Source organism: Domibacillus sp. 8LH (genome assembly GCF_038806185.1).
Lineage (GTDB): Bacteria > Bacillota > Bacilli > Bacillales > Domibacillaceae > Domibacillus > Domibacillus indicus_A.
The window spans coordinates 1-57,671 of sequence record NZ_JAVJNG010000024.1 but is presented as its reverse complement, the minus strand read 5'-3'; the positions used below and the strand labels follow the sequence as shown (position 1 = coordinate 57,671).

Genomic DNA, 57,671 nt, shown 5'->3' with positions numbered 1-57,671 from the left:
GGATATACCGTTAGTGCTTCTAGCTACAGAATCACCTGAATTTCAAGTTCCTTATGTGAAAGTGAGTGACTATCAGGCTTCTTATTCAGCGACTCGATATTTAATTGAAAAAGGGCATACGAAAATAGGCATGCTCAGCGGCAGCTCCTTAGACATGATTGCAGGCATTCCGAGAATTGAAGGCTTTAAACAAGCGCTTCAAGAGCATGATCTTCTGTCAGCGAATGCAGAGAATATCTTTGGTGGAGAAGATTTTGGGTATGAAGAGGGCAAAAAGAACTTTACTTTGCTGAGAAAGCAATTTCCTGACATGACAGCTTTGTTTTGTGCCAGTGACCATTTAGCTATGGGAGCAATGTCTGCTGCTGTAGAAATGGGAATGAAAATTCCTGAAGATCTTTCGATCATAGGCTATGATAATTTGCCAATTGCGGAGATGGCAATTCCGCCATTAACGACTGTTGAGCAGCCACTTGAAGAAATGGGAAAAAAAGCAGCTGCTGGACTTTTTCATATGCTAGAAAGTGGCGATAAGATGAAGGCTGAAATAATGCCTCACCAAATTATTGAACGAAAGACAGTTAAACACCTTTAAAATACCAATTGAAAGCTTTTTACTTCAGGAAGCCTTAGTCCTTTTTAAACTTTCTACGGAAGTAAGCTTTTTTCATCCTTTTACGTAAACGTTTACGTTAAGTGGGTTTCAATAAAAGAGATGTCCTTTGCCTGCCCACTTACGTAAACGTTTACGTAGAAATGCACCTTGATTTTTAAATTGAGGAATTTCTTCGCACGCTTACGTAAACGCTTACGTAAAAGTTTACGTAAACGAAAAAACCATCACAAAATAGGAGATGAAGATGATGTTTAGTAAATTATCTGTATTTGGAACGACGGTTGCATTGAGCGCAGCGATCTTAACGGGGTGCGGCAGCAATGGGGGAAGCAGTGATGGTCAGGTAGAACTAGATTTTTTCTCTAATAAAAGCGAAAGTATTGATACTTATAAAGGGTTAATTGCCGATTTCGAGAAACAAAATCCAAATATTAAAATTAAACTGGATGCACCGCCGGAAGCTGAAACCGTGCTGAAAACACGCTTAACAAAAAATGATTTGCCCGATTTGATGGGCATCGCGGGCAACGCCACTTATGGAGAACTGGCACGTGCAGGTGTTTTGCATGACTTTTCAGAGGAAGAAGTAACCAACAGCATTCAGCCGGCTTATATTGATATGGTCAACCGCCTTGTCGGACCGGATGAGAAAGGTGTACACGGTCTTCCTTACGCCACAAATGCAAACGCTGTTATTTATAATAAAGCTAAATTTGAAGAGCTCGGTTTAAGTGTTCCAACTACGTGGGATGAGTTTGTTCTTGCTTTGGAAAAAGCAAAAGCAGCTGGTGAAACGCCGATTTACTTTACCTTAAAGGATGCCTGGACAGGCATGATTCCATGGAATTCTTTAGGCGGAAACTTAGCAGGGGATGAGTTTGCGGCAGAAAAAAATGAAGGGAAAGCAAGTTTTGCAGAAAATTATGATGTACCGGCTGATAAGATGCTGGAGCTTTTAGAGTATGGCCATAAGGATAACTTTGGTGTTGGCTATAATGACGGCAATAACGCGTTTGCCAATGGCGAGTCTGTTTTTTATCTTCAAGGCAACTGGGCCATTCCTGAAATTTTAAAAGCAAATCCAGATATGGACCTTGGCGTGTTCGCGATGCCTGTTACAAATGATCCTGCTCAAAACCGCCTTGTCTCTGGTGTAGACGTACTTCTTACAATGAACGAAGAAACAGAGCATAAGGAAGAAGCCATGAAATTTATTGAATTTATGATGAAGGAGGAAACAGCTGCTCGCTACATTGAAGAACAAAAAGCATTTTCCGCTATCCAAGATGTCTTCCAGGAAGACCCGGTCTTTGAAGGAATCAAAGCAAACTTTGAAAGCGGATCGCTTGCAAGCTTCCCTGATCACTACTATCCAGCTGGAATGGGAGCAGATGGTATCCTGCAGGAATTTCTAATGAAAAAAGACAAGGAAGCGTTTTTAACAAAAATGGACAAGGAGTGGGAAAAAGTAAATGACCGATAAAGCCATGAAAGCGAAGGTGCGCACAGCGCGCCTTCCTCTTCAAAAAAAGCGCGTCCCTCTGTCAAAGGAAAGCAATGCATTTTTGATTATGGCCGTTCCGGGTTTTATTTTATTCTTTATCTTTCATACGTACCCTGCCTTGCAAGGGATTTTCTATTCTTTTACCGATTGGAAAGGATACGGTGACTGGAGCTTCGTCGGCATCAAAAATTATCTGAACGTGTTTAAAGATGCCCGTGCTTTGGATGCGTATGTATTTACTTTTCAATTTGCGGTACTGTCCACCATTATTGTCAACATCATCAGCTTGTTAATTGCACTTGGCTTAAATGCTAAAATTAAATTCCAAAAAACACTTCGGGCAATCTTTTTCCTCCCCTTTATTTTAAGTATCTTGATCGTCGGTTTTATTTTCAACTTTATTTTTACGCACCTTTTGCCGACATTCGGGCAAAATCTAGGCATGGAGCTTTTATCAAAAAACATATTAGGTGACCCTGATCTTGCCTGGATAGGCATTGTCGTTGTAGCCGTCTGGCAAGCTGTGGCCTTTAATACCATCTTGTACTTAGCAGGTTTGGTCACGATTACAGAAGACTTGTATGAAGCTGCCAGTATTGATGGCGCTGGCCGTTGGACACAATTTTGGAAAATCACCTTCCCGTTAATTGCACCGTTTTTTACGATCAATATGGTATTAGCAATGAAAGGATTTTTAATGGTTTTTGATCAAATTGTAGCTTTAACAGGCGGCGGTCCAGGAACTTCGACTGAATCGATTTCTCTATTAATCTATCGCGGCGGGTTTGAGGGCGGCCAATTCGCTTATCAATCTGCTAATGCTGTGATTTACTTTGTGGTTATTGTGATCATTTCTATTATTCAGCTTAAAGTCTTAGAAAGAAGAGAGGTGGGGAACTAATGATTGGAAAAAAAACAAACTGGCCGGTTACGGTTCTCCTTATGCTGGCTTCCCTTTGTATTTTGCTTCCTTTTTATTTAACGATTACCATTGCGCTGAAAACACCCCAAGAGATGGTAGGGAATTTATTGGCACTTCCACAATCCTGGGAGTTTAGAAACTTCAGTAGAGCGATTGAGATGACAAACTTTTTCAATGCATTTGGGAATAGTGCATTTGTGACTATTTTTGTTGTCATTTTCACTGTGCTGACAAATTCCATGGTTGCTTATGCCGTTGCCCGCAACATGCATAAAAAGTTTTACAAATTTCTTTTCTATTATTTTATCAGCGCTATGTTTATTCCGTTTCCGATCATTATGCTGCCGATTGTCAACCAAACCTCTGCATGGGGAATGGACAATTTAGTTGGGCTTATTGTTTTATACGTTGTCTATAATTTGTCATTTAATATGTTTATTTACATCGGCTATATTCGTTCCATTCCAAAAGAGTTAGAAGAAGCCGCTATTATGGATGGCGCCTCTACATGGGGAGTTTTTTGGAAAGTGATTTTTCCGCTGTTAGCTCCAATGAATGCTACGGTTGCCATTTTAACTTGTTTAGGTGCCTGGAATGACTTTTTGTTGCCTCTGGTTATTGTCAGTGACCGTGACCTGGCTACACTGCCAGTTGTTCAATATGTTTTCCAGTCACAGTTTAGCACAGACTACAACTTAGCATTCGCTTCTTATTTAATGGCACTTGCGCCAATGATTATTGTTTATGTGCTTGCACAAAAATGGATTATTAGCGGTGTAATGAAAGGTTCAATCAAATAAACAGTTTTTAGCAAAGAACTGTTCAAAGGAGCGGACATATATGCAACAGCCATCTTTAGAAACAAAAGCGATCCAAAAAACGTGGTGGAAAGAAAGTGTCATTTATCAAATTTATCCACGCAGTTTCAATGACAGTAATGGTGATGGAATAGGTGATTTAAAAGGGATTACTGAAAAGCTGGGCTACCTGCAAAACCTTGGAGTCGATGTTCTTTGGCTGTCACCTGTTTACCAGTCGCCGAATGATGATAATGGCTATGATATTAGTGACTATCAAGACATCATGGATGAATTCGGAACCATGGAAGACTGGGAAGAATTAATCCATGAAACACATAAACACGGGATGAAAATGATCATGGACCTGGTTGTAAACCATTCTTCTGATGAACATGCCTGGTTTGCAGAATCCAGAAAATCAAAAGACAATCCGTACCGTGACTATTATATTTGGCGTCCTGGCAAGGCAGGCAAAGAACCAAACAACTGGTCATCTGTTTTCAGCGGTTCTGCCTGGCAGTACGATGAAACAACGGATGAATATTATTTGCACATTTTCAGTAAAAAACAGCCGGACTTAAACTGGGAAAATCCAAAACTTCGCAAAGAAGTCTACAACATGATGACATGGTGGCTTGATAAAGGAATCGATGGCTTCCGGATGGACGTCATTAACTTTATTTCCAAAGTACCGGAACTCCCGAATGCGCCAGAAAATGCCTCTGGCGGTGGATTTGCCTTCGGAGGGAAATATTTCATGAACGGGCCGAGCATTCATAAATTCCTTCATGAAATGAACAAAGAAGTATTATCCAACTATGACATCATGACAGTAGGAGAGATGCCCGGCGCAACCGTGGAAGACGCTAAACTTTATACAGACTGTGAACGAGAAGAATTAAATATGGTGTTTACGTTTGAACATATGGACCTTGATTCTGGGCCTGAAGGCAAGTGGGATTTAAGGCCATTTAACTTAGTGGATCTAAAACGGAATTTAACGAAATGGCAAAAAGGGCTGCATGGCCGCGGATGGAATAGTTTGTATCTCAATAATCATGACCAGCCGCGGATGGTGTCACGCTTCGGTAATGATACGACCTACCGCGTAGAATCAGCGAAAATGCTTGCGACGGTCCTTCACATGCTGCAGGGTACTCCTTACATATACCAAGGAGAAGAGCTTGGTATGACAAATATCCGTTTTGACTCTATAGATGATTACAGAGACATTGAAATATTAAACATGTACCGAGAAAAAGTAGTGGAACAAAAGGAAGACCCAAAAAAAGTCATGCAATCCATTTACGTAAAGGGCCGGGATAACGCAAGAACACCGATGCAATGGAACGATAGTGAAAATGCGGGCTTCACTACAGGAAAACCCTGGATTAATGTGAACCCGAACTACAAAAAGATAAATGCAGAACAAGCTGTAGCGGATCCAAAATCTGTCTACCATTATTATAAAGAGTTAATTAGTCTTCGAAAAGAGCACGAAATCATTGTGTATGGAGAATACGATTTACTGTTTGAAGACCATCCACATATTTATGCTTTTACTCGTTCCTATCAAGGGGAGCAATTGCTCGTTGTCGCCAATTTTACTGATCAGGAACTCCCATTTGCAAAACTAGAAGAAACAATGTTTGAAGAGTATGACCTACTCATCGGCAACTATGACAGCCATGATGAAAAAAATGAGAGTACGATAACACTTCGTCCTTATGAGGCAAGAGTGTATAAAGGAAAAGCCAAAAATTAATGATCCCTATCTAGTCTATAAAAAGACGCTTCCAGGGTTGAATTTTATTATAAAAACAGTGGAGGGAATAGAATTGAAAAAAGTAACAGTATGGAACGAAAATCGGCATGAAAAGAAAAATCCGGCAGTCCGCGAGATTTACCCAGACGGGATTCACAGCACTATTGCACAATTTTTAACAGAAGCAGGATTTGACGCAAAAACAGCGGTTTTAGACGAGCCGGAGCATGGATTAACAGATGACGTGCTGAATCAAACAGATGTACTTCTTTGGTGGGGCCATCTTGCACATGGGGAAGTAAGCGATGAAATTGTAGCGAAAGTGCAACAGCGCGTTTTAGATGGAATGGGACTGATTATCCTTCATTCCGCTCATTTCTCCAAAATCTTCAAGATACTGATGGGGACAAGCTGTGATTTAAAGTGGCGTGAAGCAGATGAAAAAGAACGTCTGTGGGTGGTCGCGCCGAATCATCCGATTACGGAAGGCATCGGAGAATACATTGAACTGGAAACAGAAGAAATGTATGGCGAGCACTTTGATATTCCGGCACCAGAAGAACTTATTTTCACCAGCTGGTTTGAAGGCGGAGAAGTATTCCGAAGCGGCTGCACATATACACGCGGAAACGGCAAGATATTTTACTTCAGACCAGGGCATGAAACGTATCCAACCTACCATAACAAAGATATTCAACGCGTCATTATAAATGCGGTGAAATGGGCTGAGCCTGTCCAGCGCAGTCGTCCAGTTTACGGAAACGCACAGCCGTTAGAGAAACTCTTAGAAAAAGTAAATCAATAAATAAAACCCTGGGAGGACGAAACAATGAACAAATTGAAAATTGGGGTAATCGGGTGCGGGAGTATTGCACAACATCGCCATTTGCCAGAATATCGAATGAATCAGCAGGTAGAACTAGTAGCCGTTTGTGATATCAATAAAGAACGTGCCAATCAAGCAGCTCAAAAATATGGTGTAAAAGCCTATACGAGCTTTGAAGAGCTGCTGCAAAGCGGAGAAGTGGAAGCAGTGAGTGTATGTACGCCGAACTACCTTCATGCCCCCATCTCTATCGCTGCACTGCGGGCAGGTGTTCATGTACTGTGTGAAAAGCCGATGGCTACTTCAGCAGAAGAGGCGGAGGCCATGATCGAAGCGGCTAAACAAAGCGGCAAAAAACTAATGATTGCACACAACCAGCGGTTCGTTCCATCTCATCAGAAAGCAAGACAAATCATTGAAAGCGGAGACATTGGGAAGATTTACAGCTTCCGCACAGCGTTTGGCCATGGCGGGCCGGAAGGATGGAGTGTGGAGGGAAAAGAAGGCTGGTTCTTCCAAAAGGAAAAAGCGTTTGTGGGCGCGATGGGTGACTTGGGTGTTCATAAAACCGACTTGCTTCGTTACCTGCTTGGAGAAGAAATAATGGAAGTGGGGGCATTTGTAGACACAAGTGCCAAAGATTTTGCCACTGTGGATGATAATGCAGTGTGTATCTTGAAAACAGAGAGCGGCATCATTGGCACGCTGGCGGCAAGCTGGGCCTACACAGCAGGTGAAGATAATGCTACGATTATTTACGGAGAAAAAGCGGTTCTTCGTTTAGAAGATGACCCGGATTATTCCCTAATCGTGCAATATACAAATGGGGAACTAGTAAAATATCAGCTCGGTAAAATTCAGTCTAATGCAGAAGGTGGCCAAAGTAACTCCCATATCGTAGAGCAGTTCGTGGATGCTATTCTTTATGATAAAGAGCCGGCAGTTACAGGCGAAGAAGGTTTTAAATCACTTCAGGTAATTTTATCCGCCCTTGAATCACAAAAAACGAAACGGGTTGTTTCATTAAAAGCAGAAGTGGTAATGAAATAACGTTAAGTGTATTAGCAGCTCTGTTAGTGAACGGTTGCACAGTAGTTAATTACAGAAATATACTATTAATTCTTAATGGTGAAAAGGAGTAAACAGGCTAAACTGCCTGCTTGCTCCTTTCTAGTATTGTTTAAAGCAGGATCAATTGTTTCTATAAAGTCCGAAGCAGGAGGGTGACTCCGCACAAATTAGAATTGAGGTTAAGGTATAGTAATTAGCTTTTTTATCGGAAGTAGTGCGCAATTTATTTTATATAAAATTAATTGATGTTGAAATTGCTAGATAATGCAAAATACAAAAAAACAGCCCCGTTGAACAAACCGCGACTGTTTACGTATTTTATAACCTATATTTATTTGAGTAAAATAGAGAATATTATTTATTTATCAATGCTTTATGTTCAAAAGAACGGGTTGGAGGAGGAAAGCCGAAAGCAGAACCATCTTTATGAATGACTTCCTCTTCCCATGGCAAAACATATTTACCGTTAACAAGATCCTTCATATAGGTATATGGGCAATCAGAAGCTCCACCTTTTACTGCCACGTAACCTCGATGGCCAAGCTGATAAATATTATTTTCTACAGCCCATATTTTGCGCGCTTCTCGTACAAGTGCTGGTCTTACTTCTCCTGTAATAATTTCGTCCGGCCGGCCTCCACCTTTTACGAGTGGCATACCATCAAAATTAATAATCGATCCTTCGCCCATCGAGTCAAACGTTCCATCGCTGCCGCTTAAACAAACGGAGGCAGTGTACATTAAATTACAAAAAGCATTTGCTTGATTGGTGATATCCCATGAATGCCGGATCGGTGCTGTATAGCCGGCGGTTCGGATCATAATATCCGCGCCTTTATAAGCACACTCCCGCGCCATCTCTGGAAACATTCCATCGTGGCAGATAATAAGTGCCAGTTTGCTGCCGTTCGGGCCATCGCAAACTGGAATTCCTAAATTGCCTGGTTCCCAAGGTTCAACAGGCACCCAAGGGTGTAATTTTCGATAATTGAGTTTGATTTCACCTTTGTCATCAATAATTAATCCTGTGTTATAGGGATTTCCATCAGGGTTATATTCCATAATGGAAAAACAGCCCCATATTTTATTTTCTATGCATGCTTTTTGAAAAGCCTGCACTTCAGGTCCATCTACTTTGCACATAATTTCCGGGTTCATGTCCATAGAGAGTCCATGCAGTGAATATTCCGGAAATACGACTAGATCCATTGTCTGCTGATTTCTTCTTGCTTTGCCCACAAGCTCACACACACGATCTGTCTGTTTTCGAAGATCTTCTTTTGTTTTTACCGTTGGGAGCTGAAGCTGAACTAAGCCAATAACAACTCCATCGGAAGACTTATTTAATCCTCCAAGACCACTCATGAAATCCACTTCCTTTTTTTATGCTAATTTTTAAGTTCTAGAGCTCACCCTGCATTTCGAATTTCACCTGCGCTGACAGTTTTTCTTGAAAGCAAGGCATAAGCCGCGCCACCCACAATCATTGCTGCAAAAGCCGTGGATAAAAACGGAGCATAAAATTCTGTAACCAAGCCTGCCAATGAGCCAATAAACCAAGCAACAAACGGCTGTGAACGAAATGATTCAGAAATGTCGGCGTTTTTCCTAATAAACATTTGGTCGATGATAATAATTGCTCTAATGGATTGTCAACACTAAATAAGACAACTTCTTTAAGGGACGATCGTTTGTATTCAATTGGGCTTACATAGCCTAGTGTTCCATGAATTCGCAGCTTGTTAAACCAGTTCACATAATCACTGAATTCAAGCGTAAGATGCTCTAAACTATCAAACTTCATCTGGCTGACAAACTCTGTTTTGATGATTTTAAATGTGGCTTCCGCCACGGCATTATCATACGGACAGCCTTTCATGCTTAAAGAGCGGCCAATCTGAAAAGCTGCTAACGTCCCATCAATGAGCTGGTTTTTAAACTCGCTCCCACGGTCGGTGTGGAACAGCTGGATATCCCGCAGATCACCTTGAATGGAAGAAAAAGCCCGTGCGACAAGGCTTGCATCTTTGTTGGGGCCTGTGCTGAAGCCAATAATTTCGCGGTTAAAGAGATCGACAAAGATACATACGTAATGCCATTTGTTTTTGACATTGACGTATGTTAAATCACTGACGACTACTTTTTTCGCTTCTGTCTGCTGAAACTCACGTTTCAATTCATTTGCCTGATTCGACTCATTAGATGGAGCTTTCTGTGATTTGAACTGTGCCACCCTACATAAAAGAAACAAGCCCTTGTTCCTTCATAATGCGTCCAATACGCTGTCTAGAAACCTTGAATCTACGTTTATACAATTCGACTTTGATCTCGCGTGTGCCGTAGGTACTTCGGTTTGATTTAAAAATCTCTATGACAGCGTCTATTACATCGACTTATGACTGACGTCTTCGGCTTCATAGTAGTACGTACTACGTGAGATTTGCAGGACGCTGCACATTGCTGATACCGAGTATTTGTCTTTATTTCGCTTAATGACATTTACTTTCGTCCCATGATCAGCGTGGCAAGACTACCATATCATTCTCCATTAACAGCTGCTTATTTCCTTGCGGAGTTTTAAAAGCTCCTGCTGTTCAGGAGACCGGTTGTCTTTCTCTTTAAAAGAACCGGAGGTTTCATCCTGTTGGATCCACCCGTCAAGAGATGACGGAGTCAGATCATACTCACCAATAATAGCTCGTTTCGTTTTTCCATTCTGGTACAGCTGCACCATTTGCTTTTTAAACTCGGGCGTGAATGTGCGGCGTTCTCGCTTTGTCATAGTTAGAGCTCCTCATCTGTTTTAGGTCAAGTGTACGTGACCTTAATTTTTCTGTCCAGATAAGTGTAGACGCTCCATTTTCTTTGCCATAAAACTTTTCCTCAAATAAAAACGTAGGAAAGGTTGCAATTTTTATTATTTCTCTGTGTTTCTCGTCAAGTACAATATAGTCTTCATAATGCCCTAAAGGAAATTCAAAGCTTGTTAAATCAGATTCCTGCACGAGACCATTACCTATTATTTTTAATGTTTTAACACCCCAAGGCATATTGATACCCTCCGTTTTGAATAAATTTAAGTATAGAAGAAGCTTGTCATATCACTGTTTAGAGGGGATTTATTGTGGTGCCATTTTTGGTGCCGAAACGGTGCCCTTCGATTTATCAGGTAAAACCTGCACAATTTAAAAATCCATAAACCTAGTTAAATCAATGCTTTTCAAATGATTTAGGTAAGACCTATCACATTTAAAATCAGGAATACTGCCTCTTTCGCTTTGACAGGGTAGAGGTCGCTGGTTCGAACCCAGTAGGAGTCATCAATGTTCAAAGCCGTAAATCCTTGATAGATAAGGGTTTGCGGTTTTTTGCTTTTATTTAACGTTATAAATTTAGATCCAGCGGGTGGAGTGGCGACGAATTTGGCGACCAGTTGGCGGTAGTGGCTGTCTTTGTTCCTGTTCAAGGTCATTCAAATAAAGTTTTATTAATTTTTTCTGCTGCTTCTTTTTGCATGTTAGGCAGTACATGAGAGTAGGTATCTAGCGTTACACTTACTTTACTGGGGCCTAAGCGTTCCGCTACCATCTTGGGATTTATTCCTTCTTGTAAAAGTGAAGTAGCGGGAGTATGCCTTAGTTCGTGAAACCGTATTTCCGTTATCTTTGCTTTATGAATTAAAGCCTTGAAAGTACAACAGGTTTCTGGGAGTTAAAATCGTTCCATAACACGTACATATCACTAAATTATGGCCTGTCTAATCAACCCCCGCTTTTAGTTTTTCTCTCCTCACTTCTGCTTTATGCTTTTTTAGAGAAACGACTGTCTCGGTTAGTAAAGTAATTGAACGAATACCTGAAGCGGTTTTTTTCCCTTCAATGAAATCTTTCCCGTCATGGCTTAACGTTAAGATTAATAGTAAACCTCTCCACCTAAATCAAAGATTTTGATGAAGCATCCCTTATCTTGAATAGAGTACAACACCAGCTGGTTAAGCTTCTTCTGGAAGCCCGAGTGCATGATGGAGACTAATGAACGAAGACAAGGTTTGGGATGTCCCTATTGCCAGCTCAGGTACTTTTGCCTAAAGGGGCAACCATTTCGTTTCCGAAATGGATTTTTGAAAAGCCCGAATGAAGTAGCGGGCTCCAATATTATACGAAGCGGATAAATCCGCATGATAGACTTTGCCGGTTAAAAATACGGCAAGGTCTTTTTTTGGGCTCCGTTCCACTTTTCCAGAACCATCGAATGCCAGGGCGCTGGTGTTTCGCGGGTTGATCCTGGAAAGGCGCATGCCGAGGTAATGTGCCATTTCTTCCACTTTATTCTGGATGCTTATTTTCCGCCACCTGTGAAGCTTGAAACGAAGTTTCCTGGCTCCATAGAACCCCTTTGGGGTTTTCATTCTGCCCAGGTATTCGAATACGATGACGTCACAGCCATGCTTTGCTGCGAATTTTACAATTTCATGGCTAGTGTGGCGGATAATATGCTGCTGATACCCATTGATCTGCCGCCAAAAATTAGGTGCCTGAATATGGCCGCTTGCCCGCTGGGCTTTCCGCAGTTTGTTCGTTAACGTCTGCAGCCGGTCTTTTTCTTTAGACTGGTCAATAAATGTCCGGCCTAAGACAGTGCCTGTTGCATCGATAACCGAAACAAACGGCAGAATTCGTCAGTCCAAGGTCTACCGAACACACTTTTTGCTCTTGAAGTTGATTATGTTTTGTAGAGCTCATTCTCTTCTTTTATGTATTAGTGCCCAGCCGCTAGGAAGTGAATGGAGGGAAAAGGAAGGAAGCTGAAAGTCAGTAAGGTCAAAAAGAAGACGGAATCCACTTGTTGCCAAAGAGCAGGTTTGCAAGAAATTATTTCTGAAAGTGATAAAATTAAAAGCGGGAAAACCTGAATTATCAATGTTTTTCCCGCTTTTTATCATTTTATATTTGAGTTACATATAATCATAAATAGAATCAACAAAATAGAGCCAGTGATAATATTCAATCTGTGGATCTGTCATCTTGGAAATTTCATTCTCATTGAATTTTTGTTGCTCAATTAATTTCTGCACTTTGGAATTTCTTTCTGCTTGGCTCATCTTAAATCCTCCCTATAGTTATGAAAAGTAACGAAGTATTTAAATATTGAAAACGTTTTCTTTTTGCTCATTTTTATTATATATCTTAATGTGAGATTAAACAAATATCAAATATAGATGATTTTTCAGGAAATAATATAGAAATGTTATTTATCTATAAGTATTAAAAAGGTATCTGCTTAAAAATTATCGATTGATTACTGTAAGAGGCCGATATGATGAAGATCAAAAGCTGCCTGAATGTAGCTAGACAGAGAAGCTGGCGGGTGTTTTTCAAAGGCATCTTACGAGCGGTGAAAAGTCAGTCTTTCATTAGTGGAAAGTGTAGCTGTATAAAGTAAATATGAGAGCAATTACTGTGAATACAGGGTTAAATACCGACCTACACTGTATTATAAGTGTGATAAAACACTTCGTCAGATCAGCGGCTTACCGCTTAAAAGAGCGTAAAAGCATCCCGAACACAGATGCTTATATAGAAAGTATCCGCTGCCTTAAAGGTCGACATGACGTAATAAAGTTATTGAAATAGCATTAAACTCTCATGTAGAAGGCACTAACATTCTTTTGCTTCTACTAATATTTTATATATACATTTGCATGTTGTCAGAATATTTGTTACTCTACCTCCATAGTTTAAGTTATTTGTCACTCTAGAGTGAAAGTCATTATACCCTTCATTTTGCCAAGGGAGAATCGACACAAAGTACTTGCCGCTATTCTTACTATGCACCGCATAGATCAGAGAAACAGCAGGCCGATGGTTCAGCCATCCTAAAGTGATTGTTGAATTTTTTAAAAGCAGGCATGTGATCCTTATTTCACTATGCCTTTATAGAGCAGACCTTAAAACCGGAGGATTCCACATGAATCAAGCCGGTTTTTTTGTGTTCAAAAGCTCCATGATCCCGTTAAAAGAAGCGCATTTGCTCAAAGAGAGCAGTGCGCTTTTTTTATATTAAAATTTCGCAGAAAGGGTGTTTGTGAAAATGGAAAAAGCATTGGTTTTTTCCCAGGAACAGAAGTCATTGATCTGGAGCCGCTTTGTCGGACCAAATGGAGGAACACAGGAAGAAGCCAGGCATTTCGTGGAAGTCTGCGAAACGTTTGGGCTGAACCCGCTGCTTGGGATATTGTGTTTCAAAAATACGAAACAAAACAGGGTGCACGTACAAATTTCCTTACCACGCGTGACGGCCTGCTTCGTATAGCTGCCCAGCATCCCGATTATGTCGGTGCCCCTTGTGCAGCGGAAGTAAGAGAAGGGGATGAGTTTGAGCTCATTCCATCTGAAGGAACCGTGCGGCATGTGTTTGGCCAGAAACGGGGGAACATTATCGGCGCTTACGCCGTGATGAATCACAAACGGTTCCGCCCCTGTGCGGTATTCGTTAATTTTCAAGAGTACTTAGAAGCCAATGCACATTCACAGAGAGAGGGTGGCCAAGGAGGATCTCCTATGTGGGATGCTATGCCGAGCGCAATGATCATAAAGGTAGCCGAAGTGATCGTTTTAAGACGCCAGTTCCCACTCGGAGGTCTTTATACAGCTGAGGAAATGGGGCTGGAAGAGTTTAAAAGCGAACAAGCAGATCTTGTGCCGGATTACCAAGAGAGTCTTGAAAGGGCTACGCCTGAATCTGCACAGCCTATTCACCATCAAGAGAGAGAAGAAGATCCGCCATCAGATGAAGAACCAAAAAGCAACTCAAAAGAAGAAAGCCAGCCAAACTCTTTTGAGGAAACAAAGTCGAAAGGCTTTGTTTTAAAATACTATGATTCCGGTGTATCACCGAGCGGCATTCCGTATGCCAAACTGTATGTGGTTGATCAGGAGTCGAAAAAAGAAAAACTGGTTCTCGCCAAAGGAGAAGAATCGATTGAACTTACCCGGCAGATTCCGGAAGAAGGTACCTTTCTTATGGATGTGCGGGAAGAAAACGGCTATCTCTTCCTAGAATCAGTCAATCACGTGGAAGTGGGCGCGACCTCATGATCACTGCCGCATTCACAGACGGTGATACGTTGATTTGTGCGATTCCATCTGAGAGAAAGAGCGGCCTGTATTTCATTGTGGTCTGTCCTGAAAAAGGCCGCCTTGCCGTTACGTACTCGGTTCCTGGCAGAGCAGAAAACCAGGCACTATACGTGAAAGAAGCAGTGGCTTGCTACCATGTGTGGCACTGGTGGGATCCGCACACAAAAGTGATTGTAAAAACGGCACCCATTACCCTTCAGCCACATTGGGTTCAAATTCCGGTGCCGGGCACAGTGCAGGACATCATCCAGCAGATTGGAGAGGAGGAGTGGCATGCTGCCGAATATTTTGGATGTTGCCGCTGAACATGGACTGACGTTTCAGCCGCGTTCATATGGCAAAAAGCAGACACTCGCCAAATGCCCTTTCTGCTTGGAAGACGACCAGCCCAGGAAGCGGAAAAAATATTATCTGTCTTTAAATACACACGAGCAAGTCTTTAAATGTTGGTATTGTGGCGAATCCGGCGGTGTTTTCCGGTTCATGGCTCTTCTGGAGGGCGTGTCGGAAAACGAAGTCATCGACCGGTACCGCAAAAAGAGCGGCAGCACCTATCAACGGCACCCGGCTGAGAAATCGGGCGTGCTGTTTATTTTCCGAAATTGGATTGTGTCAGTGTGCCGCCACTGGAAGACTATCGGGAAGCAGAAGAGTATTACTCGGTCCTGTTCCATGAACTCATACACAGTACAGGCCATAAAAGCCGTCTTGCCCGCAAAGGGATTACACAAAACGGTGTATCGTTTGGGGACGAGATTTATTCAAAAGAAAGGAGGAGCTGGTTGCGGAAATCGGTGCGGCTATGCTGTGTGGCGTGGCGGGTATTGAAAATGCGACGATTGAAAACAGTGCCAGCTATATACAATCCTGGCTGCGGGCACTGAAGGAGGAATCCAAGCTGATCGTCCACGCTGCAGCACAGGCTCAAAAAGCAGCTGATTATATTTCTGCATCGGTACAATAGTAGCTTATTATCAATAGCTATGTATAACAAAAGAGCCTTCTTAATTTTTAAGGTACTTAAGTAAGAGAACTCTTTACCCTCAATTAGGAGGCTTGTTGTTATCATATCCCTGATTAGGATGCCGATTCTTGTTATTAGCGTTATAATGTTGCCTTTCGACTAACTTATTCAGGAAAACAAACAATCAGTTAGTAAGCAGAAGTATACCTAATCAAAGGTGTATCTAATCAAAAGTACACTTTTTCAACAAGGGTATTTGTACGCAAAAGGCCATTTTTAAAATCATCAAGCTATACAAACAAGGAAGTTTGAGGATTCCTTGTTTTGTATGGTTTTGTGGGTGAGTTCTTTTACAAAGAAAAACAAAAAAAATAGCTAATAAAAGTGTACCTAAACAAATGTATACATTTGTTTAGGTACACTTTTGTTTATGCTGAATGAAATTCTTTTTATAGAAAAAGTATTCGAACAGGCAACAGACGCCTCAAGAGCTGAATTACCTCGGAAATTCCAGGGGATTTGACTGAATTAAGAATAACGATTGTCATTAAAACAGAAAACTGTTTGATTGGTTATAGTATTGGGCCCATCATTCTTTTTTTACCTCCACAATTCCTTCGGCATCAGTTCGAGATTGATTTTTTGCTTCTTTAACAAAGCAGACATCATCCCTTTTTCTAAAAATTTTGAAAAGAACAAAAAATAATATTGACACCAGTAGCGAGAGAATATAAACTCATCAATAAGGAAAGTACTTTCCTTAACTTAAAACTTTTTCAGCATTTTAACTATCTTTTGGAGAATGATCTCTTTTATTTCAAGGTTCATCGCCTTTTTTTTATAATAATCAAGGAAAGTTATTTCCTTGATGTTTGATGGACAGAAAAGAGATACATGATCCTGCTATTTTGAAAGCGCTACAAAAAATATCTGTAAAGATCTGATCTGGAGGTGATAAAAGAGCTTTCAATTCTGCGCAGAGGATAACTAATAAATAAGTGGATTTTGCGACACAACGACCTTGTTAGTTTTAATAAAAAAAGATCCCTTTCTTTATTTATGAATTGAAAGCTAATCAACAGGAAGCCTCATAATCAGCTTTCTCAACCATAAATCGATATTTTTGACCTGCAACAAACTCAGGGTAGAATAGCGTTTATATTGTTGAGAGAACAGAAGGGGAAAAACGGATGAAATCAACAATATATGATGTAGCCGAAAAAGCAGGAGTCTCCATTTCCACCGTTTCTAAGGTACTGAATAACAAGGGGCACCTCGCAGAAAAAACCAGAAAAAAAGTGAAGGCAACCATGCTGGAATTAAATTATCAGCCTAGTGTTGTTGCATCTGTGAGAAAGCGCATTCAAACCATCGGACTTTTGATTCCCGATATTGCAAATCCGTTTATGGCGGAAATCGCACGTGTTATTGAAAACCATGTAAAACGGTATGGTTACAGTCTTATGATCTGCAGCACAGACAATGATCTGAAAAACGAGGTGGAATACGTTTCGATTCTGAAACAAAAATATACGGATGGCATCATTGTAGCAACGGGCCTCAAAAGAGAGGAGGCCGTTAAAGAGCTGATTAAAACGGATATCCCCATTGCACTGCTTTCCAGGGATGTTCCTTCCTTGGCAGTAAATACTGTACTGGTGGATGATTATTTAGGAGGATATGAAGCGACAAACCACCTGATTAGTCTGGGTCACCAAAAGATTGCGATGATTACGGAAGACACGACCTTTTCTACCTTACAAGCGAGAGTAAACGGCTATAAAAAAGCGCTGGAAGAAGCCGGGCTTAGCTATGATGAAAATTTAGTCCTGACCAACAATACCTCTCTTGAGGAAGGAAAAAAATCGATGCTGAGCCTTCTAAAAAAGGCCAGCCCGCCAACAGCCGTTTTTGCTTCTACTGAATCTTTGGCGATTGGAGCCGTGCAGGGTGCACACGAATTAAACTTAAACGTTCCGGACGAAGTATCCATTATTGGATTTGACGATACGGTGCTGTCTACAATCTGTGAGCCGCCTTTAACAACAGTTGCGCAGCCCATTGAAGAGATGGGAGAAAAAGCAGTCGAATTATTAATCGAAGAAATTGAAAAAAACAAAGCATCGAAACAGCGTGTGATGCTGTCCCCAAAATTGATTGTACGAAAATCCACAGCACCGAAAAGCAATGCTTAACACCTGACTTCCATGAACACAAATAAATAGCGGGAGCTGCTAATAGAGCTAGAATTAGACGGTGTTTAATCAAAAATTAGCTCCTTCATTTTTGGATGCTGTGCATTTTACTAGTATTTAGTTAAGTGCTTCCATTTGGTTCTTGGGTATATGCAGCCAAGAAGAGTTATTCCAAATAAAAGCGATCTATCATGTGGTGCATGATTCACCCAGTTCAACCAGTAAGTTAGTTTGTATTATTAGAGATTTAAAAATCTAAAAACAGGTTGGGGGAACAAAAATGAAAAAAATCAAAGTATTATCCGGTGCAGCTCTTTCATTAAGCCTTTTATTAGCTGGCTGCGGGGAAGAGAACAGCGCAACTTCTTCTCAAGGCAATGGCGGCAGTGAAAAAATCTCCGTTATTTTAAAAGCTTCTAACGAGGAGTATTGGAAGATTGCAGAACGCGGTGCATTGGATGCTGGTGAAAAGTATGGAATCGATGTGAAAGTAATGGCTCCAGCAAGCGAAACACAAGTGGACCAGCAAATCTCCATGATTCAGGATCAGTTTACAAGCGGTACGAGTGCATTAGTGTTAGCACCGAGTCAGCCTACAACGGTGCTAAATGCACTTGGGCAATACAAAGACAGTGACACGCCGGTGATTTTTCTAGACAGTGATGCCGAGTATGCAAATAAAGTGAGTTTTGTTGGAACGGAAAACTTCAGTGCCGGAAAAATGGGCGGAGAATTCCTGGCGGATAAGCTTAGCAAAGGAGATAAAGTTGCGATTATCCGTGGACAGCTGGGAAGCACCACACATGACGAGCGGACAAATGGAGCCGAGGAAGCATTGGAAGAGGCCGGTCTTAAAGTAGCAACTGTACAGGCTGCAGACAGCGATAAAGATAAAGCCTTAACGGTTATGCAAAATATTCTTCAATCCAATCCTGACATTAAAGCTGTATTTGCTACTAGCGAACCGATGGCATTGGGCGCTTTACGGGCAGTTGAATCAAAAAAGGATGATATTTTAGTTGTTGGTTTCGATGGTACAACTGAAGGTTTAAATTCCATTCAGGCAGACGGACTGACTGCTGAAGTAGCACAAGATCCATACCAGATGGGTTACTTGTCAGTTGAAGCAGCAGCTAAAAAACTGAACGGGGAAGAAGTAGAAAAACGGATTGATTCAGGTACAGAAATTGTTACAAAAGAAAATGTTGAGGAAGCGCTCTCGGAAATTAAAAAATATACAGGAAAGTAATTTCCGGCAGACCAAACAAATGCATTGCCAGAATGTAAAAGGCTTGCTTTTAAGAGAATTGGTTAATCCAAATGCTCCTGTGCTGCGAAAGAGATCGCTGGTTCAGGAATTCCAGGTGGTATTGTGATACCCACACATTCAGGTAATACGAAGGAGGACAGCTATGAAAGAGTTGCTCAGACTTAAAGATATTTGTAAAGGCTTTTCCGGTATTCCGGTCTTGAAGAATATTGATTTAGATGTCAGGGCTGGAGAAGTTCATGTGCTTTTGGGAGAAAACGGTGCCGGAAAATCAACCATTATTAAAATCATGACAGGTGCTTATTCTAAAGACGAAGGTGAATTGTTTTGGGAAGGGCGGAAAGTAAATATTAAAACACCGTCAGACGCTATGGATCTAGGCATTGCAACCATTTATCAGGAGCTGAATCTTGTTCCTGAACTGCCGGTCTACGAAAATATTTTTTTAGGAAGAGAACTTAAGGTAAAAGGCAGGTTTTCCTTTTTAAATAGGAAAGAGATGATTAACCGGTCTAAAGACATTCTAAAGCGGCTTGGCCAGAATATCGACCCAGAAGCGCTTGTTTCCACGCTCGGGATAGGCCAGCAGCAGCTTGTCGAAATCGCGAAAGCACTGACCATTGATACAAAACTCATCATTTTGGATGAACCCACTTCCAGCTTAAGTGCATCAGAAGCGGAGCAGCTGCTGGAGACCATTATGGAGCTTAAAAGACAGGGAATTGCCATTGTATACATCTCGCATCGCCTGGAAGAATTAAAACAAATCGGGGATCGGATTACCATTCTGCGTGATGGGAAAGCAGTGGCTACCCGCCAGGTAAGTGAAACAAGTACAGATACCATGATTGAACTAATGGTCGGACGCGCGCTGGAGGATAAGTTTCCAAAAGCAAATTTCCGGCTGGGCAGCCCTGGACTGAAAGTTGAAAACTTGAGGCTGAAAGGATCAGACAAGCCAATTAATTTTACCGCTTATCAAGGACAGATTTTAGGAATCTCAGGGCTTGTCGGTGCGGGACGGACAGAACTGATCAGAGGCATTTTCGGAGCTGATCCAATTGACTCGGGAACGGTGCATGTTTTTGGAAAACAAGTGAAAGTCAAGTCGCCTAAAGACGCGATTAATGCAGGTATGGCCTTCATTACAGAAGACCGAAAAGGGGAAGGCCTTGTCCTGGACCAGTCTCTTCATTTTAACATGGCACTTGCAAGCTTAAAAAAGTTCAAAAAAGGGCTATTTATTCAAAATGGTGAGGTCAATAAAAGATCTGATACGTATGTCCGTGAACTTCAAATTCGTCCAAATGATATCCAAAAGCACGCACGAAAGCTGAGCGGCGGGAACCAGCAGAAAGTCGTGATTGCAAAGTGGCTTTCCACAGAAGCGAAAGTTTTCTTTTTCGATGAGCCAACACGTGGAATTGACGTTGGAGCAAAAACAGAAGTATACCGCTTGATTAACTCTCTAGTGGCAGATGGCGCCATCGTAGTCATTGTTTCATCTGAACTGCCTGAAATACTAGGAGTGTGCAACCGCATCTTAGTCATGTGTGAAGGGGAAATTACGGCGGATCTTTTAAAAGAAGAAGCCAGCCAGGAACTGATTATGAAAGCGGCTACAGGAAAACTGCCGGAAGAAGATCTTTGTGAAGGGGAACAGCCTGCATCACTTGAGAAAATGAGAGTAGGAGGGAAATAAATATGGCAGAATTGGTAGTAGAAAAAAAGAAACTTGAATCAAAAAAGATTTCTAAGGGACTCATGAGCAAGTTTGGATCCTTAATTGGGCTTGCACTGCTGGTCGTAATTTTATCAGCATTGAACAGTGACTTTTTGACGCTGAGTAATATTATGAATATTGCAGGCCAGTCTTCCATTAATGCACTATTGGCACTTGGGCTGCTTCTGCCCATTTTAACAGCAGGTATTGATTTGTCAGTCGGCGCTATCCTGGCTATTTCGATTATGCTGATGGGCGTCGTTACGGTCAACATGGGGCTTCACCCAATTGTAGGAATACTGGTTTGTCTGCTTGTAGGTGCGCTATGCGGTTATTTAAATGGCATTATGTTAACGAAGCTGCGCCTGCCTCATCCATTTATTGCGACGCTTGGAACCATGAACATTGCACGTGGTATTGCTTTAATTATTACGGGAGCAGCACCGATTGCAGGCTTCCCATTCATGATTCAGTTTTTTGGCAGCCAGTCAATCGGTATTATCCCTTACAGCTTTATTCTTGTTATTGTAATGTGCGTGATTCTCCACTTGTTCTTAACGCGTACGATGACAGGCCGTTATATTTATGCGATTGGTGGAAATAAGGAAGCGACTCACTTATCAGGAATTAACGTTGACCGTATATTGATTATTGTTTACGCGATCAGTGGTTTTATGGCAGGTTTGGCTGGATTAGTGATGGTAGGGCGTGTTAATTCTGCTTTCCCTCTTGCCGGTCTTGGCTTTGAGCTGGATGCGATTGCGGCTGTTATCATCGGTGGAGCCAGCTTCTTTGGCGGAGTAGGTACAGTCTGGGGCACACTGATTGGTGCTTTGATTATTGCGGTTCTTCGCAACGGACTTAACCTCATGAACGTCGCGGCAGATCTGCAAATGGCCTTTATTGGCTTTGTTATTATTGCGGCTGTATATGTAGATGTTCTGCGCCAACGTAAAAACAAATAAGGTTCTTCAAAAGTATAGTCATAAATAAGAGTATAAAATACTGAATATTATTATAATTATACCGCAGAAAATGATTAATAAAAGTTGCTTTCCTGCATTGGACGTACACATTATTTTTTTGTCACTCAAGGAAAGGACTTTCCTATTTAGGGATATAGAATTGCCAATAAAAGAGTTAGAACCAGTACTTTAACTAAAATCATATTTATTAAAGGAGGAGCAAAAATGAAAGAAATTAAAGTAGGACTTGTTGGGGCAGGACGTATGGGGAGTTTTCACGGTACTTCTATTGCGCGTAAAGTATATGGAGCATCACTTGTGGCGATTGCTGACCCGGTTCCAGGGTCAGCCGAAAGACTGGCGTCTGAACTTGGCGCGGCCAAAACGTATACAAGTCCAGAAGAGATGTTTCATGATCCAGAAGTGGATGCAGTAGTCATTGCAGCACCTGCCCGCTCACATGCAAAACTGGTTATTGCCGCCGCTAAAGCAGGAAAAGCGGTGTTCTGCGAAAAACCGATGGCCGTTACCCTGGAGGAAGCAGATGCCGCAATTGCAGCAGCCAAAGAAGCCAATGTCGCCCTGCAAGTTGGATTTAACCGCCGATTTGCTTCAGGGTTTAAATCTGCTCGTGACAATATCGCTGAAGGACGTATTGGTACACCGCAGCTGTTAAGGTCTTTAACGCGTGATCCAGGACTGGGCGATCCTACGCCAATTCCAGAATGGACAATATTCTTAGAAACATTAATTCATGACTTTGATGCGCTTCTTTATTTAAATCCAGGCTCAAAACCGACGGAAGTGTATGCAGTGGCAGATGCGCTCGTCCGCCCGGATTTCAAAGACAAGGGGCTGCTTGATACAGCCGTAGTAACAATTAAATTCGATAACGGGGCTATTGCTACCGCAGAAGCAAATTTTCAGGCGGCGTATGGATATGATGTGCGCGGAGAAGTATTTGGTTCAGCCGGTATGGTGACAGCCGGAAGTGTGCAGCAAACGAATATGACCCGCTATACAGCAGATGGCATCAGTATGGACACATACAGAAAAGACACAGAATTATTGCATGACGCTTACGTCGCTGAACTAACATCTTTTATTGATTGTGTGCGTTCTGGAAACAAGCCGGTTGTGACAGGAGAGGATGCTCGGAATGCATTGGCTATTGCGTTAGCTTGCATCAAATCCGTTCAAACACGCCAGCCGGTTAAACTTGAAGAAGTGGAAATGGCAAAAAGCGCTCAGTCATAAATTCTTCAATAGCTCAAAAAGCACTTCATGATAAGTGAAACAAGAAGATCGATAAACAAGAAAGCTATATGGGGGTCAGGCTTTCCGGGAGAGCCTGATCTTATTCAAAATGCTCATACTAAAACAGGAGAAAGGAGAAGCGATATGAAAGCAACGATTTACCATGTGGCAGAAGAAGCGGGTGTATCTACGGCGACCGTTTCCAAAGTAATCAATAATAAGGGATTAATCAGCATGGATACAAAGCGTAGAGTGCTGGAAGCGACTAGAAAGTTGAATTACCACCCTAATGAAATGGCAAAAGCTCTTATAGGAAAAAAGACCAAAGTAATTGGTCTTCTCGTTTCAGATATTGCCTCTCCTTTTTTTGCTGAATTAACCAGGAGCATTAGCGAACAATGCCGATTTCAAGGGTTTAGTATTATGGTCTGCAGCACAGACGGCCAGCCGGACAAAGAGAAAAGCTGCGTATCTGCACTTATTCGGCAGGGCGTAGATGGCTTTATTGTGGCTTCTGACCATTATCCTAAAATTATTGAAGATGAATTGAAAAAGCGCGGGCTGAAAGGGATCTTCCTTTCAACGGAACCAGAAAAACAAGATTACGCAATGCCGCTTATTACAATAGATAACTATGAAGGCGCCTGTCAGGCGGTCCGTCATTTGCTAGCATCTAATCATAAAAAAGTCGCCATGATTGCAGAAAATACAGCGGCCGGGAAGATACGTCTTCGTGCTTTTCGCGACACAATGGAAGAAGCGCAGCTCCCTCTGAAGAAGCAGTTTATCGTTAAAACAGCTTCCTCTGTTGAAAATGGCTACGAGTGTGCAAAACGGCTGCTCGCTTTGAAAGAACGCCCCAGCGCTATTTTTGTATCCAGTGATGTGTTGTCAGGAGGTGTAATCAAAGCGGCCAGAGAAATGAATATCCGTATTCCTCAAGAACTCTCTATTATCGGCTTTGACAATCTTTCAATTTGTGAATTAACTTCCCCTCTGTTAACAACCATTGCCCAGCCCATACGCGTTATGGGGCGTCGGGCCGTTGAGCTTCTTATGAAGCAAATCGACGGAGCAGAAACCCATACGAGAACATACATTATGGAAACTAGCCTGATGGTGAGAAACTCCACCTCATTTCATCATGATATACAAGAGTGTCAAAGTGTGGGATCTTCGACGTAGTTTTTCCGAAATTAACCTATTGAAAAAAACCACAATATCACACAAAAACCTCATCACAAAACAAAAGATGAGATTTTTTATATGTTTAATATAGTACATTTTTCTGTTATTTAGGAGAGTTTCTAAGTTAACGGAGATCGATAGCACAATAAACGAACAAAATCCGATTCTTCCTTGTTTAGCGTGGGGAAAATTGGATTTTTGCTTCCGAAAAATGTATTAGTGTATGTTTTGTCAAAAATCTTGGTACTACCCCTAAGAAGCGGCAAGCGATGTAACGAAAAAATATATAGAAGAACAGGTAAAATAAAGACCTTAGCGCCTAATCCCCACTAAATCGAAGATTTTGAAGGGGAATACTGCACTAATTTTTTGTTCTAATTGATCCTGAATATATGGTTAAGAGTCTAAGGGAAAGACAATCAAAAAGTTATTAAGTATAGGTGTACTTAATCAAAAGTGTACATAAGCAAAAGTATACTTTTGCTTATGTACACTTTTGTTGTTTATAAGACATCTGCACTCAAAAGACTTTTCATGTTAAAGTTCTGACAGATTGCTACAGACGCTATATTGCAGTCCAGAAGTTTAAGGATAAAAGATGTTTCCGTGGTTTATTAAAGGCATGTGTTTCAGCCGGTTATTCAGCGGAAAGCTGCAAGGTTGGAATGTGGAAAAATTGTTTAATGCCAAGTGCACATGCTCCCGATACACAGGCCTGTTTGCCGAGCTCTGATATATACAAATGCCGGTAGTGGTTAATGCTAGATACCAGGTTTTCTTCGATTTTTTTAATCGCTTCTGGATACAGATGCAGAAGATCACTATTTAGCACAACAACATTTGGATTGTATAAGTTAATCATATTGTTTAAACCGATGCTCAAGTGAAAAATAAATTCATCCATCATTTCGATAACAGTCTCGTCTTTAAACTGAATCCCTTCCTGTACATCTTGATAAGAAAAAGTTTCTTTTCCTTTTTTCATTGCAAGAGCATGTAAAAAAGCAGCCTCGGATCCATATTGCTCCCAGCAGCCTTTGTTACCGCAGCTGCACGCTTTTCCATTCGGAACAATAATCATGTGACCAGCTTCTCCGGCAAAGCCGTTTTCACCTTTGAAAAAAGCTTCATTCATTATAATACCAACGCCAATACCTGAAGAAAGGCTGACACCGAGCAGGTTTTTCGCTTCATAGTGTTTGTATACTCGTTCAGCAAATGCACAAAGATTCGCGTTGTTCTCAAGCGTCACGGAAAGACCTGTTGTGCGTTCCAAATCTTCTTTTAAAGACACATTGTTCCAGCCAAGGCGCGGAACAAAATGAACATGTTCATCAAGTGTCACAAGGCCATGAACACCAATAACAACGTTGACCAGACCGTAGCGGCTGTCTTCACATTGCGTTTGAAAACGATGAATATGTTTCGCAGCTGCCTGAACAACGTGATCGTAATCAGTCGACTCAAGGGGAATGGTTTCTAAAGCCACGAGTTTTCCAAGTAAATCTGATAAAGCAAACGTCATCGCCCCGTAATCTAAATCGATTCCAAGCACGAAGCCGGCCTGGCGGTTAATAGACAACATAATAGGGCGTCTGCCGACGGAGTGGTGCTCAAGCTGAGTTTCAATCACCAGTTCTTCATCAAGCAGATCTGCTGCCTGAACGGAAATGGTTGCCCTTGTCAGGTTGGTTAACTTTGAAAGTTCAGCGCGGGAAATCGTTTTTTCTTCAATAATTTTTTGTAAAATCAATGAGCGGTTAATTTGTTTTATATAAGCGGCATCGCCGGTTGCAGCCATCATACATCCTCCTTCGTTCATGATCATATTATACAGTTTTATTGAGCAATAAAAAGACACGCGTTGACGGCTAAAAAGATTGGTGATAAGCTTATCACAATTAGTTAGTTTGGTAAACAAATTAATTATAGTGAACTTTAATTAATAAGGAAAAGGCTTTCATTAAGGGTGCTCAAAGGAGGAAATGAACTTGGTATCATTTTTAGCGAATCATTTTTTGCTTTCCAATCAAACGGCCGTTTTACTTTATGATAAGGCTGTAAAAGACCTTCCGATTTTTGACTTTCACTGCCATCTTGATCCGATGATCCGAAAGAGATATGGGAAAACAAGCCGTACAAAAATATAACGCAGCTTTGGCTGGGTGGAGACCACTACAAATGGCGGCTGATGCGGATGCATGGAATTGACGAAGAGCGAATTACTGGAAGTACGAGTGACTGGGAAAAATTTGCCGCATGGGCAGAAACAGTGCCGCATTTAATTGGTAACCCCCTTTACCATTGGTCGCATATGGAGCTGAACATGTATTTTGGCATTAATAAACCGTTATCACCAGCCACGGCAGAAGAAATTTGGAGAGAGTGTAATGAAAAATTGTAGCAGCCGGGCTACTACCCGCGTGATTTTATTCAAAAATCCAAAGTGATGTTTGTCGGCACAACGGATGATCCAGTATCAGATTTACGCTATCACCAATTGCTTGCTGAAGACGAAACATTTCAGACAACTGTCGCGCCAACATTCCGGCCGGATGGTGCTTTATTTATTGAACGTCCGGCGTTTAGCACCTGGATCACAAAGCTTTCTGATGTATCTGCGATCAAGATTACATCTTTTACTGACTTTTTGGCAGGGTTACGACAGCGTATCAACTTCTTCCATGAGCAGGGCGGCCGGGCATCTGACCATGATGTACAAAAAATGGTGTACCTTCAAACAACAAAAGAAGAAGCGGAAGCCGTATTTACAAAACGAATGAATGATGAAGCATTAACTGAGCAAGACATTCTCCGCTACCGCTCATTCCTGTTAAAAGAGCTTGGCAAAATGTACGCCGAAAAAGAATGGGTCATGCAGCTTCATATAGGCGCGATGCGCAATAACAATACGCCAATGAAAGAAAAAATTGGTCCGGATGCCGGCTTTGATTCGCCCGGAGACGGCGATATAGCAGAAGGGCTGTCACAATTCCATGATGCATTGGAAACAGAAGAAAGCCTGCCAAGAACAGTCCTATTTAATTTAAACCCAAAAGACAATCCTGTGCTTGCGGGCATGACCGGCAACTTTTATGAAGCAGGTGTGCCGGGGAAAATTCAATTTGGTTCCGCCTGGTGGTTTAACGATCATATAGACGGGATGGAGCAGCAGATGAAAACTCTTGCGAATGTCGGCATGCTCAGCCATTTTATCGGGATGCTGACGGATTCGCGCAGCTTTATTTCCTATGTGCGCCACGATTATTTTCGTCGGATTGTATGCAGCATTTTAGGGGAATGGGTGGAACAAGGGAAAGCGGTAAATGATTTGGACTTTCTGTCGCAAATGGTACGCAATATCGGGTATGAAAATGCAAAAAGATTCTTTTTAAACCGAAAAGGAGGCCATAACTATGGGCATTCTGCAGGAACTTCTCAAGGACATTCCAATACCACAGATGATGAGAGTGAGACAGCGGTTCGATAAGGACCAGATTGACGACTTAACTAAGGCGTTAAAAGAAAAGCTCCATCAAGAAAAAATTACATCACTCGTAAAGCCGGGGATGTCAATCGCTGTTGCGGTCGGCAGCCGCGGAGTTGACCGGATTGTTGAAATCACAGCCGCGACCGTTGCTTTTTTAAAAGAACTCGGCGCGGAGCCGTTTATTGTGCCAAGCATGGGCAGCCACGGAGGAGCAACTGCAGAAGGGCAGACCGATGTTTTACGGCACCTTGGCATTACAGAAGAAAGCGCAGGTGCACCCATTCGCTCCACAATGGAAGTTGTGAAACTGGGGGAGCTTGAAAACGGCCTGCCGGTTTATGTAGACAAGTATGCATCCCAGGCAGATGGTATCGTGGTTATTAACCGCATTAAACCGCATACCGCTTTTCGCGGCCCGGTGGAAAGCGGCATGATGAAAATGATCAGCATCGGGCTCGGAAAGCAAAAAGGAGCGGAAGCGTGCCACCAGATGGGCTTTAAATACATGGCGGAAAACGTGCCAGCGATGGCCAAAATCATTATGGACAAGCGTCCATTTTTGTTCGGTGTGGCGACTGTAGAAAATGCTTTCGATAAGGCGGCGGTCGTTGACGTAATGACCAAGCAGGACATTCTTGAGAATGAAAAAGAACTTCAGATCAAGGCAAAAGAAATGCTGCCAAAGCTGTTTTTTGACCAAATTGATGTCCTGGTGATTGATGAAATTGGCAAAAACATCAGCGGTGATGGCATGGACCCGAATATTACCGGGCGGTTCCCCACGCCATATGCAACAGGCGGGCCGGACGTCAGCAAAATGGTCGTGCTTGACTTGACGCCTGAAACAGAAGGAAATGCAAATGGCGTTGGCACAGCAGACTTTACGACACAGCGTCTTGTAGACCAAATGGACCGCGAAGCTACTTACGCAAACGGCCTGACTTCAACGGTCTGTGCGCCGACGAAAATTGCGACGACTCTTGCAAACGATCAGGAAGCAATTAAAGCAGCCATTAAAACATGCAATATTTTAGACTTCACCAAGGTAAAAATGGTCCGCATTAAAAACACACTTGAAATCGGCGAAATTGAAGTGTCGGCAGCATTGCATGATTATGTAAAAAACCATCCGCAGCTTGAAGTTCTAACTGATCCGGCGGAATGGACATTTGAGAAAGATGGCAATTTAACAAAGTGACGGAGGGAAAAAAGTGAATACACTATTTAATTTGAGCGGAAAAACAGTGGTTGCGATTGGCGGGAACAGTGTACTCGGTGCTTCTATGGCAAAAGGACTGGCAGCTCATGGAGCCAGGGTGGCAATTGTGGGCCGAAACCTTGAAAAAGCAAACCAGGTTGTTGAAGAAATCGAGGAAAGTGGCGGCGAAGCGAAGGCATTTCAAGCAGATGTTATATCCAGAGAAGCACTCGAACAAGCCGCTGCCGATATTGAAGCATGGAGCGGCGGCTGGGATATTCTATTGAATGCACCAGGGAAAAACAGTACCACGCCATTTTTTGAATTAGAGATGGATGAGTGGGATGATATTATGGATGTGAATTTAAAAGGAATTGTCGTCACGTGCCAAATTTTTGCGAAGAAAATGATTGAGCAGAAACGGACAGGCAGCATTATTAACATTTCGTCTGTTTCCTCGACAACGCCGCTGTCTAAAGTGTTTACCTATTCCGTTTCAAAAGCGGGACTAAACAGTGTCACTCAATTTTTGGCGCGTGAATTTGCACAAGACGGCATCCGTGTAAACGCTATCATACCGGGCTTTTTCCCGGCAGAACAAAACCGGAAGATCTTAAGCGAAGAACGGACAGCTTCCATTATGAATCATACGCCAATGCGCCGTTTTGGCGACCCGGATGAACTGCAGGGAGCGGCCGTCTTTTTAGCATCCGATCAAGCATCCAGCTTTGTGACAGGGACAACGATTCGAGTAGACGGCGGGTTTGGCAGCATGACGATTTAACAGAAAGGGTGAAAAGGATGGCAGAAGAAAAATACGAAAAACTGCAGGAGATCCTTCGGGAAATGGGCTCTGTTGTCGTTGCGTTTTCTGGAGGAGTGGACAGCACGTTTTTATTAAAAGTGGCAGTGGAAACCCTGGGTGAGGCGAATGTGCTGGCAGTAACAGCAGATTCAGAGACTTATCCATCAAGCGAACTGAAAGAAGCACAGGATCTTGCCAGGCAAATCGGTGCGCGCCATCTGGTTATTGAAACATCGGAACTGGCCATTCCGGGCTATACGGAAAATGATCAAAACCGCTGCTACTTCTGCAAAAGCAGTTTATTCGAGCATTTAATTCCGATTTTAAAAGAAGAGAAGTTTCATAATATTGTCTATGGTGTCATTGCCGACGATATGAACGAGTTCCGGCCGGGCATGAAAGCGGCGAAGGAAAAAGGGATTCGCGGCCCGCTTCAGGAAGCGAATTTGTTTAAAGAAGAGATTCGCCGCCTGTCCAGAGAGCTTCATCTGCCAACTTGGGACAAGCCATCCTTTGCCTGCCTGTCTTCGCGAATTGCCTATGGGGAAAGGATTACAAAAGAAAAGCTGACAAAAGTGGAGAAAGCAGAAGCGTATCTTAAATCGCTGTCAATCCGCCAGGTCCGTGTCCGTACTCATGGAGATACCGCCCGAATTGAAGTGGAGCCCGGGGACATGACCCTTGTGATGGGGTATCACGCGGCGATTGACAAACGGCTTAAGCAGTTCGGGTACAAATACGTATCGCTTGATCTGGCCGGCTACAAAAGCGGCAGCATGAATAAATCGTTGAAAATGGAAGAAACAGAACGGCTAAAAAGTATGTAATCGGGCTCGATATTGGAACAACAAGCGTCAAAGCAGTGGTCTTTGACAGAAAAGGAAAAGTAGTGGCAGAAACAGAACAGTTGAACACTTCTTTTTATCCGAAACCAGGGTTTGTGGAACAGGATCCGGACGTGATTCTGTCTGCTGCTGCTTTCGTTTTAAAATCAGCACTCGAGCAGGCGGAGATAACAGCGGAAGAACTGATATCTGTCAGGTTCTCTTGTGCGATGCATTCGCTGATTTGTGTCGATGAAGATGGCCATGCTCTATCACAAGCTATGATATGGGCGGATGGAAGAAGCAGCGGGCAGGCAGAAGAGCTGTTAAAAGAGCGTGGATTCACTTTTTACGAAAAAACAGGCACTCCCATTCATCCCATGTCGCTGAAAGAGTATATTGTGTATCACTGGTTTAATAAGCGGGTTGTTGACTATTCAATGGCCTCTGCAAGCGGCTTGTTTAATGGGGCATTGCTTGACTGGGATAAAGAGATTTTGGAACACATTGAGGTGGAAAAAGAACAGCTGTCCGCACCAGTGCCGCCAACGTATATCCTATCGGGTCTTCATCCCATTATTTAGAAATACATTGGTTTGCCAATGGATCTTCCGTTTGTGATCGGAGCAGCGGCCACGCTGGAAATCTTAAAAGGTGTCCCGATTGCACAGACATCGATCAAAAGCGAATTGGCGACGCCAACCGGGGCAGCCATTGCGGCTGTACTGGCTGACTCATTCAGTACGATGCCGTCTATGACAGTGGAGAAAATAGGCTATGGTGCTGGTAAAAAAACATTCAAAAACCACCCGAATGTACTGCGGGTGGTGACCGGCTATGAATAAGCACCGTCCGCCAAACACAGAGCACCGGGACAGCGATATGATCAAGATGGAAGTAAACCTCAATGATATATCAGGTGAATGGCTTGGCTATGTGATGGATCTTTTGTTTGAGGCGGGGGCCAATGATGTGTTTTACACACCCATTTACATAAAAAAAAAACCGTCCGGGCGTCCTGCTTCAGCTTCTTTATGCTGCTGCGGCTGTTCCTAACATGGAATCTATTTTATTTCGTGAAACGACGACACTTGGCATCCGCTATTACCCAATCACGGTTCACCGGCTGGAGCAGCAGTTTATGAAGGTAAATACACCTTGGGGGCTTGTTACGGTGAAGTGCGGATTGATGAACGGCGAGATCGTGCAGCGCGCCGGAATATGAAGACTGCAGGAGAATTGCAGAAACACTTAGTGTGCCGTTGAAAGATGTATATGCAGAAGTGTGGAAGAATCATCTATGATTTTTGGCAGTGACCGTAGTCGCTGCTTTTTTATTTTGAATAGACGCAAACATAAAAAAATCACAAATTCTCCTAAAAAAAATGTATATCTTAATTTTTATGTAATTTCTAAAATAAGGTTAAGAAAACGCTTTCAGACAGGAGGATGCAGATGAACTTCATCAAAAAAGCCGGGTTATGGATTGATTCAATTTTTGAGAGGGCAACACTATTATCGCTTGTTGCATTAATTTTTGTTGTCACAACGCAAGTCATGACCCGGAAGTTATTTAATTTTGTTTTTTTCTGGTCAGAGGAAATTACACTTCTATTGCTTGCTTGGTTTGCATTCATGTCCATCGCGATTGGCTTTCGCGAGTACATTCATTTAGGCATTGACTCATTCACAAACCTGTTTTCTAAAAAATTTAACAAGGTTTGGGATAAAGTCATTATGCTGAGCACACTGGCTTTTGGGATGTACCTTGTTATTCAAGGCTGGGATTTCACCGTGCTGATGATGGATTCTACTCTGCCGGCAACAAAACTTCCGAGCAGCATTACCTATTTGGCTATGCCGATTACGGGGATGATGATTTCCGGTTATGCACTGCTTCATTTGTTTAACATTCAGACAACCCGGCATCAGGGCATAGAGGAGGAAATATAACGTGGACATCAATACGGTCGGCACCGTAATATTATTGGTTAGTTTTGTTGGGTTGATATTGCTTCGTTTTCCCATCGCGCTTACACTTGTTGTTTCATCACTTATTACCGTGATCTACCTGAAGGTGCCAATGCCAGTCATCGGACAGCAAATGATCCAAGGCGTTAATTCATTTTCTTTACTGGCGATTCCATTTTTCATATTAACAGGCCAAATTATGAGTGAGGGAGGGCTTGCTTTACGAATTGTCCGGTTTGCAAGTTTGATGGTCGGGCGGATTCGGGGAGGGCTGGCGATGGTCAATAGTGTCGCTGCCTTGTTTTTTGGGAACATTTCCGGCTCTGCGGTTGCAGATGTATCGTCTGTCGGCTCTGTGATGGTGCCGATGATGAAAAAGAATGGCTACCAAGCTGATTATGCGGTTGGTGTTACCATTGCTTCAGCCATTCAAGGGGTAGTTGTGCCGCCAAGCCACAATCTCGTTCTTTACTCGCTCGCCGCCGGCGGTGTATCGATTGCCAGCCTGTTTATGGCAGGCATCGTTCCAGGCGTTATGATGCTGACAGCGCTTATGATCACAAGTTATGTGATTGCCAGAAAGCGCGGATATGGAAAAGCGGAGCCTGTACCGAAATCGGAAATCTCAGGAATCTTAATTCATGGCTTTTTATCTTTAAGCCCCGCTGTCATTATTCTTGGCGGTATTTTGAGCGGCTGGTTTACGGCAACAGAATCTGGCGCACTTGCCTGCTTGTACGCATTTATTCTGGCATTTTTCGTTTATCGGGAAGCGCCGATCTCAAGTATTGGGAATATTTTAAAGCGGACGATGAGAACAGTATCAATGGTGTTTTTCTTAATCGCTGCTTCCGCTTCCTTTGGATGGACGCTTGCTTATTTGCAAATACCGGGCATGGTCACCGATTTATTTTTGCAGATTTCAGATAACCCAATTATCATTCTGCTAATCATCAACATTTTGCTGTTGCTGCTTGGGGCTCCAATGGATATGGCGCCGATGATTTTAATTATGACGCCTATTTTATTACCTGTAGTGACAAATCTCGGAATGGATCCAGTGCATTTTGGCATCATCCTTATATTGAATGCGGGAATCGGCTTGCTGACACCTCCGGTTGGAACCGTGTTGTTTGTGGGTTCAGCAATCGGCAAAGTATCTATACAGGAAGCCACAAAAGCGATGCTGCCATTTTTCTATGCATTAATTGTTGTTCTATTAGTCATCACGTATATTCCAGATGTTGTGATGTGGCTGCCAAATATGCTGGCAGACTAACAGAGCGAATGGATAAAATAAAACAAAGGGGATGTACACAATGAAAAACAAGAAATTTAAGGGGATTTTAGCTTCTGTTATGTTTGCAAGTGCTGTGCTGGCGGGTTGCAGCAGTGAAGAAGGAACAGGCTTAGGAGAAGCAGCTGATGGAAAGAAAGCAAGTTATACATTCCGGCTGGCGGACAATCAGCCGGCTGATTACCCGACTGTTTTGGGGGATGAGAAGTTTGCTGAACTAGTTGAAGAAAGAACGGATGGGCGCATTAAAATTGAAGTCTTTCCTTCCGCGCAGCTTGGTGATGAAAAGTCAGTATTAGAGCAGGTTCAGCTCGGTGCCATTGAATTCACTAGAATCAATGCTAATCCATTAGCTGAATTCAATAAAGATTTCTCTGTCTTGGGGCTTCCATATGTTTTTGAAAGTGAGGATCATTTATGGAACTTTCTTGAAAGCGAAAAAGCAACGGAGCTTCTTGACGGATTAGAACAATCAAAAATGAAAGGGCTTGCGTACTATGATTCTGGTTCACGCAATTTTTATGCAACAAAAAAATTGAAGAGCATGGAAGACTTGGAAGGGCTGAAAATTCGTGTCCAGCAGAGTGAAATTAATATTGATTTCTTAAGTGCACTTGGCGCAAGTGCAACACCAATGCCATACGGGGAAGTATTTAGTGCCCTGCAAACAGGTATCATTGATGGAGCTGAAAACAATTTACCAAGTATCGATTCTTCTAACCATTACCAGGAAGCGAAACATGTTTTATTGGATCATCATCAGCGGACACCGGAAGTTTTGCTGATGAGTGATACAATCTGGGATAAGTTAGATGAAGAGGATCAGGAAATTATCAAGCAGGCTGCGCTTGATTCTGTTGAAACACAAAAAGCTGAATGGGCAAAATGGGAAGAACGTTCTGAAAAGAAATTAAAAGACGAAGGCGTTACTTTTACTGAAGTAAAAGATATAAAACCTTTGCAGGATGCTGTAAAGCCAGTAGTCGAAAAGTATTCAAAAGATTACCAGGATATTATGGATGCTATTGAAGAAGCACGTCCGTAACCGTATGATAGGATAGAAGGCTTGCCTGGCATGCTTACGCGTGCCGGGTTCTATCTATATAAAAGGGGGGGGGGGAAGACAATGAAGCGAAGAAGGAGAAAATGGATTGAGTTTATAGACCGCTTTATTTTACTAAGAGATCAGCCTTTTATGCATAAGCTGTTTGTTTTCTCCAGCTTATTAGTCATCCTCCCTGTTTTAGCGGTTGGCATTATTTCCTACCAGCGGTCAGCGATAGAAATTGAAAAAGAAGTCCGGCTTTCCAGTCTGCAGGTGATCGATCAGGCCGAGTCGAATATAGAGTATTATTTGCAGGATTTTGAAATTACCAGCCTGAAAATTATTAACTCATCTGAAGTGGAAGATTTTATACAAGCGGACGCTGAGAAAAGCGGCAAAGAAGAAATCCTCAGCAGTGCTGTCCGCAATTTCCTTGAACTTCAGGAATACTCTAGACCTGATATTTCAAATATCACAATCATGACAGACTCAGGGAGAGTTATCGATACACTTGGAAACCGGAATTATTATCCCGCTCCGAAGATGAAAGAAGAATATTGGTATGAGTCTATTCCCCATAACGGCATGATTAGGCTTGTCAGCCGGACATTGAAAACAAAAGATAAGGAACAGCCTGTTATTTCGCTCGTACGCAGGCTTTACAGCCCAGAAACGCTCAAGCCTGTAGGGATGCTGGTTATCGATATTAATTTCAGACGGATTGAAGAGATTTCAAACAAAGTCACTATCACCAGAAACGGATCATTTTCTATATTGGACGCAGAAGGGCATTATGTTTATCACCCCGATTACAGCAGGCTGGGGCAAAACGGAGACACGGAGCTGCTATCAAAGCTGAAAGTAGAGAACAGCGATTCGGTCATGCTGAAAAACGAAACGAAAAACTTTGTCACGTATACCCATTCTTCTAATCTCGACTGGACGTTTCTGACGTCTGTTCCATACGACAATTTAACGATGGGTATCAACCAAATCAGGAAAACCATTCTCATCACCATTGGTGTTGCCCTTGTTGCTGCTTATCTTGCTGGCTATGGATTTGCCGCTGCACTCGTCCGCCCGATTAAGCGCTTACAATGTTTTATGAAAGAGGTGGAGGTAGGCAAGCTTGACGGCAGAATACATGTTGAGTCAAAAGATGAAATCGGCCAGCTGACAATGGGCTTTAACAACACGGTTGAAAAGCTGTCTGCCCTTCTTGATGAAGTTTACGTGTCAAAATTAAAAGAAGCGGAGCTTTCATTAAAACAAAAAGAAAGTGAGCTGAAGATGCTTCAATCGCAGATTAATCCACACTTTTTATATAATTCGCTTGAGACGATCCGGGGAATGGCTCTTGAAGGAAGCCAGGAAGATATTGCTGTGATGTCAAATTCACTCGGAAAGCTGTTGCGATACAATTTGAAAAATAACACACTAACAGTCAGTCTCAGGGAAGAAGTGAAATTTTGTGAAATGTATTTGCAGGTTCAAAAGTTCCGTTTTGGCGATCGATTTGATTATAAGCTTTCTATTCCGGCATGGGCGGAGCAAGTGGAAGTAGTAAAATTTTCCCTGCAGCCGATCGTAGAAAATTGTTTTGTACATGCCTTCGGTCAAAGCAGCCCTCAAATAATGATTTCTACCTCAGTGCTTCGCGTGTCCGAAAAAGCGTGCATCATTTCCATTTCCGACAATGGCTCAGGCATGGAAGAAGAGGTGCTGTCCGAAATGAAGTGCAACTTAAAGCGGCATTCTGCAGTCAGCAGTGGGGAGCATATCGGACTGATAAATGTTCATCAGCGCATTATGTATTTATTCGGAGAGGAATACGGGATGGACATTCAAAGCAAGCCAGGGCAGGGCACCGTAGTCTCGATGAGCGTGCCTTTAACTGCCGGCAGCAGGGAGGAGAAGCAATATGAGGCGGATTTTATTAGTGGATGATGAACGTTGGGTCCGTACAGCACTAAAGTGGACGATCAATAAGCTTAATCTGCCTGTAGAAGTCGTTCAGGAATGTGAAAACGGACTCCAGGCGCTAGAGTGGGTAAAAGAAAATCAAGTGGATTTGATCATGACAGATGTGAGAATGCCAATCATGGATGGAATGACATTTGTGAAAGAGCTCGCTAACGTTAAAAAAAAGCAGGATGTCATTGTGATCAGCGTTCATGATGAATTTCAATTTGTCCAGCAGGCACTGAGAAGCGGCGTAACGGACTATCTTTTAAAACCGATTGAAGAAGAGGACTTACGGGCAAGCCTTGAAAAATGGCTTCAAACGGAAGAAGCCGGTAAGCAAATAAAAACAGCTTTAAGTACAGCTAGCAGTCCGGCTGTCCCCTCTACGACAATTGAGCAGGTACTCGAATATATACGAAAAACACCCCTGAATGAAGTAACACTGCATGACACAGCACAAAAAGTCCATGTGAACCCGAGTTACTTGAGCCAGCTTTTTAAGCAGCAGTTAAATAAAAAATTTATTGATTATTTAACCGAGCTTCGTATTGAAGAGGGAAAGCATCTCCTCCTGCACACCACGTTAAGAATGTCGGAAATTGCAGATAGGGTTGGTTATGGAGACGTCGCTTACTTTAGCAACAACTTTAAGAAAATGACAGGATGCACACCATCGGAATTTCGAAAATCAGCCAAGGAGGCATAGAGTTGAAAAAAATTCGTTTTGGTATTTTAAGCACAGCCGGCATCGCCCAAAAAGAGCTGATTCCTGCGTTTAAACGAGCAACACTTGCGGAAGTTACAGCTATTGCGAGCAGAAATGGGAGAAAAGCACGCGAAATTGCACAGAAGAATGACATTCCAAAATCATATGGAAGTTACGAAGACTTGCTGGGTGATCCGGAGATTGATGCAGTTTACATCCCGCTGCCAAACCATCTTCATAAAGATTGGGTCATAAAAGCAGCAGAAAAAGGCAGGCACATTCTTTGTGAAAAGCCGGCAGCACTAAACAGCTCCGAAATAAAAGAGATGGAAGAAGCCTGCTTGAAACATGATATTTTCTTCATGGAAGGTTTTATGTATGCCGTCCACCCACAGCATGCGCGGGTAAAAGAAATCATTGCATCCGGCGAAATTGGTGAAGTGACAAATATGCGTGCCGCTTTTACATTTTTACTCGAACAGCCTTCCGGAAGTATCAAAATGAAGAAAGAAACGGGCGGCGGCAGTTTATATGATGTCGGATGCTACGGTATTCATTCAATTCGAACTATTTTAGGTACAGAGCCGGAAACCGTACAAACTCATGCTGTCATAGACCCAGTAAGCGGTGTCGATACAAGCCAGCTTACACATATGACTTTTCCCAACGGAATCACTGCATACATCGAATCCGGCTTCCACTCTTTCAGACGCAGCGAATATGAAGTGATCGGTACAAAAGGAAAAATCACTGTTCCACGCGCATTCCGCCCTGACTGGCACGGCGGCGAAGGGCTGGTCATTATCGAAAACGATTCAGTTACACGAACAGAGCGATTTTATGCTGACCAATACAAAACAGAAATTGACCAATTTGCAGCTGCTGTTCTTGAAAAGAATGGAGATACAAAAGCTGAATTTAAACAGTCTTATTTAAACTTAAAAGTAATCGATGCCTGTCTGAAGTCAATAAAGTCAAACAAGAAAGAAATCGTTTGAACAAGAACGGCTGGATTAATCCTGTTGAAAGGGGAATCCAGTCGTTCTTTTTTATGGAATTGTGTGAAAAATTAATAGTTATTGTGCATTTCTCTCATATATTCATCTCCTTCGATTTTGTATACTTTAAAAAAAGGGATGGAGGGGGATTTATGAAGCAGCCAAATGAAAGCGCAATCAAAACAAAAGGGGTCGTAAAAAATTCGTTGTTTTCAAAAGAAAAACATAGAAGGAAGCGGTGGGAATCACCAGTAGCCGGCTATTTGTTTCTCTCACCGTGGCTGATCGGCTTTTTCTTGTTGACACTATATCCAATGCTGCTGTCTCTTTATTTTTCTTTCACCAATTACTCACTATTAGAAGCACCTGAATGGGTTGGCCTGGATAATTACAGCAAAATGTTTTTCAGTGATTCTATGTTTTATAAATCACTGTACATTACTCTTTTATTTGTCGTTATTTCTGTTCCATTAAAGCTTATTACCGCATTAATGATGGCCCTCTTTTTAAATCAGAAATTAAAATTTATGTCGATCTACACAACATTGATCTACTTGCCTTCATTGATTGGCACCAGTGTCGCTGTAGCTATTTTATGGCGGAATCTATTCGGCCAGGATGGACTGATTAACCAGCTTCTCGGCATTTTGGGAATTGAAGGAACGAATTGGATTTCAAATCCTGACTCAGCACTCGGTACACTTATTTTATTGGTAGTCTGGCAGTTTGGCTCCTCAATGGTCATTTTCTTAGCCGGATTAAAGCAAATATCACCAGAATTATATGAAGCCGCTTCTGTAGATGGTGCTTCGAAAGCAAGACAATTCTTTTCCATTACGCTGCCTTTATTATCGCCTGTTCTGTTATTTAACCTTGTCCTGCAAACTATTGGTTCGTTTCAAATGTTTACGCAAGCCTTTGTTATTACAAAAGGAGGTCCTGTTCAATCGACTTACATGTTCGCACTGTACTTATATGAACGGGCGTTTGCAGGATTTCAAATGGGTTACGCATCGGCTCTGGCTTGGGTGCTTCTCGTCATTATCGGCATTTTCACTGCGTTAATCTTTTTATCATCGAAAAAATGGGTCTTTTATGAAGCGAAAGGTGGAAAGTAATATGCAGAAAAAGTGGATAAGTCATCTCACACTAGCCGTAGTCTCCCTGTTTATGGTGTACCCTATCCTATGGTGGGTGGGAGCAGCGTTCAAGTCTAATGAAGAAATGAATTCAGCGAGTATTTTTCCATCCCAGCTAATATTTTCTAACTTTACGGAAGGCTGGTATGCCATTCCCGGTTACTCGTTTGGCCATTTCTTTATGAATACATTTGAATTGATCGCAGGTGTATTATTCACAACGATTGTTTCATGCAGTTTAGTCGCATTTGCGTTTGCCCGCCTGGACTTTCCGCTTCGCAATTTCTGGTTTGCTATTGTACTGGGTACGTTAATGCTGCCAAGCCAGATTACACTTGTTCCCCAATACGATATGTTTAACGCATTCGGCTGGGTGGATACGTATTTACCGTTTATCGTTCCGCATTCACTGGCAGGCGGAATCGGCGGTTCGTTTTTTATTTTCCTGCTTGTACAGTTTATTAGAGGGATTCCGAAAGAGCTGGATGAAGCAGCGAAGATGGATGGCTGTACGTGGTTTGGCATTTACTGGCGTGTTATTTTACCACTTATGAAACCGCCTCTCGTCACAGTAGCGATTTATTGCTTTCTTTGGAACTGGGATGACTTTTTGGGCCATTTAATTTATTTGAATTCAGTAGAAAACTATACTGTTGGCCTTGCATTGAAAATGTTTGTTGATGCGAACTCTAGTGTACCGTGGGGCCAGCTATTCGCTATGTCACTCGTATCTGTTATTCCGGCGATTATTATCTTCTTCTTTGCCCAGCGCCATATTGTAGATGGAGCGGCGAGTACTGGTTTGAAAGGCTGACGCGTCAGCCTTTTTTCTGCTATTCTGGTGAATAGAGAAAGGGGGACGCAATGAAAAATCCATTTAAAGAATACCCGATACGGAACGTATTCTTCTTTGCATTTGCCAGTTTAATAATGTTATTGCTCACAGTCTTTGTTTTGGTCAGTTACAGGGTTTCGGTAGCCGAAATGCAAAAAAACACATCTTTTTACCAGCAGAACCTGCTTGGAGAAATCAATGAACAAATCAGCATGCAAAAACAGTCTGTTGAGCAGGTGACGATTGCACTGTCACGGAATGAGGACCTGCAAAATTATTTGCAAGGAAAAAAAGATTCATACGAATCTTACCAGCTTATTTCAGAAATTAATACATCATTTTTCAACACGATGTTTAGTATCCCGGTAGTCGATACAGTCGATGTATATGTTGAATCCCCTCCAGCGAGGGTTCAAGAAGGGCCTATCCGCTACTTTTCATTAAAGGACTACCAATCGATTGACTGGCTTCAGCCAATGGAAAATGCGGATTCTGCCTGGCTGAAGAAGCATATTATTTCATCTCCGCAGGGAAACATTTCGGTGATCAGCTTTGCGCGTAAAATATATAAACGCAACGGCACGGCTGCGGGCATTGTGGTCGTCAATACAAAAACAGACCGTTTCCTTAAGTTAATGAATGGGGAAGTGGATAGCCGCGACCGGCTGTTAATTGATTCGAGCCACAGTATTATTGCGTACAATGGGTCTAGAAATGTAAGCGAATACTTAAATGCTTTTACTGAATTAAGCAATGAGGAAAATGTAAATGTAAATGGCTCCTCGAGACAGGAAGAAAAGTTTGTCGTCTGGTCAAAATTGGCTAATTCAGATTGGATTTTAATTGAAGTAACTCCCTGGAATGAGATTATTAGCGGGAGTGTCAAGCTGGCTCAGCTGCTCTTATTCATCAGTTTGGTTACGATTGGATTTATTGTTATATTAACCTATTATTTATCGAAGCAGTTTACAAAGCCTATTAATCAACTGCTTCAAAGCATGAATGATTTTTCTTTACACGAGCGGGAGCCCAAGCTTCCAGGCGATTACCGGAATGAATTTGGCACGCTTTTTCATGGATATTATAAGCTAAACAGCCGTATTAAAGGATTGTACAACGATCTAGAAGAAGAATATCAGAAAAAAAGAAAAGCGGAATTAGATGCGCTTCAAGCAAATATCAATCCTCACTTTTTATACAACACGCTCGATCAGTTGAATTGGATGGCTATTGAAGAAGGACAGGAGAAAATAAGCCGCGTCCTGGAGTTGATGGGAAGGATGTTTCGAATCGGCCTTTCTAAAGGTGAGGCACTGATCCCTCTCAAAGACGAACTGGTACATTTAGAATCATATATTCAAATTCAGCAAATTCGTTTGGAAGGAGCGCTTAACTATCAGATCTTTGTTCCAGAAAGATATCAACACTATTATATTCCCAAGCTGACTTTGCAGCCGTTTATCGAAAATGCGATTATTCATGGCCTGCGCGGACAGCAGCAAGCGATGATTACTATTAATCTGCACGACGTGGGGGAAATGATGTACATCATTATTCGTGATAACGGGACAGGGTTTTCTAAAGACCAAATGCTAAATAAAAGAACTGCAGATGGGGGATATGGCATTAAAAATGTGCAGGATCGACTCTCTGCATATTTTGGAGCAAATAGTTCAATATCCATCGAAAGCCAGATCGGGGAAGGAACAACCGTTTTTGTTAAAATCCCAAAGAAGCTTCATAAATAAAGGAGGGCCTTTTATGTGGAAAGCGATTATTGTCGATGATGATCCAAGTGTACTGCGGGGCATGAAAAAAGCCATTCCGTGGGAAAAGCTGGGCATCGAATGTGTAGGAGAAGCATCAGACGGCAAAGCAGGGTTTGAGATTATTATGGACATACAGCCGGATATTGTATTAACCGATATTTATATGCCGGTCATGAATGGTCTGGAGATGATGCAGGCTTTGCGAGAAAATCAATATACTGGAAGTGTTATTATCTTAAGCGGCTATTCTGATTTTGAATACGCAAGAACGGCCCTCCGGCTAAAAGTCCAAGATTATTTAAGCAAGCCCATTACCATTCAAACGATGGAAGAAGCATTAAAAAGAGTAACAACAAGATTGGAAGAAGAAAGAATAAAACAAAGCGGACAGGAGGAAATAAAGCAAAAAATCAACTATTATAAATCTTTAATTTCGAATACATGGTTGAAGTCGCTGGTAACGGGGATGGAGGACCAGGAAGTCGCCCGTAAGGAACAAAAAACCAACTATTTGCAAAAACAAAAACACCAAGTGCTGGTATTGAAGCTGGATAAAGAAAATCAGGCTATTGAATGGGACAGTCTGCAGGAAAATATCAGCTGCTTTTTTTCGACTCATGCATTACCGTATTTAAAAAATATGGAATGGATCGAGCTAAATTACATATATTCAGCCATTCTGCTGTCTTATGATGAACAACTGGATAACAAAAGCTGTCAGAAAGCTGCCCAAAATGTAGCTGACAAGTTGATAGAGCTGATGTATTTAAAAGAAGATTATAAGTATAAAATCGGAATAGGACAGGTGAAAACCAATTGGGAAGAAATTCCGATCTCAACAGAGGAAGCCATTTACTCACTTTCAAAAATTTTATCCCAGCCCATTATTCGTTATGAAGACGTACCGGCAAGTGACCAGTCGAATTTTATCTCACAAAAATCAGCTTTCCGTAAGCCGGTTCAATTTTACCGGGAGCTTTCTGACGCAGTCAAACAGGAGAGAAAAGATCAGGCGGTTCGGGTTGTAAACCAATTTATGCTGAATGAACAAGAATCGGCTCATTACTTGCCATCTCATTTGCAGACAATTTGCAAGGATTTATGGGTTATTTTAACGTATTCACTTTATGATAAAGGCGTGAATCTTGAGGAAATTGTCGATCATCAAACAGCCTCACGCCAAATTGAAAAAGTTCATCAGAAAGAACAATTTCAGCGCTGGATTCTTGCTTCTATAGACCTTATTCTTTCACGCATTCAACAAGAGGAAAAAGAAAATGTTCGCCACAAACAGACCGTTGACTATGTAATTGAATACATCGACAGCCATTATCATGAAAATCTCACGTTGAATCAGATGGCAGAAAAAGTGTTTCTTTCTCGCAATTATTTAAGCCAGATATTTAAGAAAGTGACCGGTTTATCATTTAACCAATATTTAAATAATGTTCGAATGGAAAAAGCTAAGTATTTAATTTTAGAAGGCCATTATTTAATTTATGAAATAGCAGAAAAAGTGGGCTATAAAAATACCCCTTACTTCAGCTCTATGTTTAAGAAGCATACTGGAGTCAATCCAACGGAATTATTGAAACAATAATTGGTGTACATTTTTAAAAACAATTGTGCATCTCTCTTATATAAGCATTTATGAAAGCGTTTTATAATTGAGGTGTAATCAACATTACGGGGAATGGGGGAGTGAGGAATGAAAAGAAAATGGTTATCTTTTTTCCTTGCGGCATTGCTTGCATTTACATTGTCCGCATGCAGCGCACAGCGGGCGCAGCAGCAAGAAGAGGAAAGCGGAAGTACAGATGGAAAAGTAAGTTTACGGGTTGTATGGTGGGGCTCGCAGGAACGTCATGATGCAACAATGAAAGTACTTGATTTATATAAAGAAAAAAATCCAAACGTCACATTTGAAACAGAGTTTTCTGGGTGGGATGGGTATTGGGACAAGCTTGCTACACAGTCGGCTGCTCAAAACGCGCCGGACTTAATCCAAATGGACGCCCAGTACTTACAGGAATACGCTACACGCAATCAATTGGCTGATCTATCGGAAGGTATCAATGTAGAGGATATGGATCCGACTCTCGTTGACTCCGGAAAAGTAAATGATAAGCTGTATGCCGTCGCTCTTGGAAATAACGCATTTGGAATGATCTATAACAAAGCAGCTTTTGAAAAACTAGGTGTTGAAACACCTAAAGCAGACTGGACATGGGATGAGTTATTCGCATTGGCAAGAGAAATACAGCCAAAGCTTGAAAAAGGAAAATATGCGATGCGTGATTTTACATTTGACTCAGCGGTATATGAAATGTACCAGCTTAGCAAAGGCAAAGGCCACTTGACGACTGAAGATGGCAATTTCAACATTGATAAAGAAACATGGAAAGAATGGATTTCTATTTTTGAAGATTTGCGGAAAGAGGGAATTGTTTCTCCTGCGGAAATGACCGTAGCAGAAGTCGAATATGATCCGAAAAATGATCTTCTATTAAATGATTCCGTTTTAATCAAACAAAGCTTTGCTGCTCAGTTTCCAAGCTTTGATAGCGTAAAACCGGAAACGTATGCGCTTGTGAAAGCACCAAAAGACGCAGAAGCAGGCGGATATTTGAAGCCGTCTATGTTCTGGTCAGTCAGCGAAAGCTCGAAACAGAAAGAAGAAGCAAAGAAAGTGATCGACTTTTTCATTAATGATCCAGAAGCAGCTGAAATCTTAGGTGTATCACGCGGTCTGCCGGTTTCTAAGAAAATTTTAGATTCAATGAGCAGCAGTTTCACAGATTCCGATAAAGCCCAGTTGCAGCTGGTCCATGACACAGCACCAGATGCACAGCCATTTAATGGCGGTCCGCAAGGCTGGGGAGAATTCCAGAACAATGCCTACAGACAAGTTGGAGAACAGCTTATGTTTGGTGTACTCTCCCAGGATGAAGCCTATGAGGAATTAAAAAACCACTATGAAGAAATAAAAGGACGGTAAGGTGAAATGGATAAATGGATCATCCTGATCGGCAGTATTCTCATGTTGACTGGCTGCCGGCCTGCTGTTTCAGAAGAAAACCATCTCCGGCTTCTTTTCTTTACAGACGAAGCAATGGGGAAGGAGGAGGAAATTGAACAGTTTCTGGCTGAACAGGTCAAATTGAATAAAACGGTTGATGTGTCCATTTATCCGCTTTCAAGGGAAAAGTTCTCTGTATTACTTGCTGAAAGAGCCGGTGATGTGTATGTGGCAGAACCAGATTTAATAGAAGGACTACTTACTCAAAACGGGTTAACACCACTTGATGAACTAATGCCTGTGTCCGCTTATCCGTTCGTGCAGGAACACTATACAACAAACAATAAAACAGGCAAACGCCATCTTTATGGACTGCCATTACAAACCGATCATTCTGCTTTTGACCAACTTGATTTGGCGATGCCGGAAGAGGTGACCGTAATCGTTCCTTCATTCAGCCAAAATAAAGAAGAAGGCTTAAGGGCGCTGCAGGCTTTTATTGATTAATAAGGAGGAACCTGCATGAATCAAGGATATGTAACAGGGACGCTTTACACCGGGATGGAATGGGTGACAAGAATTGTTTATGTCAATGCCCTATGGATTGTATTCACGTTACTCGGAGGTATTTTGTTTGGTTTTAGTCCAGCAACTGCTGCTCTGTTCAGCATTGTAAGAAAGTGGACGGACGGAGAGGAAGTAACATCTTTATTTTCTGAATTTTGGAAAGAGTACAGACGATTCTTTCGGAAAAGTCAAAAGATTGGACTGCTATTAATGGTGATCGGATTGCTGCTTATTGTAGACTTTCAGTTTTTTTTACAAGGAAACTCGACAATTGGCTGGTTAGGAAAAATGATTACCATGCAGTTAATTTTCCTTTATGCAGCAATGCTGCTGTATATTTTTCCGCTTTATATCGATACGAAGCAGCGAACAAGCATCGTGTTCAAAGAAGCATTTCGGCTTTTCTTGCAGGTACCATTTAAAACAATGTTTGGACTGTTCAGCATTATGGCACTTGGACTCTTATTTATGATCGTTCCAGCTGTAGCACTGCTTTGTGGTGCCAGTTCCATAGCAATGTGGCAAGTGTTTTACACAGAGAAGTATGTACTGAAGCATAAAGTTGCGTGAACGAAGTGGAGGAACGAACATGACAAAAGTTAAAATTGGCGTGATTGGTTTAGGGAATATGGGAAGTTCGCATGTTTCACAGCTTGCCAGCGGGCTTGTGAAAGGTGGTCAATTAACAGCGGTTTGTGACTTTAATGAGGACCGTTTAAAAGCAGCAAATGAAAAAAACGGCGGGCAGTTAGCTTGTTTTACGGATCCAGACACATTTTTTAATCAAGCAGATATCAAGGCAGTGTTAATTGCTGCGCCTCATTATGATCACCCGACTCTAGCTGAACAGGCATTTCAAAAAGGCTTACATGTTCTTATCGAAAAACCGGCAGGTGTATATACAAAAAACGTACAGCGTATGAACGAAGCAGCGGCCGAAAGCGGAAAAGTATTCAGCATTATGTATAACCAGCGGACGAACCCCCTTTATCAAAAGCTGCGGCAGCTTATTCAATCAGGTGAACTAGGTGAAATAAAACGGACGAACTGGATTATTACAGACTGGTACCGCTCACAAAGTTATTATGATTCAAGTGAGTGGAGAGCAACATGGGAGGGAGAAGGCGGTGGCGTTTTACTGAACCAATCGCCGCATCAGCTTGATTTATGGCAATGGACCACAGGTTTAATGCCAAAACGTGTACATGCTTTTTGCCATTTCGGTCGTTATCACAATATTGAAGTGGAAGACGATGTTACCGCGTATGTTGAATACGAAAATGGAGCGACAGGTGTATTTATTACTTCAACTGGGGAAGCTCCCGGAACAAATCGTTTTGAAATCATCGGAGACCGCGGCAAAATCGTTGTTGAAAATGATCAATTAATCTTTTACCGGCTGACTCAGTCAGAGCGGGAATTTAATGCAACGTATACTGGTGGTTTTGGTGAGCCGGAACATTGGAAAATAGAGATTCCAATAAAAGGTGAAAACACTCAGCACCTTGGAATTATGCAGAATTGGGTCGATGCTATTTTAAAAGACATTCCACTCTTGGCACCTGGAGAAGAAGGAATTAAAGGACTCGAAATTTCTAATGCCATTTATTTGTCAGCCTGGCTAAAAGAATCCGTAGAGATTCCTATCGATTCGGACCTTTTTTACAAAACATTGCAAGAGAAAATTAAAGCGTCCAATTTTGTAAAAGCGAAATCAGGAAATGTCGTATTATCCGTAGAAGGAACACATTAAATAGGAGATGATCACATGAGCAATCAAGATGGAATGAATTATGCACCAAAAGGAAAACCAAGTCCGGTTGTGAAACAAAATGAGTTTTTTGTAGCAGCAGCGGCTCTTGATCATGGTCATATTTATGGGATGTGTAACGGACTGGTTGAAGCAGGAGCGACAATAAAGTGGGTATATGATCCGGATCCGGCTAAAGTAGAATCATTTTTAAAAGTGTACCCAAGTGCCCAAGCGGCTTCTTCATTAGAAGAAATCTTAACAGATGAAACAGTTCACCTCGTTGCAGCAGCAGCCATTCCATGTGCCCGGGGGCCGCTTGGTGTCAAAGTTATGCAACGCGGGAAAGATTATTTTACTGATAAGACGCCTTTTACAACGATGGATCAGCTGCAGGAAGCAAAACGAGTTTCAGAAGAAACCGGCCAAAAATACATGGTTTACTTTAGCGAGAGGCTGCATGTGGAAAGTGCTGTTTTTGCCGGGCAGCTTGTCGAAAAAGGCGCAATTGGACGCGTCGTACAAGTAACCGGATTTGGCCCTCATCGGTTAAACGCTGACAGCCGGCCGGATTGGTTTTTTGAAAAAGACAAATACGGCGGTATTCTATGTGATATCGGCAGCCACCAAATTGAGCAATTTTTATATTATACCGGCTGTGATGATGCAGAAATTTTGCACAGCAAAACAGCTAACTATCATAATCCAAGTTATCCGGAACTGGAAGACTTCGGCGATGCAACATTGGTTGGCAATAATGGAGCGACCCAGTATTTTCGAGTAGACTGGCTGACACCCGATGGCCTTAGCACTTGGGGGGACGGCCGTACATTTATAATCGGAACAGAAGGAACGATTGAAGTTCGAAAATATGTAGACATCGCCAGACAGCAGCAAGGCGACCATATCTATTTAGTCGACGATAAAGGGGAACACTATTTTGACGTAGCTGGAAAAGTGGGGTATCCATTTTTCGGCGAGTTGATTTTGGACTGCTTAAACCGGACAGAAACAGCCATGAGCCAAGCGCATGTATTTAAAGCAGCTGAACTTTGTCTTCTTGCTCAGGAAAAAGCTGTGCATGTGTACCAAGCAGAAAGTGTAACTATATAAGGAAAAACCTCATTTAAAAATCCAGTGAATCCTGAAACAGATTCCTGGATTTTTTTGTTAAATATTTTATTAGAATTCTAAAGGCGGGTTCGAGCGAGGAGTGCAGCACTGAGCCTGTAACTTGATGAATGAGGTACTTACTCTTACTAGTACAGATATGCTAATTTGGTGGGACATGTTATTTATGAAGAAACAAGTGATGAAATTTTGAGAAAGTATGGCAGCACACCTTTTGGTTTAATCCATTCAAGAAAACAAACAATCAGTTGATGAGCAAAAGTATACTTTTGATTAGTTACACTTTTGTTAATACTGAGTGAAATTCTTATTATAGTAAATATATATTGCATATTTAAAGACAAGAAAAAAGCACTGTTCTAATAAATGAGCAGTGCTTTTTCTTAATTCTATGCAACATTGTGTTAGACAAAAAGAGAATAAGGCCTCTAAGATTTCCAATGAAGCACGCGCTTCGTATAAATGATCGGTGAACTTGTTTAAGAATTTTCGCTGCTTTTGTTTGCTTATCCAGTTTGCTGGTGTCGTGTCTAATAACTTGGAGCAAAGGGTTTTTGCAATGATAGCCAATACCGGCACTATTACGGTTAAGGTGTCTTGCATAACCAGAATCATCGAAATGGACTAAAGCATTTTGAATCAATGGGATCTTTCCTGAAAATATAGCTTTGTGAATAATCGGTGAAAGTCATCTTTGGTATAGCGCGTATCTAGTATATATTAAAAAACTTGAGTGTTAATAAAGATTGAAAAAAGTGAAAATAGTTTAAAAAATATGATATTTTATGAAATTTAATGAAAATATATATTGAAAACCTTTTCAATAGGTGATATATTCTGATTAGTTAAACAAATATATGAAAAAAAATGAAACATTTCAGGAGGAAATATGAAACTTGCTACGAGACTTAACTCATTATTACCAGCAGTAGAAAACAATGTAATGAATGCACTAGAAGAATTGTCTAAAATTGAAGGTATTACGAGCGTAGATTTAAATTATCCTGAACATTTTGAAAATCATTCGGTTGAGGAAATAGCTGAAACTTTGAAAAGGGTCGGCCTAGAAGTAAATGGGTTAGCGCTCCGTTTTCGAAGCAATTTTAAGAACGGTGAACTAGGAAATACTGATGGAAATATTTCAGAGGAAGCGTTTGAATTATGCTGCCAGGCAACAAAGATTTGCCGAGAACTAGGCGGCAAAACTATCACCGTCTGGCTAGGGTATGACGGATTTGATTATGCGTTCCAAACGGATTACCTAAAAGCATGGCATCAAGTGAAAAACTATTTTATCAAAATTGCAGATTTTGCTCCGGATTTAAAAATCAGTATTGAATATAAGCCATTCCAGCCAAGATCATACTCTTTGATTGACAGTGTCGGTTTATCATTACTAATGGTGAATGAAATCGATCGAGACAATGTAGGGGTGACTCTTGATTATTGTCACATGTTAATGAAACATGAAAATCCCGCATTTGGTTTAAACTTGGTTGCCGATAAAGGGAAGCTTTATGGGATACACATTAATGACGGCTATGGACTGAATGATGATGGTTTAATGGTTGGCTCCGCTTCATTTTTGCAGACGTTAGAATTTATTTATTACGCTAAAAAGTTTAACTATAATGAGGCAATTTACTTTGATACTTTTCCTGTCCGGGAAAATCCAATTGAAGAATGTAAACAAAATGTACGGATGATTAAAAAACTGGATGAATTGGTAGATACGATTGGCTTAGAAAGAATAGAAGAAATTGTTCAAAAAAATGATGCCGTGGGTGCCACTGATATTCTATTCGAATGTTTAAAATAAGCTTTCTCTAAAACTTGAAAAGATTGAAAATTCAGACAACATTTATTCCTAATTGAAAAAGCTAGTTAACTTCTACCTATCAAAAGAGTGTTCACTTTTTCAATTAGGATTTATAAGAAGATTAAAGTAACTCACTCGTTTATACAAAAAAACAATAAAAATGAAAACGCTTGCGGGAGGGTAACCAAAATGAAAAACAATCCAAAAAAGTATGCTACAGCATTTGCTGCATGTCTTATGAGTTTTAGTCTGATCGGGTGTTCGGCACAGTCTTCGGGCCAAGGGGGAAGCACAAGTTCAAAAGAAGAAGACGGATTTAACCCGGATTCTGCTGATGGAAAAACAATTGAAGAAGTAAGAAATGACCTGGGTCCAGTTCCAAAACTAGACGAAGAAGTTAGGTTAGGTGCGGTATCCAAAGCTTTTGAAAATGAGTATTGGCGAACATTAAAAGAAGGTATGGAAGTTGGCGCCAAGAAATTCACAGAGAACGGTTATAATGTCTCAATTGATGTAAAAGCCGCTCAAGGTGAGGGTGATGAACAAGGTCAGCTGGCAATTGTACAGGATATGGTCAATAAAAAATATACAGGATTACTTTTATCTCCAATATCTGATAGCAATCTTGTTCCAGGTGTGGAAGATGCACTGAATGAAGATATTCCAGTTATTAACGTTAATGATGGGATCATTAAAGAAGCTCCGAACTTTGTAGGGCCTAGAGCAATTGAAAATGGTGAATTATTAGCCGAGTGGGTTTCAGGCAAATTAAATGGGGAAGGTAAGGTCGCCATTGTAGTAGGGATGCCTAAAGCATTTGCAGCTAAACAACGTACATTAGGGTTTGAAAATTGGATGAAAGAAAATGCTCCTGGTGTAGAGGTAGTTGAAAAACAAAATGCGGACTGGGATCGGCTGAAAGCTAAAGACTTAACTGAAACATGGATTAAGAAACATCCGGATTTAAAAGCGATTTTCGCAAATAACGATACAATGGCACTTGGTGTACAGGAGGCAGTAAATGCATCCGGTAAAGATATATTGGTTGTTGGTGTTGACGGAATCCAAGAAGCATATGATTCTATCCGCAAGGGTGAATTAGACGCAACGGTTGATTCCTTCCCACTCTATAAGGGTCAAATTGCAGTGGAGGCAACTCTGCGAAAATTAGCCGGGCAGGAAGTACCTCGTGTCATCTGGACTCCTCAAGCATTAATCGATTCAACAAACGTTGATACTCCAGCGGAAGAAATTATTAAATGGAGCGAGCCAGAAATTAAGTAAAAAGAACGAGAATGATAGTGAAAGCGGTTATTGCTTTCACTATCATTCTTTCAAAAAGGAGAGATAAAAGTGTTACAACGACCTGATGAAATTATTCGCTTTGAAGGAGTATCAAAAATCTTTCCAGGCGTTAAAGCGTTAGACAATGTAAACTTCTCTGTTAAAAGGGGGGAAATCCATGCGCTCTTGGGGGAAAACGGGGCGGGGAAATCCACTTTATTAAATATTCTTCATGGAGTGTATTCAGAATATGATGGGACTGTAAAAATTAAAGATAAAAAAGTCTCGTTTAAAAACCCTAATGATGCTATCCAATTTGGCATTTCCAAGGTCCATCAAGAAGTAAGTTTAATTCCAAATTTAACAGTGGGTCAAAATATTGTATTAGGCTATGAACCAACAAAATCAATGTTTGTAAATTTTAAAGAAATTCATAAGAAAGCAAATGAATTATTAAAGAAATTAAACTGCCGGTTTAAAAGTGAAGACCTTGCTTCTCAATTAAGTACGGGCGAAATGCAAATGGTGGCCATCGCAAAAGCGTTGTATCATAAAGCGGAAATCATATCATTTGATGAACCTACCGCTTCTTTGACAAAAAATGAGGTCGCTGCTTTATTTAAAATTTTAAATGAATTAAGAAAAGATGGAATCACCATTCTTTATGTAAGCCATCACTTAGATGAAGTTTTTGAGGTTTGTGACAGAGCAACAATCCTAAGGGATGGAGGATTTATTAAAACCGTTGAAATGTCTAAGGTGTCGCAAAATGAATTAATACGAAACATGGTAGGAAGAGATGTATCTGCATTTGCTGTCCGTTCTAAGAAACATAAATTCACCGAAGACATTGTTTTGGAAGTCAGCAATTTATCCCGCAGCGGGGTCTTTGAGAATATATCTTTTAGCGTAAGAAAAGGAGAAATTTTAGGCTTTGCTGGATTAGTGGGGGCAAAAAGAACAGATGTGGTTAGAGCGTTGTTTGGTGCGGATAAAAAGACCAGCGGAACTGTCAAAGTAAAAGGAAAAATAGCAGAAATCAAAACACCGGAACAAGGATTACAGGCCGGTATCGGCTTAATACCAGAGAACAGAAAAACCCAGGGATTCACCAAGTATTTCAGCAATGCTGACAATATTGGTTTAGCCAGCCTAGGTAAGTTCAGCAAGTTAGGTTTTATTAACCACAAAAATAAAAGAAAGAATTGTCAACACTATATAAATGAAATTAATTTAAATCCAAAAGATCCGTCATACATGACGGCAAATTTAAGCGGCGGCAATCAGCAGAAAGTGGTCATTTCAAAATGGCTCTCAGCAGATGTTGACGTTTTAATTTTGGACGAGCCGACTAAGGGAGTAGATGTCGGCGCGAAAGCGGAGATTTACCGCATCCTAGAGGACCTGGTTGATAAAGGGAAGTCTATCATTATCGTTTCATCTGAGTTACCAGAAGTCATTGGGATGTGTGACCGGGTGATTGTAATGAAAGAAGGTAAGCAAGTGGTTGAACTTAACAAAGAAGAACTAAATGAGGAAAACATTCTTCAATATGCAATGGGGGTAAATGCAGATGTTTATATCGAAAGGGTTTAGTCGTGAGTTAAGTATCGTCGGAGCTTTAATTGCAATGATCGCTGTTTTTACCATTATCGACCCTATATACGCCAGCTATGACAATATGGTTGATATTGTTGACCAAAGTATCATCAATGGACTGTTAGCATTAGGAATTACGTTCGCAATCATAACAGCCGGTATTGATTTATCAATCGGTTCTATTTTTGCCATTGTTATTGTAGTAGTTGGTGATTTACTCGTTCGGGGCATGAATCCTTTTTTAGCAATCGTCGTTGGGATTATCCTGGGCTTTGTACTTGGAGTGTTCAATGGAATCTTAATCACAAAATTAAAGCTTCAGCCATTTATCGCAACTCTTGCTACCATGAGTGCTTATAGAGGTCTTGCGTATATTTACACTGGCGGATGGCCGATTGTAGACATACCATCAGGATTTAGACAGCTTCTTGACAGAGATGTGTTCAGTGGTATTTCAGTATCGGTTTTTATCTTGCTTGGGTTCACAGTATTAAGTTTTGTGATTTTAAAGTATACAAAATTCGGGGTCTACGTGTATTCTCTGGGAGGCAATGAAGAAGCTACTCGCTTATCAGGCGTTAATGTAGATAGAAGTAAAATTCTTGCTTACGCTCTTTGTGGTGTAGGAGCTGCTCTTGCTGGGTTGATTTTATTGGCGAGATTAGGAACTGGAGAGCCTACTGCCGGCCAATCTTATGAATTAAATGCGATTGCTGCTGCAGCTATTGGAGGGGCTAGTTTAGCCGGTGGAAGAGGAACAGTTATCGGAACGCTTCTTGGCGCCATCCTTTTATCTGCACTAAAAGTTGGTCTCGTTGTAGTAGGAGTCGATACATTTTGGCAGTATATAGCTACAGGAGCAATCATCGCAGTTGCTGCTTATTTCGAGGTTATCCAAGATAAGCTGCAAAATTTAAATCTAAAACGGAACAAAAATAATATTGCAAAAAATAGTGAAGTTAGAAAGATAAATTAAGATTTCCAGAGAGGAATAAATAAAGTATGGAAAATAAATCTGTAGCAGTTATTGGGAGTCTGAATTACGATATTATTTTCAAACAAAAAAAGTTCCCGGAAATAGGCGAAACCTATATGGCTGACAGCGTTACATTCTGCAGTGGCGGAAAAGGGGCAAACCAGGCAGTTCAATGCTCGAAACTGGGTTTGAAAACGTATATGGTCGGAAAAATTGGCGATGATAACCATGGAGAAATGCTATTAAAATCTCTTCAAAAATATAATGTCGATACGACTTTTATTACTACCTCTAATACAAACACGGGGTTAGGTGTAGTAAATTCTTTGGAAGACGGAAGTGTGGTTGCAACCATTTCAACGGGTGCTAACTATGCTCTTACAGTGGAGGATATTAAAAACGCTGAAGATGTAATCGCAAAAAGCAGCATTGTTATATTACAATTAGAAATTCCTTTAGAGGTTGTTGAATATTCAATAAAAATGGCAAAAAAACATAATTGTTTCATCATATTAAATGCAGCACCTTCTAATGAAATTTCGGAAGAGTGTATAAAACTAGTCAACTGCTTAGTCGTAAATGAGTCTGAGGCAAGTTTTTTTGCAGGGGAGAAGATCGAAAATCTTGGTGATGCAATGAAATATTGTAAAAAAATATATAATAAAATTTCAGACGTTCTAGTGATTACACTTGGGAAACAGGGAAGTCTTATTTATGATGGAGAACAGAAATATTTTATAGAACCCCATAAGGTTGAGGCAATAGAAACAACTGGGGCAGGGGATTCATATATTGGAGCACTTGCTTATGGGATTTTAAATAAAATGACCTATCAGCAAGCGGGTTCTTTTGCTTCAAAAGTTAGTTCTATGACAGTTATGAAAATCGGGTCGCAGGAAGCAATGCCTACACTTAGTACGATCAAGCAATTACAGAATTAGTTTTAAGATAGTCTTAGATTCTTCTCACAGAGCTTTAAAGGTTAAGGAAGTCTAATAAAAACGACAGAACGTAGGTGAAAAGCGAAATCACAATTGAGTGTTCTATCCCTTTATTGACTTCCTTTTTTTTGTATGATCCAGTTTTCGGTGTTAAAATTAAAACAAAATATTGGGATACTAATAATTTTATTATTTTTGAAAAAGGAGCAGGGGAGGTCGGTTAAAATAACCCAATACCCTGCATACTTGTTTTTCACATGATTGCTACTATTAAAGAAGGATTGGGGGGAGATCAATGATACCTTATATTCGAAGAAATAAAATAATTGAAGAGCTGGAAAACAAAGATATTATTTACATCGATGATTTTCTCTCCATTTTTGAAAACGTTTCATCGTCTACAATCAGGAGAGACCTAAAAATCCTTGAAGAAGAAGGACGAATAGTCATGCTCAGAGGTGGAGCTGTTAAGTTAAGAGACAATTCTTTTGATATTCCTGTAGAGACCAAAAAATTTCTTAACATTAATGAAAAAGAGCAAATTGGACAACTTGCAGCTTCATTGGTGGAAGATGGTGACGTTATTTATCTGGATTCAGGTACAACATGCTTGCAGATGGTTAAGTACTTAAACAACAAACAAATCACAGTTATAACATCAGGTACTCAAGTACTGAATGAATTAGACGGGGATAACGTGCACTGTATTATAGTCGGCGGAGAAGTGAATAAAGCAACGGATTCAATTGCAGGACCTCTGACTGACTCAAATTTAAAAAATCTGTTTTTTGATAAAGCTTTTCTTGGTGCTAGTGGTATTAGTCTTGAGGGAGGTATTAATACTCCTGATTTCAGAGAAGCAAGTAAAAAAGCAATAGTTAAAACAAACTCAAAAGAATGTTACGTTCTAGCCGACAGTTCTAAATTTAATAAGAACACATTATGTAAGGCCATGGATTTAAATGAATGTACCATTATTACAGATAAAATAAATGAGCTGTTTGAAAAAGAAACAACATTTATTGACACAAATCATTGGGAAAAAGTGAAATGACCGGGATGATCTATTATAAATAAATCCATTCATCTACTCGCATTACATCTAAAAGATGAATGGATTATATTTATAATTCGGCGTGAAGCAGTATACTTTTCCCTTTTCTAAGGATTTAAGTAATTCTTTTATCGAAAGCGCTGCCAAAAGGAGCTTTTTAGAGCTTTTGACGAGTTTTGGTTTTAATCATAACCGATTATCCGTACCTAGCAAGTATACTGCATCTGAATACATAAGGTTAACTTTGACTAGCTAAAATACTCTTATAACCCACTTTCTAAGTGAACCTCTCCAACAAATTGCTGCGCAATTTGTTGGAGCATCTTCATCAGAGACATGAAATAACATGCTCTGACTTCATTGATTTTCCTGCTTCATCGATGTCTGCCCTGTTCTTCCGAACAGGGTCTTACATCATCTCCACAGGCGTTGTTTTATACTGTTCGGGCGGGAACCTCGACCTACAGTTGTAAAGGGATTAGATTGCCGGGATGAGTCCTATCTGGACCAGCCCGGCTTTTTCGATGTTTAAGGCGGCATTATGATCGCGGTCCAGCACAAGGCCGCAATCCGGACAGACATGTGTTCGGACGGAAAGGGATTTTTTCACCCTTTTTCCACAGTCTGAACAGTCCTGGGTTGTGAAATGCAGCTTCACTTTGACCATCTGGCCGCCATTGAGCTCGCATTTATATGCCAGAAACAGGTGGAACATCCCCCACCCTGCATCATGAATCGATTTGGACACTTTCCAGTTTTTCACCAGATTGCGGATATTCAGATTCTCTGCACAAATGACACTGTAGGTGCTGGTAAGGCACTTTTTTAAGATATGGATGGTGTTTCTTGGATAAGGTCAATAGGGCACTGAGGTCAGATTTAGTCAGGCTTTTCTTGTTCTCTGGGTAGGCTCTTTGTTTATCAAGAAGAGCGGAATTATACCGCTGGCGGCAGAGATTAACCCATGAGTGAAGAGTGCTTTTTTGTTCCTCATTCGGAAAAATTTCAAAGCGGTAATTTAGCATCGTCTCGATCCACCTCCAGTATTTAACAAATACAGCATGCCAAAAAAGGAACATACGTTTCAACCGCTAAGCAGCAAACACAAAAAAAGCGGCCATTCATCTCCTGCTAATTGCGAAGCAATTTGAAGGAGTCTTCTGGCCGGTAAAGCGATAAAAAAGCTGTCTGATTTATTGCAGACAATGGGACCGTCAATAATTTTGTGTAAATGGCGAATCCCTTTTCTTGCAAACTGTCATTTAATCAGTCGTTTTAAACATG

The 57,671-nt window shown here is 41.3% G+C and carries 49 protein-coding genes and 6 pseudogenes (1 of these 55 running past the window's edge); 45 read left to right on the top strand and 10 right to left on the bottom strand.

Annotated elements, in window-relative coordinates:
- The 7 genes from RG959_RS19700 to RG959_RS19670 form a co-directional block, all read left to right on the top strand.
- Positions 1-595: the 3' portion of a LacI family DNA-binding transcriptional regulator gene (locus tag RG959_RS19700; protein ID WP_342798594.1), read on the top strand. It extends 413 nt beyond the left edge of the window; only the last 595 of its 1,008 coding nucleotides appear in the window; the start codon falls outside the window, past its left edge; its stop codon occupies positions 593-595.
- A 268-nt stretch (positions 596-863) separates the two neighbouring features.
- Positions 864-2,099 (top strand): ABC transporter substrate-binding protein, encoded by a 1,236-nt coding sequence (locus RG959_RS19695; protein ID WP_342798593.1) that lies wholly within the window; start codon positions 864-866, stop codon positions 2,097-2,099.
- Positions 2,100-2,187: 88 nt separating this feature from the next.
- Complete coding sequence (locus RG959_RS19690; protein WP_342798600.1) at positions 2,188-3,021, top strand: carbohydrate ABC transporter permease; 834 nt, start codon at positions 2,188-2,190, stop codon at positions 3,019-3,021.
- Positions 3,021-3,842 (top strand): carbohydrate ABC transporter permease, encoded by an 822-nt coding sequence (locus RG959_RS19685; RefSeq protein ID WP_483298907.1) that lies wholly within the window; start codon positions 3,021-3,023, stop codon positions 3,840-3,842. The genes RG959_RS19690 and RG959_RS19685 overlap by 1 nt, the downstream gene beginning before the upstream one ends.
- A gap of 70 nt (positions 3,843-3,912) precedes the next feature.
- A complete protein-coding gene (locus RG959_RS19680) occupies positions 3,913-5,607 on the top strand; it encodes a glycoside hydrolase family 13 protein (protein WP_342798598.1) in 1,695 nt (564 codons plus the stop codon).
- A gap of 73 nt (positions 5,608-5,680) precedes the next feature.
- Entirely contained in the window at positions 5,681-6,412 is a 732-nt protein-coding gene (locus RG959_RS19675; protein ID WP_342798592.1) for a ThuA domain-containing protein, read from the top strand.
- 24 nt (positions 6,413-6,436) lie between these two features.
- The gene (locus RG959_RS19670) at positions 6,437-7,483 is read left to right on the top strand and encodes a Gfo/Idh/MocA family protein (RefSeq protein WP_342798591.1); all 1,047 of its coding nucleotides are present in this window, start codon (positions 6,437-6,439) and stop codon (positions 7,481-7,483) included.
- 375 nt (positions 7,484-7,858) lie between these two features.
- On the opposite strand, the gene RG959_RS19665 is transcribed toward RG959_RS19670, so the two are convergent.
- From RG959_RS19665 to RG959_RS19640, 7 genes and pseudogenes are all read right to left on the bottom strand, one after another.
- Positions 7,859-8,869 carry a formamidase gene (locus RG959_RS19665; protein ID WP_342798590.1) on the bottom strand — a complete coding sequence of 337 codons (1,011 nt, stop codon included), beginning with the start codon at positions 8,867-8,869 and terminating at the stop codon, positions 7,859-7,861.
- Between the two features lie 301 nt (positions 8,870-9,170).
- Positions 9,171-10,286 (bottom strand): annotated as a pseudogene (locus RG959_RS19660) (IS3 family transposase); the annotation flags it as partial.
- Positions 10,246-10,554 (bottom strand): hypothetical protein, encoded by a 309-nt coding sequence (locus tag RG959_RS19655; RefSeq protein ID WP_342798589.1) that lies wholly within the window; start codon positions 10,552-10,554, stop codon positions 10,246-10,248. The pseudogene RG959_RS19660 and the gene RG959_RS19655, both read right to left, overlap by 41 nt.
- 418 nt (positions 10,555-10,972) lie before the next feature.
- Positions 10,973-11,158 carry a tyrosine-type recombinase/integrase gene (locus tag RG959_RS25220; RefSeq protein WP_369335192.1) on the bottom strand — a complete coding sequence of 62 codons (186 nt, stop codon included), beginning with the start codon at positions 11,156-11,158 and terminating at the stop codon, positions 10,973-10,975.
- A 430-nt stretch (positions 11,159-11,588) separates the two neighbouring features.
- Entirely contained in the window at positions 11,589-11,819 is a 231-nt protein-coding gene (locus RG959_RS19650) for a hypothetical protein (RefSeq protein ID WP_342798588.1), read from the bottom strand.
- 6 nt (positions 11,820-11,825) lie between these two features.
- Positions 11,826-11,936 (bottom strand): annotated as a pseudogene (locus RG959_RS19645) (hypothetical protein); the annotation flags it as partial.
- A 522-nt stretch (positions 11,937-12,458) separates the two neighbouring features.
- A complete protein-coding gene (locus RG959_RS19640) occupies positions 12,459-12,605 on the bottom strand; it encodes a BH0509 family protein (RefSeq protein WP_242235016.1) in 147 nt (48 codons plus the stop codon).
- 1,135 nt (positions 12,606-13,740) lie between these two features.
- Here RG959_RS19640 and RG959_RS19635 point away from each other — a divergent pair.
- The 10 genes and pseudogenes from RG959_RS19635 to RG959_RS19590 all read left to right on the top strand — a co-directional run bounded on the left by RG959_RS19635 (position 13,741) and on the right by RG959_RS19590 (position 24,202).
- Complete coding sequence (locus RG959_RS19635; protein WP_342798587.1) at positions 13,741-14,601, top strand: recombinase RecT; 861 nt, start codon at positions 13,741-13,743, stop codon at positions 14,599-14,601.
- Positions 14,598-14,948, top strand: a complete 351-nt coding sequence (locus RG959_RS19630) for a hypothetical protein (protein WP_342798586.1) — start codon at positions 14,598-14,600, stop codon at positions 14,946-14,948. The genes RG959_RS19635 and RG959_RS19630 overlap by 4 nt, the downstream gene beginning before the upstream one ends.
- A gap of 312 nt (positions 14,949-15,260) precedes the next feature.
- Positions 15,261-15,353: pseudogene (locus tag RG959_RS19625) on the top strand (zincin-like metallopeptidase domain-containing protein); the annotation flags it as partial.
- A gap of 92 nt (positions 15,354-15,445) precedes the next feature.
- Positions 15,446-15,607 (top strand): zincin-like metallopeptidase domain-containing protein, encoded by a 162-nt coding sequence (locus RG959_RS19620; RefSeq protein ID WP_342798585.1) that lies wholly within the window; start codon positions 15,446-15,448, stop codon positions 15,605-15,607.
- Between the two features lie 1,190 nt (positions 15,608-16,797).
- Positions 16,798-17,802 carry a LacI family DNA-binding transcriptional regulator gene (locus RG959_RS19615; RefSeq protein WP_342798584.1) on the top strand — a complete coding sequence of 335 codons (1,005 nt, stop codon included), beginning with the start codon at positions 16,798-16,800 and terminating at the stop codon, positions 17,800-17,802.
- A gap of 280 nt (positions 17,803-18,082) precedes the next feature.
- Positions 18,083-19,051 carry a sugar ABC transporter substrate-binding protein gene (locus RG959_RS19610; RefSeq protein ID WP_342798583.1) on the top strand — a complete coding sequence of 323 codons (969 nt, stop codon included), beginning with the start codon at positions 18,083-18,085 and terminating at the stop codon, positions 19,049-19,051.
- 163 nt (positions 19,052-19,214) lie between these two features.
- Positions 19,215-20,774: a sugar ABC transporter ATP-binding protein gene (locus RG959_RS19605; protein WP_342798582.1), complete on the top strand. Its 1,560-nt coding sequence runs from the start codon at positions 19,215-19,217 to the stop codon at positions 20,772-20,774.
- 2 nt (positions 20,775-20,776) lie between these two features.
- Complete coding sequence (locus RG959_RS19600; protein ID WP_342798580.1) at positions 20,777-21,760, top strand: ABC transporter permease; 984 nt, start codon at positions 20,777-20,779, stop codon at positions 21,758-21,760.
- Positions 21,761-21,985: 225 nt separating this feature from the next.
- On the top strand, positions 21,986-23,017 hold the full coding sequence (locus tag RG959_RS19595) for a Gfo/Idh/MocA family oxidoreductase (protein WP_342798579.1): 1,032 nt from the start codon (positions 21,986-21,988) through the stop codon (positions 23,015-23,017).
- Positions 23,018-23,161: 144 nt separating this feature from the next.
- A complete protein-coding gene (locus RG959_RS19590) occupies positions 23,162-24,202 on the top strand; it encodes a LacI family DNA-binding transcriptional regulator (RefSeq protein WP_342798578.1) in 1,041 nt (346 codons plus the stop codon).
- A 640-nt stretch (positions 24,203-24,842) separates the two neighbouring features.
- Here the strand turns inward: RG959_RS19590 and RG959_RS19585 are convergent.
- Positions 24,843-26,006: an ROK family protein gene (locus RG959_RS19585; RefSeq protein WP_342798577.1), complete on the bottom strand. Its 1,164-nt coding sequence runs from the start codon at positions 26,004-26,006 to the stop codon at positions 24,843-24,845.
- Between the two features lie 190 nt (positions 26,007-26,196).
- Between RG959_RS19585 and uxaC the strand changes: the two are divergent.
- The 28 genes and pseudogenes from uxaC to RG959_RS19445 all read left to right on the top strand — a co-directional run bounded on the left by uxaC (position 26,197) and on the right by RG959_RS19445 (position 56,387).
- Positions 26,197-27,695 (top strand): annotated as a pseudogene (uxaC, locus tag RG959_RS19580) (glucuronate isomerase).
- Positions 27,622-28,893 carry a nickel pincer cofactor-dependent isomerase, group 22 gene (locus tag RG959_RS19575; RefSeq protein ID WP_342798576.1) on the top strand — a complete coding sequence of 424 codons (1,272 nt, stop codon included), beginning with the start codon at positions 27,622-27,624 and terminating at the stop codon, positions 28,891-28,893. The pseudogene uxaC and the gene RG959_RS19575 overlap by 74 nt, the downstream one beginning before the upstream one ends.
- 13 nt (positions 28,894-28,906) lie before the next feature.
- A complete protein-coding gene (locus RG959_RS19570) occupies positions 28,907-29,677 on the top strand; it encodes an SDR family oxidoreductase (RefSeq protein ID WP_342798575.1) in 771 nt (256 codons plus the stop codon).
- A gap of 17 nt (positions 29,678-29,694) precedes the next feature.
- Entirely contained in the window at positions 29,695-30,525 is an 831-nt protein-coding gene (gene larE / locus RG959_RS19565) for an ATP-dependent sacrificial sulfur transferase LarE (RefSeq protein WP_342798574.1), read from the top strand.
- Between the two features lie 35 nt (positions 30,526-30,560).
- Positions 30,561-31,106 (top strand): FGGY family carbohydrate kinase, encoded by a 546-nt coding sequence (locus tag RG959_RS19560; RefSeq protein ID WP_342798573.1) that lies wholly within the window; start codon positions 30,561-30,563, stop codon positions 31,104-31,106.
- Positions 31,107-31,124: 18 nt separating this feature from the next.
- Positions 31,125-31,367: a nickel insertion protein gene (gene larC / locus RG959_RS19555; RefSeq protein ID WP_342798597.1), complete on the top strand. Its 243-nt coding sequence runs from the start codon at positions 31,125-31,127 to the stop codon at positions 31,365-31,367.
- Positions 31,360-31,747 (top strand): annotated as a pseudogene (gene larC2, locus RG959_RS19550) (nickel pincer cofactor biosynthesis protein LarC2). Before larC ends, larC2 begins: the two are co-directional and overlap by 8 nt.
- Before the next feature lie 230 nt (positions 31,748-31,977).
- Positions 31,978-32,475, top strand: a complete 498-nt coding sequence (locus RG959_RS19545) for a TRAP transporter small permease (protein ID WP_342798572.1) — start codon at positions 31,978-31,980, stop codon at positions 32,473-32,475.
- 1 nt (position 32,476) lies between these two features.
- The gene (locus RG959_RS19540) at positions 32,477-33,772 is read left to right on the top strand and encodes a TRAP transporter large permease (RefSeq protein ID WP_342798571.1); all 1,296 of its coding nucleotides are present in this window, start codon (positions 32,477-32,479) and stop codon (positions 33,770-33,772) included.
- A 40-nt stretch (positions 33,773-33,812) separates the two neighbouring features.
- Entirely contained in the window at positions 33,813-34,835 is a 1,023-nt protein-coding gene (locus tag RG959_RS19535; RefSeq protein WP_342798570.1) for a TRAP transporter substrate-binding protein, read from the top strand.
- Positions 34,836-34,916: 81 nt separating this feature from the next.
- Entirely contained in the window at positions 34,917-36,782 is a 1,866-nt protein-coding gene (locus RG959_RS19530; RefSeq protein ID WP_342798569.1) for a sensor histidine kinase, read from the top strand.
- Positions 36,757-37,506, top strand: coding sequence for a response regulator transcription factor (locus RG959_RS19525; protein ID WP_342798568.1), 750 nt, complete (start codon positions 36,757-36,759; stop codon positions 37,504-37,506). The genes RG959_RS19530 and RG959_RS19525 overlap by 26 nt, the downstream gene beginning before the upstream one ends.
- A gap of 2 nt (positions 37,507-37,508) precedes the next feature.
- Positions 37,509-38,504: a Gfo/Idh/MocA family protein gene (locus RG959_RS19520; RefSeq protein ID WP_342798567.1), complete on the top strand. Its 996-nt coding sequence runs from the start codon at positions 37,509-37,511 to the stop codon at positions 38,502-38,504.
- Positions 38,505-38,656: 152 nt separating this feature from the next.
- Positions 38,657-39,622 carry a carbohydrate ABC transporter permease gene (locus tag RG959_RS19515; RefSeq protein ID WP_342798566.1) on the top strand — a complete coding sequence of 322 codons (966 nt, stop codon included), beginning with the start codon at positions 38,657-38,659 and terminating at the stop codon, positions 39,620-39,622.
- A gap of 1 nt (position 39,623) precedes the next feature.
- Positions 39,624-40,457, top strand: coding sequence for a carbohydrate ABC transporter permease (locus RG959_RS19510; RefSeq protein ID WP_342798565.1), 834 nt, complete (start codon positions 39,624-39,626; stop codon positions 40,455-40,457).
- Between the two features lie 50 nt (positions 40,458-40,507).
- Positions 40,508-42,226 (top strand): sensor histidine kinase, encoded by a 1,719-nt coding sequence (locus RG959_RS19505; RefSeq protein WP_342798564.1) that lies wholly within the window; start codon positions 40,508-40,510, stop codon positions 42,224-42,226.
- A gap of 13 nt (positions 42,227-42,239) precedes the next feature.
- Positions 42,240-43,847: a response regulator gene (locus RG959_RS19500; protein WP_342798563.1), complete on the top strand. Its 1,608-nt coding sequence runs from the start codon at positions 42,240-42,242 to the stop codon at positions 43,845-43,847.
- 108 nt (positions 43,848-43,955) lie between these two features.
- Positions 43,956-45,245 carry an ABC transporter substrate-binding protein gene (locus tag RG959_RS19495; protein WP_342798562.1) on the top strand — a complete coding sequence of 430 codons (1,290 nt, stop codon included), beginning with the start codon at positions 43,956-43,958 and terminating at the stop codon, positions 45,243-45,245.
- A 6-nt stretch (positions 45,246-45,251) separates the two neighbouring features.
- Positions 45,252-45,773, top strand: a complete 522-nt coding sequence (locus RG959_RS19490; protein ID WP_342798561.1) for a hypothetical protein — start codon at positions 45,252-45,254, stop codon at positions 45,771-45,773.
- 15 nt (positions 45,774-45,788) lie between these two features.
- A complete protein-coding gene (locus tag RG959_RS19485) occupies positions 45,789-46,403 on the top strand; it encodes a YesL family protein (RefSeq protein WP_342798560.1) in 615 nt (204 codons plus the stop codon).
- A 19-nt stretch (positions 46,404-46,422) separates the two neighbouring features.
- On the top strand, positions 46,423-47,586 hold the full coding sequence (locus RG959_RS19480) for a Gfo/Idh/MocA family protein (protein ID WP_342798559.1): 1,164 nt from the start codon (positions 46,423-46,425) through the stop codon (positions 47,584-47,586).
- Positions 47,587-47,601: 15 nt separating this feature from the next.
- A complete protein-coding gene (locus RG959_RS19475; RefSeq protein WP_342798558.1) occupies positions 47,602-48,696 on the top strand; it encodes a Gfo/Idh/MocA family protein in 1,095 nt (364 codons plus the stop codon).
- A 907-nt stretch (positions 48,697-49,603) separates the two neighbouring features.
- On the top strand, positions 49,604-50,533 hold the full coding sequence (locus RG959_RS19470; protein ID WP_342798557.1) for a sugar phosphate isomerase/epimerase family protein: 930 nt from the start codon (positions 49,604-49,606) through the stop codon (positions 50,531-50,533).
- A 189-nt stretch (positions 50,534-50,722) separates the two neighbouring features.
- Positions 50,723-51,817, top strand: coding sequence for a sugar ABC transporter substrate-binding protein (locus tag RG959_RS19465; protein ID WP_342798556.1), 1,095 nt, complete (start codon positions 50,723-50,725; stop codon positions 51,815-51,817).
- Between the two features lie 69 nt (positions 51,818-51,886).
- The gene (locus RG959_RS19460; RefSeq protein ID WP_342798555.1) at positions 51,887-53,413 is read left to right on the top strand and encodes a sugar ABC transporter ATP-binding protein; all 1,527 of its coding nucleotides are present in this window, start codon (positions 51,887-51,889) and stop codon (positions 53,411-53,413) included.
- A complete protein-coding gene (locus tag RG959_RS19455) occupies positions 53,391-54,392 on the top strand; it encodes an ABC transporter permease (protein WP_342798554.1) in 1,002 nt (333 codons plus the stop codon). The genes RG959_RS19460 and RG959_RS19455 overlap by 23 nt, the downstream gene beginning before the upstream one ends.
- A 26-nt stretch (positions 54,393-54,418) precedes the next feature.
- A complete protein-coding gene (locus RG959_RS19450; protein WP_342798553.1) occupies positions 54,419-55,333 on the top strand; it encodes a ribokinase in 915 nt (304 codons plus the stop codon).
- 295 nt (positions 55,334-55,628) lie between these two features.
- Complete coding sequence (locus RG959_RS19445) at positions 55,629-56,387, top strand: DeoR/GlpR family DNA-binding transcription regulator (RefSeq protein ID WP_342798552.1); 759 nt, start codon at positions 55,629-55,631, stop codon at positions 56,385-56,387.
- A 478-nt stretch (positions 56,388-56,865) separates the two neighbouring features.
- On the opposite strand, the pseudogene RG959_RS19440 reads toward RG959_RS19445, so the two are convergent.
- Positions 56,866-57,204 (bottom strand): annotated as a pseudogene (locus RG959_RS19440) (RNA-guided endonuclease InsQ/TnpB family protein); the annotation flags it as partial.
- A complete protein-coding gene (locus RG959_RS19435) occupies positions 57,116-57,412 on the bottom strand; it encodes a helix-turn-helix domain-containing protein (RefSeq protein WP_342798551.1) in 297 nt (98 codons plus the stop codon). The gene RG959_RS19435 and the pseudogene RG959_RS19440, both read right to left, overlap by 89 nt.
- Between the last annotated feature and the right edge of the window lie 259 nt (positions 57,413-57,671).

Bases quoted from the DNA above. Each gene is read 5' to 3' on its own strand.
- RG959_RS19655 (WP_342798589.1), bottom strand. From the start codon at position 10,554: ATGCCTTGGGGTGTTAAAACATTAAAAATAATAGGTAATGGTCTCGTG.
- RG959_RS19515 (WP_342798566.1), top strand. From the start codon at position 38,657: ATGAAGCAGCCAAATGAAAGCGCAATCAAAACAAAAGGGGTCGTAAAA.
- RG959_RS19590 (WP_342798578.1), top strand. From the start codon at position 23,162: ATGAAAGCAACGATTTACCATGTGGCAGAAGAAGCGGGTGTATCTACG.
- RG959_RS19585 (WP_342798577.1), bottom strand. From the start codon at position 26,006: ATGGCTGCAACCGGCGATGCCGCTTATATAAAACAAATTAACCGCTCA.
- RG959_RS19535 (WP_342798570.1), top strand. From the start codon at position 33,813: ATGAAAAACAAGAAATTTAAGGGGATTTTAGCTTCTGTTATGTTTGCA.
- RG959_RS19615 (WP_342798584.1), top strand. From the start codon at position 16,798: ATGAAATCAACAATATATGATGTAGCCGAAAAAGCAGGAGTCTCCATT.
- RG959_RS19665 (WP_342798590.1), bottom strand. From the start codon at position 8,869: ATGAGTGGTCTTGGAGGATTAAATAAGTCTTCCGATGGAGTTGTTATT.
- RG959_RS19595 (WP_342798579.1), top strand. From the start codon at position 21,986: ATGAAAGAAATTAAAGTAGGACTTGTTGGGGCAGGACGTATGGGGAGT.
- RG959_RS19480 (WP_342798559.1), top strand. From the start codon at position 46,423: ATGACAAAAGTTAAAATTGGCGTGATTGGTTTAGGGAATATGGGAAGT.
- RG959_RS19620 (WP_342798585.1), top strand. From the start codon at position 15,446: ATGCTGTGTGGCGTGGCGGGTATTGAAAATGCGACGATTGAAAACAGT.
- RG959_RS19455 (WP_342798554.1), top strand. From the start codon at position 53,391: ATGTTTATATCGAAAGGGTTTAGTCGTGAGTTAAGTATCGTCGGAGCT.
- RG959_RS19435 (WP_342798551.1), bottom strand. From the start codon at position 57,412: ATGCTAAATTACCGCTTTGAAATTTTTCCGAATGAGGAACAAAAAAGC.
- RG959_RS19545 (WP_342798572.1), top strand. From the start codon at position 31,978: ATGAACTTCATCAAAAAAGCCGGGTTATGGATTGATTCAATTTTTGAG.
- RG959_RS19465 (WP_342798556.1), top strand. From the start codon at position 50,723: ATGAAAAACAATCCAAAAAAGTATGCTACAGCATTTGCTGCATGTCTT.
- larC (WP_342798597.1), top strand. From the start codon at position 31,125: ATGGATCTTCCGTTTGTGATCGGAGCAGCGGCCACGCTGGAAATCTTA.
- larE (WP_342798574.1), top strand. From the start codon at position 29,695: ATGGCAGAAGAAAAATACGAAAAACTGCAGGAGATCCTTCGGGAAATG.
- RG959_RS19610 (WP_342798583.1), top strand. From the start codon at position 18,083: ATGAAAAAAATCAAAGTATTATCCGGTGCAGCTCTTTCATTAAGCCTT.
- RG959_RS19450 (WP_342798553.1), top strand. From the start codon at position 54,419: ATGGAAAATAAATCTGTAGCAGTTATTGGGAGTCTGAATTACGATATT.
- RG959_RS19600 (WP_342798580.1), top strand. From the start codon at position 20,777: ATGGCAGAATTGGTAGTAGAAAAAAAGAAACTTGAATCAAAAAAGATT.
- RG959_RS19445 (WP_342798552.1), top strand. From the start codon at position 55,629: ATGATACCTTATATTCGAAGAAATAAAATAATTGAAGAGCTGGAAAAC.
- RG959_RS19630 (WP_342798586.1), top strand. From the start codon at position 14,598: ATGATCACTGCCGCATTCACAGACGGTGATACGTTGATTTGTGCGATT.
- RG959_RS19500 (WP_342798563.1), top strand. From the start codon at position 42,240: ATGTGGAAAGCGATTATTGTCGATGATGATCCAAGTGTACTGCGGGGC.
- RG959_RS19670 (WP_342798591.1), top strand. From the start codon at position 6,437: ATGAACAAATTGAAAATTGGGGTAATCGGGTGCGGGAGTATTGCACAA.
- RG959_RS19495 (WP_342798562.1), top strand. From the start codon at position 43,956: ATGAAAAGAAAATGGTTATCTTTTTTCCTTGCGGCATTGCTTGCATTT.
- RG959_RS19650 (WP_342798588.1), bottom strand. From the start codon at position 11,819: ATGGCACATTACCTCGGCATGCGCCTTTCCAGGATCAACCCGCGAAAC.
- RG959_RS19695 (WP_342798593.1), top strand. From the start codon at position 864: ATGTTTAGTAAATTATCTGTATTTGGAACGACGGTTGCATTGAGCGCA.
- RG959_RS19530 (WP_342798569.1), top strand. From the start codon at position 34,917: ATGAAGCGAAGAAGGAGAAAATGGATTGAGTTTATAGACCGCTTTATT.
- RG959_RS19505 (WP_342798564.1), top strand. From the start codon at position 40,508: ATGAAAAATCCATTTAAAGAATACCCGATACGGAACGTATTCTTCTTT.
- RG959_RS19640 (WP_242235016.1), bottom strand. From the start codon at position 12,605: ATGAGCCAAGCAGAAAGAAATTCCAAAGTGCAGAAATTAATTGAGCAA.
- RG959_RS19470 (WP_342798557.1), top strand. From the start codon at position 49,604: ATGAAACTTGCTACGAGACTTAACTCATTATTACCAGCAGTAGAAAAC.
- RG959_RS19490 (WP_342798561.1), top strand. From the start codon at position 45,252: ATGGATAAATGGATCATCCTGATCGGCAGTATTCTCATGTTGACTGGC.
- RG959_RS19575 (WP_342798576.1), top strand. From the start codon at position 27,622: ATGGGCATTCTGCAGGAACTTCTCAAGGACATTCCAATACCACAGATG.
- RG959_RS19485 (WP_342798560.1), top strand. From the start codon at position 45,789: ATGAATCAAGGATATGTAACAGGGACGCTTTACACCGGGATGGAATGG.
- RG959_RS19525 (WP_342798568.1), top strand. From the start codon at position 36,757: ATGAGGCGGATTTTATTAGTGGATGATGAACGTTGGGTCCGTACAGCA.
- RG959_RS19510 (WP_342798565.1), top strand. From the start codon at position 39,624: ATGCAGAAAAAGTGGATAAGTCATCTCACACTAGCCGTAGTCTCCCTG.
- RG959_RS19690 (WP_342798600.1), top strand. From the start codon at position 2,188: ATGGCCGTTCCGGGTTTTATTTTATTCTTTATCTTTCATACGTACCCT.
- RG959_RS19605 (WP_342798582.1), top strand. From the start codon at position 19,215: ATGAAAGAGTTGCTCAGACTTAAAGATATTTGTAAAGGCTTTTCCGGT.
- RG959_RS19475 (WP_342798558.1), top strand. From the start codon at position 47,602: ATGAGCAATCAAGATGGAATGAATTATGCACCAAAAGGAAAACCAAGT.
- RG959_RS19685 (WP_483298907.1), top strand. From the start codon at position 3,021: ATGATTGGAAAAAAAACAAACTGGCCGGTTACGGTTCTCCTTATGCTG.